At 48.8% G+C, this 57671-nt stretch carries 58 protein-coding genes, 1 riboswitch and 1 other annotated feature (2 of these 60 only partly in view); of the genes, 52 read left to right on the forward strand and 6 right to left on the reverse strand.

The features are described 5' to 3' along the window. The 9 genes from BN162_RS01095 to murC all read left to right on the forward strand — a co-directional run. Nucleotides 1-2477, forward strand: partial view of an FtsX-like permease family protein gene (locus BN162_RS01095; protein WP_020223203.1) — the 3' portion only. The gene continues 901 nt to the left of window position 1, outside the view; 2477 of the gene's 3378 nt are visible here — the last part of the coding sequence; its start codon lies off the left edge, out of view; its stop codon occupies nucleotides 2475-2477. Beyond that, a complete protein-coding gene (locus BN162_RS01100) occupies nucleotides 2477-2764 on the forward strand; it encodes a GIY-YIG nuclease family protein (RefSeq protein ID WP_020223204.1) in 288 nt (95 codons plus the stop codon). The genes BN162_RS01095 and BN162_RS01100 overlap by 1 nt, the downstream gene beginning before the upstream one ends. A 167-nt stretch (nucleotides 2765-2931) precedes the next feature. Then, on the forward strand, nucleotides 2932-3495 hold the full coding sequence (locus tag BN162_RS01105) for a hypothetical protein (RefSeq protein ID WP_020223205.1): 564 nt from the start codon (nucleotides 2932-2934) through the stop codon (nucleotides 3493-3495). A 276-nt stretch (nucleotides 3496-3771) separates the two neighbouring features. Beyond that, the gene (locus BN162_RS01110) at nucleotides 3772-4143 is read left to right on the forward strand and encodes a desulfoferrodoxin family protein (protein ID WP_020223206.1); all 372 of its coding nucleotides are present in this window, start codon (nucleotides 3772-3774) and stop codon (nucleotides 4141-4143) included. Nucleotides 4144-4315: 172 nt separating this feature from the next. Further along, nucleotides 4316-6511, forward strand: coding sequence for a polyribonucleotide nucleotidyltransferase (gene pnp, locus BN162_RS01115; protein WP_020223207.1), 2196 nt, complete (start codon nucleotides 4316-4318; stop codon nucleotides 6509-6511). Between the two features lie 54 nt (nucleotides 6512-6565). After that, nucleotides 6566-7207 carry a tRNA (guanosine(46)-N7)-methyltransferase TrmB gene (trmB, locus tag BN162_RS01120; protein WP_020223208.1) on the forward strand — a complete coding sequence of 214 codons (642 nt, stop codon included), beginning with the start codon at nucleotides 6566-6568 and terminating at the stop codon, nucleotides 7205-7207. 48 nt (nucleotides 7208-7255) lie between these two features. Further along, a complete protein-coding gene (locus BN162_RS01125; protein ID WP_020223209.1) occupies nucleotides 7256-8017 on the forward strand; it encodes a hypothetical protein in 762 nt (253 codons plus the stop codon). A gap of 50 nt (nucleotides 8018-8067) precedes the next feature. Next, nucleotides 8068-8712, forward strand: a complete 645-nt coding sequence (locus tag BN162_RS01130; protein ID WP_020223210.1) for a hypothetical protein — start codon at nucleotides 8068-8070, stop codon at nucleotides 8710-8712. A gap of 13 nt (nucleotides 8713-8725) precedes the next feature. Next, complete coding sequence (murC, locus tag BN162_RS01135; protein ID WP_020223211.1) at nucleotides 8726-10033, forward strand: UDP-N-acetylmuramate--L-alanine ligase; 1308 nt, start codon at nucleotides 8726-8728, stop codon at nucleotides 10031-10033. A gap of 80 nt (nucleotides 10034-10113) precedes the next feature. On the opposite strand, the gene BN162_RS01140 is transcribed toward murC, so the two are convergent. Next, nucleotides 10114-10452, reverse strand: a complete 339-nt coding sequence (locus tag BN162_RS01140; RefSeq protein ID WP_208854730.1) for a HipA domain-containing protein — start codon at nucleotides 10450-10452, stop codon at nucleotides 10114-10116. 156 nt (nucleotides 10453-10608) lie between these two features. On the opposite strand from BN162_RS01140, the gene BN162_RS01145 reads away from it, so the two are divergent. From BN162_RS01145 to BN162_RS01205, 14 genes are all read left to right on the forward strand, one after another. Further along, nucleotides 10609-12378, forward strand: a complete 1770-nt coding sequence (locus BN162_RS01145; protein WP_020223213.1) for an oleate hydratase — start codon at nucleotides 10609-10611, stop codon at nucleotides 12376-12378. A gap of 281 nt (nucleotides 12379-12659) precedes the next feature. Then, a complete protein-coding gene (locus tag BN162_RS01150) occupies nucleotides 12660-13088 on the forward strand; it encodes a hypothetical protein (protein ID WP_020223214.1) in 429 nt (142 codons plus the stop codon). Further along, on the forward strand, nucleotides 13081-13776 hold the full coding sequence (locus tag BN162_RS01155; protein WP_020223215.1) for a hypothetical protein: 696 nt from the start codon (nucleotides 13081-13083) through the stop codon (nucleotides 13774-13776). Before BN162_RS01150 ends, BN162_RS01155 begins: the two co-directional genes overlap by 8 nt. Beyond that, entirely contained in the window at nucleotides 13754-14746 is a 993-nt protein-coding gene (locus BN162_RS01160; RefSeq protein WP_020223216.1) for a LacI family DNA-binding transcriptional regulator, read from the forward strand. The genes BN162_RS01155 and BN162_RS01160 overlap by 23 nt, the downstream gene beginning before the upstream one ends. 35 nt (nucleotides 14747-14781) lie before the next feature. Next, nucleotides 14782-14985: a binding site (T-box leader), on the forward strand. Nucleotides 14986-15021: 36 nt separating this feature from the next. Then, a complete protein-coding gene (gene tyrS, locus BN162_RS01165) occupies nucleotides 15022-16248 on the forward strand; it encodes a tyrosine--tRNA ligase (protein ID WP_020223217.1) in 1227 nt (408 codons plus the stop codon). A gap of 127 nt (nucleotides 16249-16375) precedes the next feature. Then, a complete protein-coding gene (locus BN162_RS01170; protein ID WP_020223218.1) occupies nucleotides 16376-17179 on the forward strand; it encodes a dipicolinate synthase subunit DpsA in 804 nt (267 codons plus the stop codon). Next, nucleotides 17176-17754 (forward strand): dipicolinate synthase subunit B, encoded by a 579-nt coding sequence (locus BN162_RS01175; RefSeq protein ID WP_020223219.1) that lies wholly within the window; start codon nucleotides 17176-17178, stop codon nucleotides 17752-17754. The genes BN162_RS01170 and BN162_RS01175 overlap by 4 nt, the downstream gene beginning before the upstream one ends. Continuing rightward, nucleotides 17751-18623 (forward strand): 4-hydroxy-tetrahydrodipicolinate synthase, encoded by an 873-nt coding sequence (gene dapA, locus BN162_RS01180; RefSeq protein ID WP_020223220.1) that lies wholly within the window; start codon nucleotides 17751-17753, stop codon nucleotides 18621-18623. Before BN162_RS01175 ends, dapA begins: the two co-directional genes overlap by 4 nt. Nucleotides 18624-18670: 47 nt before the next feature. Next, nucleotides 18671-18898: a sporulation protein Cse60 gene (locus BN162_RS01185; protein ID WP_020223221.1), complete on the forward strand. Its 228-nt coding sequence runs from the start codon at nucleotides 18671-18673 to the stop codon at nucleotides 18896-18898. After that, nucleotides 18891-19052, forward strand: a complete 162-nt coding sequence (locus BN162_RS18235; RefSeq protein ID WP_020223222.1) for a DUF1540 domain-containing protein — start codon at nucleotides 18891-18893, stop codon at nucleotides 19050-19052. Before BN162_RS01185 ends, BN162_RS18235 begins: the two co-directional genes overlap by 8 nt. Before the next feature lie 204 nt (nucleotides 19053-19256). Next, entirely contained in the window at nucleotides 19257-19853 is a 597-nt protein-coding gene (locus BN162_RS01190; RefSeq protein WP_020223223.1) for a hypothetical protein, read from the forward strand. 2 nt (nucleotides 19854-19855) lie between these two features. After that, nucleotides 19856-21493 (forward strand): oligosaccharide flippase family protein, encoded by a 1638-nt coding sequence (locus tag BN162_RS01195; protein WP_020223224.1) that lies wholly within the window; start codon nucleotides 19856-19858, stop codon nucleotides 21491-21493. Next, nucleotides 21493-22194 carry a pseudouridine synthase gene (locus tag BN162_RS01200; protein WP_020223225.1) on the forward strand — a complete coding sequence of 234 codons (702 nt, stop codon included), beginning with the start codon at nucleotides 21493-21495 and terminating at the stop codon, nucleotides 22192-22194. Before BN162_RS01195 ends, BN162_RS01200 begins: the two co-directional genes overlap by 1 nt. A 217-nt stretch (nucleotides 22195-22411) precedes the next feature. After that, nucleotides 22412-23641, forward strand: a complete 1230-nt coding sequence (locus BN162_RS01205) for a WG repeat-containing protein (RefSeq protein WP_020223226.1) — start codon at nucleotides 22412-22414, stop codon at nucleotides 23639-23641. Nucleotides 23642-23762: 121 nt separating this feature from the next. Here BN162_RS01205 and BN162_RS01210 read toward each other — a convergent pair whose 3' ends face one another. From BN162_RS01210 to ispH, 3 genes are all read right to left on the reverse strand, one after another. Beyond that, nucleotides 23763-24095 carry a hypothetical protein gene (locus BN162_RS01210; RefSeq protein WP_020223227.1) on the reverse strand — a complete coding sequence of 111 codons (333 nt, stop codon included), beginning with the start codon at nucleotides 24093-24095 and terminating at the stop codon, nucleotides 23763-23765. An 11-nt stretch (nucleotides 24096-24106) separates the two neighbouring features. Next, nucleotides 24107-24514 carry a helix-turn-helix transcriptional regulator gene (locus BN162_RS01215; protein WP_020223228.1) on the reverse strand — a complete coding sequence of 136 codons (408 nt, stop codon included), beginning with the start codon at nucleotides 24512-24514 and terminating at the stop codon, nucleotides 24107-24109. Nucleotides 24515-24792: 278 nt separating this feature from the next. After that, nucleotides 24793-25704: a 4-hydroxy-3-methylbut-2-enyl diphosphate reductase gene (gene ispH / locus BN162_RS01220; RefSeq protein WP_020223229.1), complete on the reverse strand. Its 912-nt coding sequence runs from the start codon at nucleotides 25702-25704 to the stop codon at nucleotides 24793-24795. 304 nt (nucleotides 25705-26008) lie between these two features. On the opposite strand from ispH, the gene BN162_RS01230 reads away from it, so the two are divergent. The 4 genes from BN162_RS01230 (at nucleotide 26009) to BN162_RS01245 (ending at nucleotide 30493) form a co-directional block, all read left to right on the forward strand. After that, nucleotides 26009-27379, forward strand: a complete 1371-nt coding sequence (locus tag BN162_RS01230; protein WP_020223231.1) for a DEAD/DEAH box helicase — start codon at nucleotides 26009-26011, stop codon at nucleotides 27377-27379. Continuing rightward, entirely contained in the window at nucleotides 27372-28259 is an 888-nt protein-coding gene (locus tag BN162_RS01235) for a deoxyribonuclease IV (RefSeq protein WP_020223232.1), read from the forward strand. Before BN162_RS01230 ends, BN162_RS01235 begins: the two co-directional genes overlap by 8 nt. Before the next feature lie 229 nt (nucleotides 28260-28488). Further along, on the forward strand, nucleotides 28489-29628 hold the full coding sequence (locus BN162_RS01240; protein ID WP_020223233.1) for a transglutaminase domain-containing protein: 1140 nt from the start codon (nucleotides 28489-28491) through the stop codon (nucleotides 29626-29628). 94 nt (nucleotides 29629-29722) lie between these two features. Beyond that, nucleotides 29723-30493, forward strand: a complete 771-nt coding sequence (locus tag BN162_RS01245; RefSeq protein ID WP_020223234.1) for a class I SAM-dependent methyltransferase — start codon at nucleotides 29723-29725, stop codon at nucleotides 30491-30493. Between the two features lie 139 nt (nucleotides 30494-30632). On the opposite strand, the gene BN162_RS01250 is transcribed toward BN162_RS01245, so the two are convergent. Together BN162_RS01250 and ispG are read right to left on the reverse strand one after the other, a co-directional pair. Then, nucleotides 30633-31511, reverse strand: coding sequence for a carbohydrate kinase family protein (locus BN162_RS01250; RefSeq protein WP_020223235.1), 879 nt, complete (start codon nucleotides 31509-31511; stop codon nucleotides 30633-30635). 53 nt (nucleotides 31512-31564) lie between these two features. Continuing rightward, nucleotides 31565-32623, reverse strand: coding sequence for a flavodoxin-dependent (E)-4-hydroxy-3-methylbut-2-enyl-diphosphate synthase (ispG, locus tag BN162_RS01255; RefSeq protein ID WP_020223236.1), 1059 nt, complete (start codon nucleotides 32621-32623; stop codon nucleotides 31565-31567). A 192-nt stretch (nucleotides 32624-32815) separates the two neighbouring features. Here ispG and BN162_RS01260 point away from each other — a divergent pair, with 192 nt between their 5' ends. The 25 genes from BN162_RS01260 to BN162_RS01385 form a co-directional block, all read left to right on the forward strand. Beyond that, nucleotides 32816-34441, forward strand: coding sequence for a potassium/proton antiporter (locus BN162_RS01260; protein WP_040451121.1), 1626 nt, complete (start codon nucleotides 32816-32818; stop codon nucleotides 34439-34441). Nucleotides 34442-34660: 219 nt separating this feature from the next. Further along, complete coding sequence (locus BN162_RS01265) at nucleotides 34661-36889, forward strand: peptidoglycan D,D-transpeptidase FtsI family protein (RefSeq protein ID WP_020223238.1); 2229 nt, start codon at nucleotides 34661-34663, stop codon at nucleotides 36887-36889. A 95-nt stretch (nucleotides 36890-36984) separates the two neighbouring features. Then, entirely contained in the window at nucleotides 36985-37134 is a 150-nt protein-coding gene (rpmG, locus tag BN162_RS01270) for a 50S ribosomal protein L33 (RefSeq protein ID WP_020223239.1), read from the forward strand. A gap of 164 nt (nucleotides 37135-37298) precedes the next feature. Then, the gene (locus tag BN162_RS01275; protein WP_020223240.1) at nucleotides 37299-37907 is read left to right on the forward strand and encodes an MBL fold metallo-hydrolase; all 609 of its coding nucleotides are present in this window, start codon (nucleotides 37299-37301) and stop codon (nucleotides 37905-37907) included. A gap of 189 nt (nucleotides 37908-38096) precedes the next feature. After that, nucleotides 38097-38858 (forward strand): DUF2087 domain-containing protein, encoded by a 762-nt coding sequence (locus tag BN162_RS01280; protein WP_081587769.1) that lies wholly within the window; start codon nucleotides 38097-38099, stop codon nucleotides 38856-38858. Nucleotides 38859-38949: 91 nt separating this feature from the next. Next, a complete protein-coding gene (locus BN162_RS19000) occupies nucleotides 38950-39924 on the forward strand; it encodes an ATPase, T2SS/T4P/T4SS family (protein ID WP_020223242.1) in 975 nt (324 codons plus the stop codon). A 451-nt stretch (nucleotides 39925-40375) separates the two neighbouring features. Then, the gene (locus BN162_RS19005; protein WP_244264189.1) at nucleotides 40376-40882 is read left to right on the forward strand and encodes a type II secretion system F family protein; all 507 of its coding nucleotides are present in this window, start codon (nucleotides 40376-40378) and stop codon (nucleotides 40880-40882) included. Between the two features lie 21 nt (nucleotides 40883-40903). Then, nucleotides 40904-41197 (forward strand): competence type IV pilus major pilin ComGC, encoded by a 294-nt coding sequence (locus BN162_RS01295; RefSeq protein WP_006060297.1) that lies wholly within the window; start codon nucleotides 40904-40906, stop codon nucleotides 41195-41197. Further along, nucleotides 41187-41504 (forward strand): prepilin-type N-terminal cleavage/methylation domain-containing protein, encoded by a 318-nt coding sequence (locus BN162_RS01300; protein WP_020223244.1) that lies wholly within the window; start codon nucleotides 41187-41189, stop codon nucleotides 41502-41504. The genes BN162_RS01295 and BN162_RS01300 overlap by 11 nt, the downstream gene beginning before the upstream one ends. After that, complete coding sequence (locus BN162_RS01305) at nucleotides 41494-41745, forward strand: hypothetical protein (protein WP_020223245.1); 252 nt, start codon at nucleotides 41494-41496, stop codon at nucleotides 41743-41745. The genes BN162_RS01300 and BN162_RS01305 overlap by 11 nt, the downstream gene beginning before the upstream one ends. After that, nucleotides 41673-42113 (forward strand): hypothetical protein, encoded by a 441-nt coding sequence (locus tag BN162_RS18505; RefSeq protein ID WP_167539984.1) that lies wholly within the window; start codon nucleotides 41673-41675, stop codon nucleotides 42111-42113. Before BN162_RS01305 ends, BN162_RS18505 begins: the two co-directional genes overlap by 73 nt. Next, entirely contained in the window at nucleotides 42100-42444 is a 345-nt protein-coding gene (locus tag BN162_RS01315; protein WP_147612126.1) for a hypothetical protein, read from the forward strand. The genes BN162_RS18505 and BN162_RS01315 overlap by 14 nt, the downstream gene beginning before the upstream one ends. Before the next feature lie 4 nt (nucleotides 42445-42448). Then, nucleotides 42449-42817 carry a hypothetical protein gene (locus BN162_RS01320; RefSeq protein WP_020223248.1) on the forward strand — a complete coding sequence of 123 codons (369 nt, stop codon included), beginning with the start codon at nucleotides 42449-42451 and terminating at the stop codon, nucleotides 42815-42817. 49 nt (nucleotides 42818-42866) lie between these two features. After that, nucleotides 42867-43424, forward strand: a complete 558-nt coding sequence (gene efp, locus BN162_RS01325; protein WP_020223249.1) for an elongation factor P — start codon at nucleotides 42867-42869, stop codon at nucleotides 43422-43424. 111 nt (nucleotides 43425-43535) lie between these two features. Continuing rightward, a riboswitch (FMN riboswitch) is annotated at nucleotides 43536-43651 on the forward strand. 98 nt (nucleotides 43652-43749) lie between these two features. Then, nucleotides 43750-44352 carry an ECF transporter S component gene (locus BN162_RS01335; RefSeq protein ID WP_020223251.1) on the forward strand — a complete coding sequence of 201 codons (603 nt, stop codon included), beginning with the start codon at nucleotides 43750-43752 and terminating at the stop codon, nucleotides 44350-44352. 295 nt (nucleotides 44353-44647) lie between these two features. After that, nucleotides 44648-45691, forward strand: a complete 1044-nt coding sequence (locus tag BN162_RS01340) for a hypothetical protein (protein ID WP_020223252.1) — start codon at nucleotides 44648-44650, stop codon at nucleotides 45689-45691. Next, nucleotides 45691-46365, forward strand: coding sequence for a (d)CMP kinase (cmk, locus tag BN162_RS01345; protein ID WP_020223253.1), 675 nt, complete (start codon nucleotides 45691-45693; stop codon nucleotides 46363-46365). Before BN162_RS01340 ends, cmk begins: the two co-directional genes overlap by 1 nt. Continuing rightward, entirely contained in the window at nucleotides 46358-47662 is a 1305-nt protein-coding gene (gene der / locus BN162_RS01350; RefSeq protein ID WP_020223254.1) for a ribosome biogenesis GTPase Der, read from the forward strand. Before cmk ends, der begins: the two co-directional genes overlap by 8 nt. Before the next feature lie 12 nt (nucleotides 47663-47674). Continuing rightward, nucleotides 47675-48664: an NAD(P)H-dependent glycerol-3-phosphate dehydrogenase gene (locus BN162_RS01355; RefSeq protein WP_020223255.1), complete on the forward strand. Its 990-nt coding sequence runs from the start codon at nucleotides 47675-47677 to the stop codon at nucleotides 48662-48664. 52 nt (nucleotides 48665-48716) lie between these two features. Then, complete coding sequence (locus tag BN162_RS01360; protein ID WP_020223256.1) at nucleotides 48717-51938, forward strand: DEAD/DEAH box helicase; 3222 nt, start codon at nucleotides 48717-48719, stop codon at nucleotides 51936-51938. A gap of 140 nt (nucleotides 51939-52078) precedes the next feature. Beyond that, complete coding sequence (locus BN162_RS01365; RefSeq protein ID WP_020223257.1) at nucleotides 52079-52921, forward strand: DegV family protein; 843 nt, start codon at nucleotides 52079-52081, stop codon at nucleotides 52919-52921. Between the two features lie 314 nt (nucleotides 52922-53235). Continuing rightward, nucleotides 53236-55989, forward strand: coding sequence for a sigma 54-interacting transcriptional regulator (locus BN162_RS01370; protein ID WP_020223258.1), 2754 nt, complete (start codon nucleotides 53236-53238; stop codon nucleotides 55987-55989). Next, a complete protein-coding gene (locus tag BN162_RS01375; protein WP_020223259.1) occupies nucleotides 55986-56399 on the forward strand; it encodes a PTS sugar transporter subunit IIA in 414 nt (137 codons plus the stop codon). Before BN162_RS01370 ends, BN162_RS01375 begins: the two co-directional genes overlap by 4 nt. Before the next feature lie 65 nt (nucleotides 56400-56464). Beyond that, a complete protein-coding gene (locus tag BN162_RS01380) occupies nucleotides 56465-56965 on the forward strand; it encodes a PTS sugar transporter subunit IIB (protein ID WP_020223260.1) in 501 nt (166 codons plus the stop codon). A gap of 12 nt (nucleotides 56966-56977) precedes the next feature. Beyond that, on the forward strand, nucleotides 56978-57671 hold the 5' portion of the coding sequence (locus BN162_RS01385) for a PTS mannose/fructose/sorbose/N-acetylgalactosamine transporter subunit IIC (protein ID WP_020223261.1). 104 nt of this gene lie beyond the right edge of the window; only the first 694 of its 798 coding nucleotides appear in the window; it begins with the start codon at nucleotides 56978-56980; its stop codon lies off the right edge, out of view.

Genomic DNA, 57671 nt, shown 5'->3' on the forward strand with positions numbered 1-57671 from the left:
AAGATGAGCTGATCATCGGGCAGGCCACACTGACTTCCAGCAAGGCGATGGCTGAGGCGCAGCTGAAACAGGGTGAAGCCCAGATCGAGATGATTCAAAAGCAGATCGATGCTCTGGTCACGACATATGAGGAGAAGAAAAAAGAATATGAAACTGCCAACGCGCAGGCGCTGACTCAAAAAGCAGAGCTGGAAGGGCAAATTGCTGAAAAACAGAAAACGCTGGCGGAAAAGCAAGCCGAGCTGGCTCCGCTGCAGCAGGAATTAGACGAACAGACGCAGAAACAGCTGGATCTGACAACGCGGCAGATCGAGCTGGAAACCAAAAAAGCACTCAATCAAACCGATCCCGATCAATATCCGCCGCTCAATGATGAGGAAGCGGCAGAACTCGAAAAAATCCCTGGTGAATTGATTCTGATCAATGCCCGAATTGGCGAACTGCAGGCACAGCTGGCGGTACTGACACAGTTAGAAGCCGAAATTGCCGCGGCGCAGGCGCAGTTGGATCTGATCAATCAGGGACTTGAAGTATCTGCTACGGTACTCAAAACGATTGATGAACAGATTGCTTCGGCCAATACGCAGATCGAGCAGCAGCGCCAAACTTTGATCCAGGCCAAAGCCGATGCGGATAAGCAGATCGCCGAGGGAGAAGCTAAGCTCAAACAAGGTCAGAAGGAAGCTGCTCAGGGTGAAATTGACCTCGCTTTGAACAAAGCCGAAGGTGAGGCCAAGCTGGAGGATGCCCGTGAGGAGCTGGTGCTGGCTAAAAATAAAATTGAACAGATCGAACAGGGCAAGTGGTATATCCTTGATCGTCAATCCCATTACAGCTATATGGATTATAAAGGCGCTGCTGACCGCATGGCTGCGATCGCGCAGGTTTTCCCGGTTTTCTTCTTTTTGGTTGCGGCGTTAGTCTGCCTGACGACGATGACCCGCATGGTAGACGAACAGCGTTCGCAGATCGGAACGATGAAAGCCCTGGGCTACACAACCAGCCAGATCGCATTCAAGTATGTGTTCTATGCCGCTTTTGCCAGTCTAACCGGAAGTCTGGTTGGTCTGGCTGTAGGACTGTTTGCATTCCCGGCGATTATTTATACGGCTTGGTTGATGATGTACGTGCTGCCGCCGGTCAGCTTCACGCCGCAGCTGCCGTTAATGATCGGCTCAACCGCGGCTTCGGTGCTGGTGACAACCTTGGCAGCGTTTGCGGCCTGTTATAAGGAACTGATTGAAACACCGGCGCTATTGATGCGTCCGAAGGCGCCGAAGCTGGGTAAAAAAATCTTGATCGAACGGATGACTTTTTTATGGAAACGTTTTTCCTTTACCTCCAAGGTTACCGCCCGCAATCTGTTTCGCTACAAGAAGCGTTTCTTCATGACCGTCTTAGGCATTTCCGGCTGCACTGCATTGTTGGTTGCGGGGTTTGGCATTAAGGATTCGATCAGTCGGATCGTCAATTCGCAGTTCGGTGATATTTTTAAGTATCAGGGTATTGCATCGCTGCAGAAGGATCTCGATGAAAACCAGAAGCAGGCGGTTCTGGATGAGATTGACAGTTTGGAAACGATCAGTGAAGCCCTGGACGTCTATCAGTCCAACGCTGTGGTCTATCAGGGAAGCGACAGTACCGAAGTGACGTTGGTCGTGACTTCAGATTCGGAACGTTTCCGCGATTTTGTTTCCCTGCATCCTCGGACGGCGCCGGATGAGGAACTAAGACTGAAGGACAGCGGCGTCGTGGTCAGTGAAAAGATGGCGAATGATATGAATCTGCATATCGGCGATACGATTGAGCTGGAAAACGAGAAGCAGCTGCGCCGCAATGTCGAGATTACCGGAATTGCTGAGAATTATCTCAATCATTATGTGTATATGAATGCTAATGCATACAAGGAAACCTATGATCTGCGTGCTCAGAGCAATGCGGTTTTTCTGAAGCTGAACGAGGCAGCGGCGAATGCGGAACAGCTCAGCGGACAGCAGCTGTTAAAGAATGAAGATATCAGTTCACTGTCGTTTTACACCGGAATTAAGGATAACTTCAACAATATGATCCGCAGCTTGAATTATATCGTACTGGTGCTGATCATCTCCGCCGGGATGCTGGCCTTTGTCGTGCTTTACAATCTGACCAATGTCAATATCAGCGAGCGGTTAAGGGAGATCGCAACGCTGAAAGTTTTGGGCTTTTACAACAAGGAAGTCAACACGTACGTTTATAAAGAAAATATTATCCTGACGCTGCTGGGTTCTCTGTTGGGCTTGGCTTTGGGCAAGGTGCTGCATTTGACGATCATGGTCGTTGTGGAACTGGATAACATCATGTTCGGCCGGATCGTACTGCCGCAAAGTTATGTGATTTCTGTGGTGATCACAATGTTGTTCGCGGTGATTGTCAACCAGGTGATGAAGCGGAAGCTGCGTGCGATTCCGATGGTGGAATCGCTGAAATCGGTGGAATGATGAAAGCTTGGGTGTATATTCTGGAATGTCAAGACGGCAGCTATTATACCGGCTGGACGTGGAATGTTCAAAAACGCTTTGCAGCCCACTGCGCTGGCCGAGGAGCGAAATATACGCGCTCCCATCCGCCGCTTAGAATCGCGTATGCAAAGGTTTTTGAGGATAAATCGACGGCGTTAAAGCAGGAAGCGGCGATTAAAAAGCTGACGCATGCGCAGAAGACGCTGCTGATTGCTCAAACAAAACTTGATCTTTTTGAGTCTGATCATCCCGGCGCGCAAAATTAATGCGTCGGGATTTTTCTGACTTAAGTTCAGTTCTTTTTCTGAATGGGAGAATCTTTTGACATATTTTGTGAATTGTTTATCAAATCCGATGGAAAACCCCTGAAAAAGGATTATAATGAAGACAGAAAGAAGATCTTGCTTGAGCAGATCTTAAAGGAGGAGTTTCTATGAAGCAGGTTATGTATGGCATTAAAATCGCGGATGTTAACGATTTCGGCGGCTGGATCGGTTACGAGCCTGTCAGAAAAGAAATGGCAGAGGTTCTTAATCATCATCTGTACCTGTTTTTCCAGAATGAATATCATATCCGCCAGTTTGCGGAAGGCCGGAAATTTGTCATCAATGTCAAGGATGAGGATTTTCAGAAAGTAATCGGCAGCGCTAAAATTTTAAAAGCGATTGTGGAAATTGGCACGCCGCTCAGCATGAACGGCTATGCAGTCAGCGCTCCGGCTTATGCCCGCAACGTTGTAAAACCGCTGAGCCGGCTTACGCATTTTGTTCCGGAAGAAAAGATCTATAGCTTTGCGGACGAGGAATACAAGTCACAGAAAACAGATTTCAATTATATCACTGATCTGATGCGGCGGACTTCGATTGAGCAGGTGAATCAGCTGATCGGTGGGATTTCCTTTGTCAATCAGAATCTGCTTTACCATTATCCGCACTATTTCATCCTGGGGGAGGACCAAATTCAGATTCAGGATGAGGACTATCAAATCGCGGCTTAACCCAGAACAGGGATCGTTTTTTGATCATCCTTGGTTTATGAACGCTGACGGAATGCCTGCAGTCCGCTTATTTTAATCGCTTCGCAGGACTTGAACTTGCAGACAGATGGTTTTTGAAAGGCCGGAAAAAGCGTGAACGGAAACAAGCGTTTGCTTTGATTTCGATCCTAAAAAAAGCGGGAATCATCCGCCGCTAAAAATTGTGAGCATATTCGTTGCAGGTTCTCAATTTCCTTAGTACAATAGGCTCATCAAGTCAAAAGGAGGACTGTTGAAATGAAAATTTTACGATGCAACCACTGCGGAAATATGACCTATGTTCTGCACGATTCATCTGTCCCGATGATCTGCTGCGGCGAAGCAATGCAGGAGTTAGTCGCGAATGCGACCGAAGCGGCGCTGGAGAAACATCTGCCGGCGGTAACGACTCAAGGTGGCAAGATTGAAGTCGTTGTCGGCAGCGTTGAACATCCGATGACCGAAGCGCATTATATTGAATGGATTCTGCTGGAAACAGACAAAGGGGTTCAGGTTCGCCATCTGACGCCATCCGATGCGCCGAAGGCTGTGTTTGAGGTTGGGGAAGGCAAACCGCTGGCGGTTTACGAATACTGCAATCTGCATGGTCTGTGGAAGACAGAACTGTAAAATTCAAATGAAACGGCTCCTTCATGGAGCTTTTCTTTTGGTTTGATCGAAGTGAAAGGTTCCAGCGGCTGGGAAAACCTCAAAAAATGACGGCTTTTGTCTTAAACTATTCTATGATTTACGCAGAAACTGTGATAAAATTGTAAAGGTTAACATTTAATGAGGTGAACAAATGGCGAAAGAGGTATTTACATTCGACTTCTGCGGCCGCAATCTAACGATTGAAACCGGAGAAATCGCAAAACAGGCAGGTGGAGCTGTCGTAGTCCGTTACCAAGATACAGTAGTGCTTTCAACCGCTACTGCCAACCATACTCCGAAAGACTCAGACTTTTTCCCGCTGACTGTCAGCTTTGAAGAAAAGCTGTATTCTGTCGGTAAGATTCCAGGCGGCTTTTTACGGCGTGAAGGCCGGCCGAGCGAACATGCGACGCTGACTGCGCGGATGATCGACCGTCCGATCCGTCCGCTGTTTGCGGAAGGTTTCCGCAACGAGGTCCAGGTCGTCAATACCGTTCTGTCCGTAGATCAGGATTGTTCAGCGGAAATGGCGGCGATGTTCGGAGCTTCCTGCGCGCTGTGCATTTCGGATATTCCGTTTAACGGTCCAATTGCCGGTGTGATTGTCGGCCGTGTTGACGGCAAGTTTATCATCAACCCTTCAGTGGAGGATGCCGAGAAATCCGATATTCATCTGACCGTTGCCGGAACGAAGGATGCGATCAACATGGTCGAAGCCGGAGCGAAGGAAGTCAGTGAAGAAGAAATGATCGATGCGCTGATGTTTGGACATGATCACATCAAAATGCTGTGTGAATTCCAGGAACAGATCATCGCGAAGTGCGCGAAGCCGAAAATGGAGATCAAGCTGGACGTTGTTCCAGATGAAATCAAGGCTGAGATTGATGAAAAAGCAAAGGCCCGTCTGATTGAAGCGGTTTCGATCAAGCTGAAGCTGGAACGCTATGGCAAAATCGATGAGATTACCGATGAGATGGCGGCGCTGTTTGAGGCTCGCGAATATCCAACTGAAAAAATCAAGGATAAGACGGTGAAGCAGGTTCGTGCTTACTGCACTGAAATCGTGGCGAATGAAGTCCGCCGCTTAATCTCCGAAGAAAAGATCAGACCGGACGGCCGGGCTGTGGATGAGCTGCGTCCGCTGAATTCCCAAGTCGATCTGCTACCGCGCGTTCATGGCTCCGCGATGTTTACGCGTGGGGAAACTCAGGTGCTTTCGGCTTGTACCTTAGGCGCACTGGGCGACAATCAGATCATTGATGATCTGACGGAAATTGAAACTAAGCGCTTTATGCATCACTATAACTTCCCGCCGTATTCCGTTGGAGAAACCGGCCGGATGGGTTCGCCGGGACGGCGTGAAATTGGTCATGGCGCACTGGGCGAACGAGCCTTGTCGGCGGTGATCCCGAGCGAAGAAGAATTCCCATATACGATTCGTCTGGTCGCGGAAGTACTGGAATCCAATGGTTCCTCTTCTCAGGCCTCAATCTGTGCCGGAACGATGTCGCTGATGTCTGCCGGTGTTCCGATCAAGGCTCCGGTAGCCGGCGTTGCCATGGGGTTGATCAAGACCAGTGATGAGCACTATACTGTTCTGACGGACATTCAGGGTATGGAAGATCACTATGGTGATATGGACTTCAAGGTTGCCGGAACGCCGAAGGGCATCACGGCGCTGCAGATGGACATCAAGATCGACGGGATCAACCGCGCGATCCTGGAAGAGGCGCTGGCTCAGGCGAAAAAAGGCCGCGCCGAAATCATGGCGAACATGATGGCCGCGATCAGCGAACCGCGTGCAGAAGTCAGTCCGTATGCGCCGAAGATGTACCGCATGATGATTCCGGTCGATAAGATCCGCGAAGTCATCGGCACCGGCGGCAAGATGATCAACCAGATCATTGCGGATTGCGACAATGTGAAGATTGATATCGAAGATGACGGCTCGGTTGTCATTTATCACAGCGATAAAAACGCGATCATGAAGGCTGCGGAAACGATCAACCAGATCATTCGCGAAGCCAAGGTCGGCGAGATTTATGACGGCAAAGTTGTGCGGTTAGAAAAGTTCGGCGCCTTTGTCGAACTGTTCCCGGGGACTGACGGCCTGCTGCATGTTTCCAAGATTGATTACAAGCGGGTTGAAAAGCCGGAAGATGTTCTGAAACTGGGCGATGTCATTCAGGTCATCGTTACGGAGATTGATGAAAAAGGCCGCGTCAACGTTTCCCATCGGGATCTGATGGAAAAGCCGGAAGGCTGGGACGAAGAACAGCGTGCGAAGCGGGCCGCGCGGGATCGCCGGGATGGCGAGAAACGCGTGTTCCGGAAACGAGAACAATAAGCTGACAGCGGGTCAAATCTGATCCGCTGTTTTATTCCAAAGGAGGATCTGAGAATGAGAATGCGTAAAAAAGCTTGGGCAGAACCTTTTTTAAAGGAAAATGCTGACTTTGTTATAGAAAAACCCGAAATCTGGGCAGGGCATTGGCGGGAGAAATTGGCTTGTCAGCGGCTGCGGATTGAAATCGGCAGCGGCAAAGGCGATTATTTCACCAAAATGGCAGCGATGAACCCGGATGAGGGCTGGATTGGAATTGAAAAAGAACACAATGTAGCGGCGGTGGCGGCTAAAAAAGCGCTGGCTCAACCGCATGAACACATGGCGTTGATCGCTCAGGATGCCGATCAGCTCAGCAGCTGGTTTGCAAAAGGGGAATTGGATGTCATTCATCTGAACTTTTCCGATCCCTGGCCGAAAAGCGGTTATGCCAAACGGCGTTTATCCCATGCCCGTTTTCTAAAGCAATATGAAGCGCTGCTGAATCAGCAGGGGCAGGTCATTATGAAAACAGACAATCCCAAACTGTTTGAATTTTCACTGACAGAATTTTCCAGAGAAAACTGGCAGCTGCGCGAGGTCAGCGTTGATTTTCGCCGCCAGCCCCATCCGGAAGACGCAATTACCGAGTATGAACAGAAATTCATGGATCTCGGACAACCGATTTACCGCGCCGTTTGGCAGAAGAAAGCCATTTAAAAAACACAGGAAACATGATAGAATAAACAAAACGAAGGGAGGTCTTTCATGCGCAAATTTACCTTGCTTTTGTTTGGCCTGTGTTTATGCGGCTGTTCCGCGCAGGCAGGATTGGACAGTCGGCTTCAGGCAGCCTGTACGCAGGCCAGTGAACTGGCGATCAATGTCCGCGCGGATAACGTGAAGGATTTGTATAGTTATTACATCGAGCCGGGGATTGGCCGGCGAAGCTCGACGGCTTCCTCGAATATCTTTGTCATGGATAATCAGGAATTCATTATGAATTTGAATATCGCAGAGATTGTTAACGTCAAGCTCTATGATCAGACCCAAAGCGTGGCGCTGCCGCAGGGCGAAGCGTGGATGAGCGTTGCGGAAGGCGAATTCACGGATGTTCAAAAGCGGATGCAGAAGTATGCGGCCGGTGTTTTGCCAACAGGGAAGGATCAGCTGCTGGTGATGGTCAAAACCCCTTATTTTACCTTTACGGGACTAAGCAATGAAACCGCGGCGCCGCTGCTGGCGCAGGAAATGATTAAGATTGCACGGACGGCTGAGGTGGATGAAGAGGCTGTGCTGAAGGCTTATTCAACACGAACGAAAATCAGCTATGTCAAAGAAAATTTGAATCTGTTTGAAGATGAAATTCCAGAAAACGGGCGTCTGGAAGAAATGATGCCCAATAAACCGGCGCATACCGGCGGGGATATTGATCAAAGCGGTGAAACCTTTGATGACGGCACCAATGCTGACGATTTGCCGCTGAATGAGAATGATGGCGATTTGCAGACGTCGCCGGAGAGTGAATAGGCAACAATGTTCACAATGATGAATACAATGAAAAGGCAGGATGATTCCCTATGATGAAAAAATTAATGTCGCTCATTTTTGAAGAAGAAGTAGTCGATGAAGTTGAGGAAGAACCAGTACCGGTTCGCCGTGCTAATCCAGCCAAACCGTCAGTTCAGTCTGAGGTGAAGCCGTCTGTGCCGCTGCCTCAGGAAGTAAAAGCCGTGTATCTGGATACGAAAAAAGAGAAGGAAAAAGAACCGGCGGCGAAGAAGGAGCCTTCCAGCAAGCTGGGAAAAATGACGATTGCGGAAGAAAAGCCCGTCAAGAAAAAGCCGGTACGTGTGGAACCCAAGGAAGATTATGAATTCTCACCTGTAATTTCACCGATTTTTGGTGTGCTTGGAGAAAAGAGCCAGCCAGCCAAAACGCCGGCGGTGAAGAAAGTCAGCCCAGTCAAAAGTTCACTGGGAACGGTGATCTCCCCGATCTACGGCATGGATAAACCGCAGGAGGACAAGGTAGAAGAAATTTCAGAGCGTTTGGACAAACCGGCGGCTGTTGTTAAAGAAGAGCCGCTGATCAATGTGTCGCTGGATGAATTGCTGCAGAAGCCGCAGGAATCGGAAATCAGCGGCAAATCTGAGGAGGAAGGCGCAGACAAGACGGTGGTTTCCCAGAATCTCAGCTTGTTTGACGACGATCTGAATTCATAGAAAGGGTGTTGTTATGGTCTTTTTTATCGGCATCAAGGGAACGGGCATGGCGGCGCTGGCCTGTATTCTCAACGATTTAGGCATGGAAGTTTCCGGTTCAGATCTTTCAAAGCATTTTTTTACCGAAGAACCGCTGGTGGCTCGGCAGATTCCCATTCTGCCGTTTGATCCGAAGAATATTCAAGACGGAATGACGGTCATCATCGGCAATGCCTTCAAAGAAGACTTCCCGGAGGTTATCGCAGCCCGCCGCAATCCGACCGTTACGTGTTATCGGTATCATGAATATTTAGGTGCTCTGATGAAAGACTATACAAGTCTGTGTGTAGCGGGCAGTCATGGCAAGACAACGACGACCGGCATGCTGGCGGCGATGATGGATCCGATTGCACCGACGGGGCATTTGATCGGCGACGGTTCCGGCGAAATTCATCCTGACAGTCAGTATCTGGCGGTGGAGGCCTGCGAATACCGGCGTCATTTTCTGGCGTATCATCCGGACTATGCAATCATTACCAACGCGGATCTGGATCATGTCGATTACTTTAAAACGGAAGAAGATTATGCAAAAGCGTATGAAGAATTTGCTTGTCAGGTAAAAAAAGGACTGGTTCTTTTTGGCGACGATCCGAAAGTCAGAGCGCTGCGGATCGATCCGGCGGTGACGCATTATTATTACGGTGTTGAGGACGGCAATGATTTTCAGGCGGTCAACATCGTAGAAACCAGCGAAGACATGCATTTCGACGTGTTGTTTCGGGGCAAGCTTCAGGGACATTTCGACCTGCCGTTTGTCGGCCGGCATTTGTTGTGGAACAGCCTGGGCGTCATTGCGCTGGGTTTGCTGGAAGGCTATACGGCTGGACAGATTGAGCCGGGACTGGCTTCTTTTAAAGGAACAAAGCGGCGTTTTGCGATCGAAAAGCATGGCGAGAATGTCTTTGTCGATGACTACGCCCATCATCCGACGGAGGTGTCGATCACGATTGACGCAGCCCGCAAACGCTTCCCGGGCAAAAAGCTGATCGCGATCTTTAAGCCGCACCGTGTATCCCGCGTCTTTCATTTCGCCGATGATTTCGCCGCGGCTTTGAAAAAAGCGGATGAGGTTTACCTGTGCGATTTTACCAGTATTGACGACAAGGAAGACGGGATCGATATCGACATCACGTATCTTCAAGAACGCATTCCAGGCTCTAAGATCTTAAGCGAGGATGAACAGGGGGCAGCGGAGCTGGCAACACTGGCACCGGCGGTGTATCTGTTTATGTCGAGTAAGGATATCTATGGCCTGAGCGACCTGGTCAAACAGAAGCTGTAATCAATTACAATAATGTACAAAAAAGCTGAATCTGACGTTTTCAAAACACAGGATTCAGCTTTTTCTATTGCAGTCTGGGATTACAGTTTTAGGGAGAACGCAGGACGCATCATTTCAATCGCACTTCGGCCCAGACCTGCATGTTCTGCCCAATAAATCCAATTCCTTTGAACTGTATCGCAAATTGTTTCAGCATACTTCTCAGCGGCTTTACGGGTTAAGTCAAATTGCGGTGCTGCCTCAAATGCCAGCGTAGGATCAAGGGCATTGTCATATTCAGTGATATTTAAGGAAAGACAGTCCACGTAAGGAACAGGATTGACGTCAAACAAAGGTGATAACCGCCAGCCTTTATTTGTTAAGCTGAAATCATGATTACGTAGAGGGTCGCCGGTATTGGATACTGCCGTATTAAACATGATTTTGACAGTTGTTCGATTTTGCCTAAAATCAGGACACATATTTCTGCTTGTCGGAATTTTATACAGCTCTGTTTCTGTGTCTATAGAGGGGAAAGTCTTAAAGACGTATGCTTATAACGGTTAGAAAAAAGAACAATAGGAGGAATAAAGATTATGTATTACAGCAATGGCAACTACGAAGCATTCGCTCATCCGCGCAAGCCGGAAGGCGTCGACAACAAATCCGCATATTTAGTCGGATCTGGATTAGCAGCGTTGTCCGCGGCGTGTTTCTTGGTTCGCGATGGGCAGATGAAGGGAGAACATATTCATATTCTGGAGGAAGGCAAGCTTCCCGGCGGAGCCTGCGACGGCATTAAGGATCCGCAGAAGGGCTTCATTATCCGCGGCGGCCGTGAGATGGAAAATCACTTTGAATGTCTGTGGGATCTGTTCCGGTCCATTCCATCTATAGAAACTGAAGGCGTTTCTGTGCTCGATGAATACTACTGGCTGAACAAAGATGATCCAAACTATTCGCTGATGCGTGCAACGATCAACCGCGGCGAGGATGCTCACACGGATGGAAAATTCAACTTAAGCGACAAAGCTGCGATGGAAATCATGAAGCTGTTCTTCACTAAAGATGAAGATCTTTATGATAAGAAGATTACCGATGTCTTTGATAATGAATTTTTTTCCAGCAACTTCTGGCTGTATTGGCGCACCATGTTCGCGTTTGAGGACTGGCATTCAGCCTTGGAAATGAAGCTGTATATTCAGCGCTTTATCCATCATGTCGGGGGTCTTCCGGATTTCTCCGCCCTGAAATTCACGAAGTATAACCAATATGAATCGCTGATTTTGCCAATGGTGAAATATCTGGAAGAACATCACGTACAATTTGAATATGATACGTGTGTCACCAATGTTGAATTCGAGTTTGCAAAAGATAAAAAAGTTGCCCGACGGATCGTCTGCGTCCGGGAAGGGAAAGAAACAGCAATCGACTTAACAGAAAACGATCTTGTATTCGTTACTAACGGCAGCTGTACAGAAAATTCCAGCCTGGGTGATAACGATCATGCCCCGCAGTTTAATACGGAGAAGGGGGGCTGTTGGCAGCTGTGGCGCAATATCGCGGCGCAGGATCCTGCCTTTGGTCACCCGGATAAATTCTGCACGCATACGGATAAGACGTATTGGGAATCCGCAACCGTCACCACGCTGGACGGCCGCATTCCGCCGTATATTCAGAAGATCTGCAAGCGTGATCCTTTCAGCGGCAAGGTTGTTACCGGCGGGATCATCACGGTCAAGGATTCCAACTGGCTGATGAGCTATACATTGAATCGCCAGCCGCATTTTAAAGATCAGCCGAAGGATCAGCTCGTCGTTTGGGTTTATGGTTTGTTTGGCGATGTGCCGGGCAACTATATTAAGAAGCCGATGCGCGAATGCACAGGGACGGAAATCACAGAGGAATGGCTGTATCATTTAGGTGTTCCGGAGGAAGAAATCCATGATATGGCGGTCAATTCCGCCCGCTGCATTCCTTGCATGATGCCGTATATTACGGCCTTCTTCATGCCGCGCACCGCTGGGGACCGGCCGAAGGTCGTACCGGAAGGCTGTGTTAACTTTGCCTTTATCGGCCAGTTTGCCGATACCGTGCGCGATACCGTGTTTACAACAGAATATTCTGTTCGGACAGGCATGGAAGCGGTCTATACACTCTTAGACGTCGACCGCGGTGTCCCGGAGGTCTTCAACTCTGTCTATGATGTCCGCGTCCTGATGGATTCAACGTACAAGATGCTGGATGGACGTAAGCTGGAAGACATCAAAGTACCATGGCTGGTTCACTGGATTGAGAAGAAGGGCCTCAAAAAAATCCAGGGCACAGTGATTGAAGAACTGCTTCAGGAATATCATCTGATTTGAAAACAAGCTTGAAAGATCCTGATCTTACGGATTCGGGATCTTTTTTTCATGGGATCGCGGCAGAACTGTAAAAAGTAAACAAAATGCTGAAAAAAGCAGACATGGAAGAAGTTTCGCCGAATTTTCACATTTTCCTTTTTCCCCAGAAGGGTAGAAAAAGCCTTTTATCTCCAGCTTTTTTGAAAGACCGTAAAGTTTTATAAATAAACAGCCGGTTAAGCGCTATCAAATTTATTGAAAATCTTTTCATAATTGAGTATAATACAATCGAGGTGATTTTGATGGACGAATTGTTGGCGGCCATGTATAAAGTTTCAGTACAGTTGGTTCCAATTCTGGGAGTCGCTGCACTTTGTTTTCTAATTTATTTACTGCGCCATTGCGTCACATTTATTAAGGAATTAACGGTCATGGTTCAGAAAGCCGGATCCGCGATGGAGGGGGTAGATAAAAGCATTGACAAGCTTCAAGCGCCCTTGGATACAGTGGTCAGGTTATCTGGAACGATTGATCAAGTTCAGGAAAGTGCTGTGGGAGCTGTCAAAAATATGGCTGGTTTTATGGCCGGGAATCTCGACAGTGCCAAGGAGGCAGCCGCGGCGCGCTCAGCGAAGAAGAAGCCGGCGCCGCAGCCGGAACCTGTGGCGGTAACCCCAGCGGAAAGCGAAGAACCCAAAACTCAGAGTGAAGGAGGAACAGAACATGAGTGATGAAAACAAAAGAGTGGACGAAGAAGTTGAAAAAACGGTGGAAGATCTGAAAAAACAGATCGAAGAGATCAACCGCGAGGCTGAAGATGCTGGATGCGAACAGTCGTCGGAGGTGAAGGAAAAGATTGAAGCGGCCGCGAAAAAAGCGATTGAAATTCTGAATCAGGGCATCGATCAGCTGAAATTGTTGACAGCTCAGGTTCAGGATAGCGACTCATATCGGAAAACGATGAGTCAGGTAAAGACCATGACGGATAAAGCGGTTGCGGAATCTCAGCGAATGTTTAACGAGATCAAGACGGATCCGAAGCTGAACAAGGCCGTAGAGGACATTAAAAAATCCGTCAGCGACGTCAGTGAGAAAGTATCCGATTGTGTTAAAAGCGGATTGGATGAGCTGAAAAGCAATGAAGACCTGATGGAAAAGGTGGATCAGATTAAAGAAGGAACCGCTTCTTTGGTAGAGAAGGGTCAGCGTGCTGTAAAGGACTTTACAAGCAAGCCGGAAGTCCACCAGAATATTGAAAAAGCCAAGGATGTGACGATCGACGTTGCGGAAAAGACGGTCGACGCGCTGAAAAACTGGTTAAGACCACAGCCGGCAGCGGAAGCAGAACCAGAAGCCGCACCGGAAAACAAGGAAGAAAAGGAGAACAGTGCAGAGCATGAAGAGAGTAACAATCTATGATGTAGCCAATGAAGCCGGCGTTTCCCTGGCAACCGTATCCCGTGTTATTAACGGAAGCAACGTGGTAAAAGGCGGAACCAAGCAAAAGGTCGAGGAAGCCATTGAGAAACTCGGCTATAAACCGAATGCGATAGCACAGGGGCTGGCTCTGCAGAAAACGACGACGATTGCACTGGTCATCCCGGAAGCCAGCTTTACCTATACCGGACAGATTATCAACGGTCTGCTTGATGTGGCGAAGATTTATAAGTACAACATCATGCTTCACACGACGACCGAAGGCATCAACGAGATCAACGATATCATTGAGAATATTATTAAGTCCCGCGTCGATGGGGTTGTGATTTACAATGATAAGCTGATGCGGGAAGAATTGAATACCCTGACCAAATACAACGTACCGATCGTCATTATCGGCAACAAGGTATCCGATTCCAAGATCAGCTCAGTCTATGTTGACATTGAAAATGCTGTGTATGAGCTGGTGATGAAATACTTAGAGGGCGGCAAGCGCGATATCGCGATTATTCAGGATAGGAAGAACGGTTATTCCATTGATCAGATGATCAATGGGGCAAAGAAAGCCTATGCGACCAAAGGCCTGGAATTCAACGGATATCTGGAGATTCCAGGACAATACCGCACATCCTATGATTTCATGAAGGATTATCTGCAGGATCATAAGCATGATCTGATTATCGCGAACCGGGATTCCCAAGCGATTGCGGTTGTCAATGCGGCTAAGGAAAACGGCATCGACATTCCGAAGGAAATGGAAATTGTCTGTGTCATCGATACGAAGTACAATTCGATGATGCGGCCGCAGATCTCCAGCTTTGCGATTCCGTCCTATGACCTAGGTGCGGTTTCAATGCGTGTGATGACGAAGATGCTGCAGGAAAATACCGACGATATTGATAAAGAAATTGAATTGAGCTATCTGTTTACACCGCGGCAGTCGACTTTGTGATTGACATCTTCACTGGTCTGCGGCTATAATAGCTCTGACAGGCTGGGAAGAGAAAGAGTAGCCTTGGAATGCTGAAAGAGAGCCTTTGGTGGGTGTGAAAAGGCAGCAGGAAAAGGGGAATACACCTCGGAGCCTCCTATGGTAAAGATAGGACGCGGACTTCGGCGTTATGAAGAAGAGCATATCCTATGAAATAGGGGATATGAATTAAGGTGGTACCGCGCAAAGACGTCCTTGACTGGGCGTCTTTTTTATTTTGAAGGAGGAAAAATCAAATGGGTATCTATGAAGAACTGGAATGGCGGGGATTGATCAAAGACATCAGCTCGCCGGAATTGCGGGAAAAGCTGAACGCGGGAGGCATGACGTTTTATATCGGCACGGATCCGACGGGCGATAGTCTGCATATCGGACACTTCTCGTCCTTTCTCATCAGCAAGCGTTTAAAGGACGCTGGACACAATCCGATTCTGTTGGTCGGCGGGGGCACCGGACTGATCGGCGATCCCAAGCCGGACAGCGAACGGCCGATGGTAACAAAAGAAGAAGTTCAGCATAACTTTGACTGCTTGAAAAAGCAGGCACAGAAATTGTTCGGCTTTGAGGTTGTCAACAACTACGATTGGTACAAGGACATCAACTTCATTGATTTCCTGCGGGATTACGGTAAATACTTCAACATTAATTACATGCTGAACAAGGACATCGTGCGCCGCCGTCTGGACGCCGGCATTACCTATACGGAATTTTCATACATGCTGATGCAGGCGATGGATTTCTGGTGGTTGCATGAAAACAAGGACTGCACACTGCAGGTTGCGGGCCAGGATCAGTGGGGCAACATCACGGCTGGAATTGAGCTGATCCGTAAGAAGACGGGCCAGGAAGCGTATGGCTTCACAATGCCGCTTTTGACAAAATCAGACGGCACGAAGTTTGGTAAAACCAACGGGCATGCGATTTGGCTCGATATCAACAAGACGTCGGCCTATGAGATGTACCAGTTCTTCATCAACTCAGAGGACAGCAAGGTCATCGATTACCTGAAATTCCTGACATTCTTAAGCCGTGAGGAAATTGAGGCGCTGGAAGAAAAGAACCGCACAGAACCGCATCTGCGCGAAGCGCATAAAGCGCTGGCTAAAGCGGTCATCACGTTCATTCATGGCGAAGAAGCCTACAACACTGCCGTGAAGATCGCGCAAACGCTGTTCGGCGGCAATCTGAAGGATCTGACTGTGGATGAATTGAAACAGGGCATTGCGGATATGCCGCGCTTTACCGTGACGGATGAGCAGCCGTTGATGGAGGTCTTAGTCACGACGGGCATTGCCAAAAGCAAACGCGAAAGCCGGGAATGGATCAGCGGCGGCTCCATCATGGTTAATGGTGAGAAAATTACCGATCCGATGACGCCGATCAGCCGCAGCCAAGCGTTTAATCAGGAATTCACGATTCTGCGCAAGGGCAAGAAGAATTATTTCGTCTGCGATTTCCAATAATCAGGATTGATTTCGCATCGAAAGCAAGAGAAAGAAACAAGAAGGGTCTGTTTCCCGGCGTTAGCCGAAGGATCAGGAACCCTTCTTTTTTTTTGTCATAGAATGGGATACAAGAGGAGGTGCATCCATGAAAGCGGTCGTGTTTGTGAATGACCAGCGTATGGAAATTATCATTCAACGTTTACGGTCGGCAGGGATTCAGGTCCAGGAAGGCCGATGTGAAAAAGACATGGAACAGATCGAACGGATGGCAGGCAGAATCGATCTGGTTATTTTGCCGATTCAGGGCGTCAGTGACGATGGGTTTATCGAATTGAAAAAAAGGGGCTACTGCATGAAGGCTTTTTTTGCGGCGCTGCGCAAAGAAACCTTAATTTTTACAGGGGTGATTACACCGTATATAAAAAAACTGCCGCAGACGGTGATATCGCTGCTGGCGCGGGAAGAAGTCATCTCGGCCAATGCTGCCTTAACGGCTGAAGGCATTTTGGCCATGATCATTCAAAACACACCGCGTTCCCTGGTGGAATATCGCTATGATGTGATCGGTTTTGGGCATTGCGGACGAGCCATCGCCCAGTTGCTTGATTGTCTGAAGCTCAAAGTGAGAATTGTTTCAGCGCACTCTCATCCCGAGTGTGCGGATCTGCCTTATGACTTCATCAGTCTGCCGCAGTGGCAGTTTCAGCAGCCCTGGCCGGTCGTCATCAATACTGCGCCGGTGGAGGTAATCAACGATGCTATGGTAGCCCTCTGGCAGGACAAGCCGTTGATCATTGATATTGCCTCTCGCGCCGCAGGGGTCAATGAACGTGTTTATAAGCGCAAAGATACACAGGTGATCGCGGCTCCGCCGCTGCCGGGACTTGTGGCGTGGCAGAGCGCCGGTGAAATCTTGGCGGATGTGATTTTGAAAGAGGTGAAACGATGAAATTGTTATGGGGAATGTGCGGCTCTTTCTGCAATCATGCCGCCGTGATTGAACAGCTGCGGGATATGGTCCAGCGCTGGCCGATCACGATGATCGTCAGTGAAAACACAGCCCAACTCGATACCCGCTTTGGACCCGCCTGCGAACGTATGGAGCTGCTGGAAACACTGAGCACCCGTCCGGTAATGACGACTTTGCAGGAAGCAGAGCGGACCGGCCCGATTGATCATTTTGACGCGATGATCATTGCACCGATCACGGCAACCGAGCTGAACAAGCTGACGTTGGGAATTTATGACACGCCGATTACACTGGCCGCCAAGGCACTGCTGCGCAATCAGAAGCCATTGGTGCTGGGGATTGCTTCCAACGATTTTCTGGGGCTTTCCGGCGTGAATCTTCTGCGTTTAAAACAGCTTCGACATATCTTTTTCGTGCCGTTTGGACAAGATGATTATGTCCATAAGCCAAACAGTCTGGTCAGCGACTGGAAGCAGATCGAAGCCGCATTGTGCGCGGCGCTGGAAGACCGGCAGCTTCAGCCGTTATTATTGGAAGGGAAGGGATCACAATGAGATTGGGCCATTGCATGACGGCGTTGATCACGCCGATGAAAGAAACGGGACAGATAGATAAGCTGGCATTAAGGAATCTTGTCGAGAAACTGATTGCGGAAGGCTGCGATGGATTTGTTGTATGCGGGACGACCGCTGAAGCCAGTGCTTTAAGTCTGGAAGAAAAAAAGCAGGTGCTGCACTGCGTGATTGAACAGAGTGACCAGCGGGTTTGTGTCTGGATGGGCTGCGGATCCAACAATACTGCCGAAACACTGAACATGATCCGCTGGGCCAACACAGAACCGATCGACGGGATCATGCTTGTTTGTCCCTATTATGTCCGGCCTTCACAACAGGGACTGTACGCGCATTTTGCGGCTTGCGCCCGAATTAGTGAAAAACCAGTGATGCTTTATAACGTGCCGAAACGAACCGGCGTAGCGCTGAGCGCTCAGACTGTGCTCCAGCTGGCCCAGGATTTTCCCAATATTCGAGCGTTAAAACAGGCGTGTCATGATATGGAAATGGTCAGAGCCATCCTTACGGAAAATGATCAGGTTCAAATTCTCAGCGGTGAAGATGGCTATTTTCTTGAGGGCCTGCGCGAGGGAATCAGCGGAATTGTTTCGGTTGCCGGTCATTGTGTGATGCCCATAATCGTTAAAATCTGGGAAGATTATCAATATGGTCTTGAAAATACGGAACTGGATCAGTTGCTGAAACAGGTCAGCAATCAGATCTTTCAAGTTTCCTCACCGTCCGATATTAAAGCCATGCTTGCTTTGCAGGGATGGTGTGAAGATGGGGTGAGGCTGCCTTTAGTACCGCTCTCACCGCAGGAAAAACAAGCGCTGCAGGAGTTTATGCAGCAGCATAGCTTGCTTTAGACAAATTTCACCCGTTTAAACCGGTATGCTGAAACAGGGTGAAAATCATGATTCAGGTGAAAGTGTTCGATGAGCAGCATGAAGACGATCTGACCGACAGTCTGAACGAATTTCTGGCGGAATTGGACGAACGCGACGTCTTATCAGTCCAGCTGGCAACCTCGCATTTTTCAGTCATTCCCGAACAGCTGTACAGTTTCAGCGGAATGATCGTCTATCGGATAAAATCCGAAAAGACGGGAAGCCTAAATGCGGGAGGCGATGACGATGAATAAGAACCGGATCGGCTGCAATGTCAAGACCTGTGTTTACAACACGCAATGCGAATGCACCGCAGAGAAGATCGAAGTTGGCTGTGACGAATGTGTTCAGCCATGCTGCGACCATGAAACACTGTGCCGGACCTTTAAGAAAAAGGCCGAACACTAAAGAAAAAGGAACTGATGGCTTCGGCGGGATGAAACCGGCTGAAAGATCGTCAGTTTCTTTTTCTTACGCATGTTTATGTTCATGCAGTAAGACCCCTTCTGAAAAGTCTGCACGCACGATTTTTATCAGCTCAGGGACAAAAGCCGGAATTAATTCTTTTGTAAGCTTAATGTCTTATGTTATAATACTCTGGAGGTGTTGTTTATGCGCAGACAGATACTTTGCCTGATGGCTGCTGCTTTGTTGTTGATCAGCGGCTGTTCCAAAAAGGATCCGAATCAAATCAGTACAGAGAAAATGCAGCTGTATACTGCTTACTATAAATCCATTATGGATATGGACCGATTTCAGGAAAAATCGGATTTTTATGATATCGAAGTCGTCATGAATCAGCTTCCTGACGGCACCTATCGGTATTATGTGATTTTGGATAATCCGCAGGTGGCGATGGTGGATGTTGAAATGCTGGTTGTCGATGCAGCGGTGGATTACCTGCAGACATCGGTCATTGCGCCTTCAGTCGGCCTGCTAGAAAACGAAGATTACTCGCTGATTCCCAACCAGGTCTATCCGGAACTGGGGTATGTTAAAGGCTTGATGGCCAGCGGTGAAACCTCTTCTCCAACAATTTCATTAAACGTTATGGTGCTGTGGAAGGATTATGCCAAATTAAAGGAAACCCGCGAATATCTTCAGCTGATAGGAGACTTTGTAAATCAGTCAGCGACCCCGGAAGCGGAGCCTCAGACAGAAGGCGCCCATGATGATCTTCCGATTGAGGATGAGGATGACAGTGAGTAATCATGACCAAGGGTAAGAAACAGTCTTTGATCGCTGGGGCGTTAACCAGCTCGGCCGGGATCTTTATATCCAAAGCTTTGGGACTTCTTTATGTTGTCCCTTTTACTGCGATTGCTGGAGAAGCCAATATGTCGTTTTACAGCGTTGCTTATACCTATTATGATATCCTGCTGAGTATTTGTTCAGCTGGCATTCCGTTTGCGGTAGCGGCAATGGTCGCAAAGTATTCCAACAATGAAGATTATAAAACAGTCATTTTGGTACGCCGGCTGTCGATGGCTTTGATGCTTTTGAGCGGCTTTGTCATGGCGGTGCTGTTTATCATGGTATCGGGTCCATTGGCGTCCTCGGTGCTGGGAGCTAAGAAAACGCCGGAGGATGTTGCGATTCTGCGCAATGTTTTCATGATCCTTTCGCTTGCGGTTGTCTGCGTGCCGTTTCTCAGTTCGTTCCGCGGATTTTATCAGGGCTTGAAGGATTTGAAGTCCTATGCGTTTTCTCAGGTTCTGGAACAGCTGACCCGAGTTATTTCCTTGTTGGCGCTGGGTGCTTTTTTTGTTTACATTCTGGATATGAACAATATTTTTGCGGTTTATATGGCGGTCTTATCGACTTCGCTGGCCGCTATCGCCGCTATCGCTTATTATCTGATTTATGACCGTAAGCATTATCAGCCGATTAAGGATTTGGCCCGGCATCAGACAACTCGGCCGAAAGAGGTCGGTGAGCTGTTTCAGGAGCTGCTGCTGTTCGGTCTGCCGTATTTGATCACCGCTTTATTGGGCAACAGTATGAACATTGTGAATAACAACTTTTTCATCAATACTGCGACATCGGCCGGAAGCAGCTATGAGGATGCCAAGCTGGCGTTAGGCATCATCCAGGTGCAGTGCAACAAGCTGACGTCCATTCCGCAGGTACTGGCACTGGGCTTCTCGACCGGAATTGTTCCGTATGTTACAATTTCTCTGGAAAACCGCAACTTTAAAGAACTGCGTCGGAATGTTCTGGATTGTCTGGATACGGTTTTGTATATTGGTGCGCCGCTGTGCTTCTGTCTGTTCGCGCTGGCTTCGCCGATTTATTACATCATGTATGGCAAAGGGAATCTCAGCCTGGGCAGTGAAATGCTGGCATGGAGTTCCTTGCTGGCGTTAACCGGTACGCTTTCACCGATCTGCAGCTCACTGATGATGTCGCTGCGGTTTCGGCGTCAGAGTATTCTGTATCTGATCATCGGTTTTGGCGTGAAGCTGGCAACCTTTTTCCCTTTGGTTAAATATACAGGATTCAGCGGGGCGATTACTTCCAGTGTGGCAACATCGCTGGTCATTATCTTTCTGAATCTGAATTTGATCAAGCAGAAATATAAAGTACAGTATGCCCGGGTCTGGCGGCGGTTAGGTGTGATTGTAATCGGTTTGATTGCGATGAACGGCTGCTTTGTTTTGCTGCGCTGGGCAGGACTGACTGTAGTCAACGCTTCGCGGCTGATCGGTGTTCTGCAGTTGGCGGCCTATGGTATTTTGGGTATGATAACCTACTTTATCACGACCGCGTTTTTCCGGCTTCCGCAGCATTTATTCCACATGAGTCTGCCGGCGATGGTTCGTCGCATGACGCGAAAGGTGATCCGATGATGCGGCTGGATAAATTTCTGGCGCACGCCGGATTGGGGACACGGAAGGAAGTCAAAGAGCTGGTTCGCAAAGGCCGGGTGGAGATCAACGGACAGCGTGTTAAAAAGGATGATCTGAAGATTGATGAACAAACGGATCAGGTGTGTGTGAACGGCGAAATCATTGCTTATGAATCTGTGGTTTATATTATGTTGAACAAGCCTCAGGGAGTGGTCAGTGCGACTGAGGACAGCCGCTATTCTACAGTACTGGATTGTCTGGAAAGCAGCCGCAATGATTTGTTCCCGGTGGGTAGGCTGGATATTGATACTGAAGGTCTGCTTTTGATCACTAATGACGGAGCCTTGGCTCACGATCTGCTTTCACCGAAAAAGCATGTCGATAAAACGTATGAAGTCCATTTGGAAAAAGCTTGGGATCCTCAGTATGAGCCAGCGATTCACGAGGGAATTCAAATTAGCGATGAAGAAATCTGCCAGCCGGCAGTGCTGAAACAAATTGACGATCAGGTGATTCTGCTGACGATTCAGGAAGGAAAATTTCATCAGGTCAAGCGGATGATGCATGCCTGTGATAATGAAGTCACTTACTTAAAGCGTTTGACAATGGGGCCGCTGACTTTGGATGAAGCGTTGGAGCCAGGCCAGTGGCGAGCCTGTACCGAAGAGGAAATCACGGCTTTAAAAAAACATAAAAAATAGATTCAGGAAGGGATTGGCGAATTCGCTAATCCTTTATTTTTAGCTGTTTTCCTGTTGCCCTGTGGGAATGCAGAATTTTGAACAGTTAACTTATGAATAAATAAAGTTTGCTTTAAATCTTACAAATTCATGAAACCTGTCTTTTATACCGTTTTCTTTTGAAGACTTTCGATATAATGAAAGAAAGAAGCGTAAGCAGGGAAAGAAGGGAAAAAGAATGCGACGTTTTCCAATCCTAATTTTAATCTTATTTTTAATCAGCGGCTGCGGAAAGAACGATGAACCCAAGATGACGGCCACTCCCAATCCGACGCCGATCTCAACGCAGATTAAACCGACGCCAACTCCCAAGCCGACATCGACGCCAGTCATTGAAGGGGAGATTGAAGTGGTTTTAGAATGTGTCTGGACAGGTCGGATGATTGAGGGTGACAATCAATATCTTGTCACTGTTGGCGATAAACGAATGAAGTCAGGGAACTTTGTAAAACTAAAAGATTGTGTCGGGAGTGAATATGCCAGCTTAAAAGTAAATTATCATTCTGCCTATCGCGATGAATGGGATACATGGATCATTGAAGACTATGAGATGGAGATCCTGGATAATACAGTGCCGGGATTGCCTTCGGTATGGGAGACTGACTTCGATCATGTTTATCCATTAGTTAATCGTTTCCCAGAACACGCTGCCGAGTTGGAACTGGTCGAAGGAATGGTTGTGCTGGAAAAGAACGGACGCTATGGTGTAGCCGGACGGAATCAGGAAGTTGTGGTGGAAATTCTGGGGAGTGCTTATCCAATTTTGGATTCCTTGGAGCTGCATTGCGATGCACGTGCCTATGACTTCAAGTATGTTTCAGGGACACCCTACTTTTTGTGTTCTGGTGAACATGGTCTTAGTGCTAAAGCCTTTTATGCTGATATGGATACACAGAAGATCTATACGGTCTTTTCTGGCGATGATGGTCCTGGCTCATTTTATTCCCTAGACGGCTCACGCATGAAGGGCGAGCTGGGGTTATATCATGCGATCAGCGGATATTCTAAAAGCCAGGAAGGGATCCCCGAATATGAATGGCTGAATCGTGTGGGAGTTTTTAATCGTCAGGGAGAGCTTGTGACAGACGCTATTTATGAAGATGGTCTAGCGGTCACTGGCGATCTGATACCGGTCGCTCGGGATGGACTATGGGGCTATGTCAACGCGGCTGGAGAAGAGATTATTCCTTGTCAATACCGGGCGTTGCTGTTAGTAGATCCGGATCATGATCGCTGGACGGCTTATCCGCCAGATCATGGCCGCATTGTCGCCCAGGATCAGGCTGGCTACTATGGTGTATTGGGGATGGATGGAACGATCTTAGTCCCTTTTGAATATAATTATGCCGCACCGTTTTATGATGGTCAGATTTTATTAGAAAAGGATGGCGTTCGAAGTTTTGTTTAAGGCGCTGTGTTGATTGGAATATTATAAAATGAAGCTCTTTGCCAGAGCTTTGTTTTTATAGATCAGTTTTTGTTTTTATTTTCCGTCAAGAAAAAAACTGTTCTATATGGTTTCTGTCACTTTAAAATGGGAAGCCACCCGAGAGAACCAGAACTATAAGCAGAATCGCACTCACAGCGATAAAACCTAATGAAATCCCGGCTTTCTGTTTGTAGGATGTCATCATTTGGCACTGCGCTGAAGTCATTGTGATCGGGTATTTGCGACGGCCAATCAGATAAAGAAGCAAGCCTCCTGAGCCATTGTTCCCACTTAATGAAAACAGACCCCAGAACTTCGGATGCTTTAAATTGCGGCAGCTGGCATCCAGTTCAGTGAGCTGATAAATCTGAAACGCCAAGGAAGCCGCCCCTAATAAAACGGCAAAAACAAGAATAATCAATAAAGCAGTCATCTTTTTTCCTCCTAAAATTTCTTGATGATCTGATAAAACAGAACGCCGGTACTCAGAATTCCAATCACAGCGCTGATGCCGATCAACAGGCGGTTATTGGAAATCAGACCGTTGAAGGTCACCAGAATGATCATGAGTGCGACATTGACAATGACGGCCGCGATCAGCCGGCGATTGCTGCTGACGACATCGGTGCTTTCTTCAAGGTGTTCAATCATCTTTTTATCTCCTTTCAACAGCTCGTCCAGCGATATTGCATAGAGATCGCTGAGTTTGATTACGCTGAGGATATCCGGATAGAATTTTCCCGTTTCCCAATTGGAGATCGTCTGCCGCGATACCTGAATCGCTTCTGCGACTTCTTCCTGAGTCAATCCGGCATGGGATCGCGCTTCCTTAAGTTTGGTATTCAGTTCCATGAGATGTTCTCCCTTCGGTTTAAGCATGCCATTTTGCGTTGAGGTTGTCTATCAAAAGTCTTTGACATCGGCTTAAATTTGGTCAAAAACAAGAGATTTTAGAAGAAAATTCATACCTTGATAATAAGAAAAAGCAAGATCATCAGAAAGACTTGATGAGCTTGCTTTTTGAGAAGGATTAATAAAACCCATGAAAGCGGGAAAACTGTCAAATACCTGAATGATATGTCTTATTGTCAAGTAAAAAAATCACCAGGTTTAAATTGCGAATTTGCTTTCTATAACAGCTTATCCAATTCAATTTGCGGCATTTCCGGCGTGTTGCCGCGGGCAACTTCGTTCAGATAGCCGATAACCTGCTGAGTTAGATAGGTCGGTGTTGATGCCCCGCTGGTCACGGCAATCCGGCCGCGGTTTTGGTAATTTTCAGGTTTTAGCTGCTGGACGGTTTCGATCAGCAGAACTTCCGGGATTCCGCTTTGGATCGCGATGTCTTTGAGCTTGTTGGAATTGTTGGATTGGGGATCACCGACGACAATCAACAGATCAATATCCTTCAATTTCTGGATCGCTTCCTGTCGAATCCGTGTGGCGTTGCAGATTTCTTTTTCAAATTGAGCATGCGGGTAGCGCAGCCGGATCTGTTCCATGAGACGGCCGATTTCCAGAATGCTCATTGTGGTTTGATTGGTGACCAGGATCTTTTCATTATCCAGGGATAAAGCAGCCAACGAGTCCAGATCATAGATGGGATGGACACGCGGACTGATCGCCAGCACCGCTTCAGCTTCGGGATGATGACGCTTGCCAATATACAGCACATCGGCTCCCTCACAGATTGCCTGCCGGACTAACCGCTGGGTTTCTTTGACATCCGTACAGGAAGCGTCAACACAGGTTAATCCTTTCTGCCAGGCTTTTTGAGCGACTTCCTCACTGATGCCGTGCGCAGTAAATATGACGATGCCTTCGTTGATTTCATCTAATAACTCTAACCGTGTTTTGCCGGCCTGTTCAATACAGCGAATATGATCGAGTTTCAGGGCGTCAACAACATACCGGTTATGTACGATCATACCGAGCATTGTAATCGGGACGCCGGGATTTTCGCGGGCTGTTTTGCGCGCTAGGGCAATGGCCTGGGTAACCCCTTTGCAGTAACCGCGGGGAATGACGGGGATGATTTCCATAAATGAAACACTCCTTTTTCTTCAATCATTATAGCCTGAACGTTAATTTGGGTGCAAGTGAAATAAAATCCAGGAAAATGGAATATATAAACGCTGATTCAGGTCAGTCTTTCGTCGTGAATAGAAAAAAGCATCTCAAAGCCGATAAAAAACTAAGAAAAAGGGGCAAAAGATTGAGGAAAATCAGCGTGACAATTGCACAAATGGCTTAAAATCTGTATAATTGATGGGCAAAGTGAGAAGTTTAACGATCGGAATAAAGTCGACAATAAACAAGTTTTCACCCCTTTAAAGGAGGAAGAGTATGACACAATTCAACGATTTTCATCTGCGGGAAAGTGCGCAGAAATTAATTGAGCTGGAAGGCTTCACTGAGCCGACAGCGATTCAGGCAGCGGTGATTCCCGCGGCGTTAAAAGGTCGGGATATCATTGGAATCTCAGAAACCGGCACCGGCAAAACCCACGCTTTTTTAATTCCGTTAATGGAAAAAATAAAACCGGAGCTGCCGCAGGTTCAGGCGGTGATCACCGCTCCAACCCGCGAGCTGGCGATGCAGATTTACAACCGCGCTAAGAAAATGATGCAGGCGGATTCCCGACTGAGAGTGCGGTTAATTACCGGCGGGCTGGATCGGGAAAAGATGGCGGATTCGATTAAAACGCAGCCGCATCTGGTTATCGGAACCCCTGGCCGGATCAAAGATTTATTTATAGATCAGGAAGTGCTGCGGGTAGACACTGCTTCCATTCTGATCGTCGATGAAGCGGATATGACGCTGGAATTTGGCTTTCTGGAGGACATCGATGCGATTGCCTCCCGCATGGGCAGTCATTTACAGATGATGGCGTTCAGCGCAACGATTCCTCAAGGCTTAAAGCCTTTCCTAAAAAAATACATGCAGGCACCACAGACGATTAAAATTGACCAGGAAACGAAAATGGACCCTAAGATTGAGCATATTCTTGTTCCCTGCAAGCACCGCAGTTACGCAGAAACGCTTCTGCAGATCTTGCCGGGATTCATGCCTTATGTCTGCCTGATCTTCGCCAATACCCGTGAAGAAGCGGCGGCTACGGCTAACGCTCTTCGCGATGCGAATGTCCCGGTGATTGAAATCCATGGCGGACTGCAGCCACGTCAGCGTCGGCAGGCGATGAAGCAGCTGGAACATGCAGATCACAGCTACATTGTGGCCACGGATATTGCGGCGCGAGGAATTGATATTGACGGGATTACGCATGTTGTTTCATTGGGCTTCCCGAATGAACTGGATTTCTATATTCACCGCGCTGGTCGAACAGGCCGGGCGGGCCGTGAAGGAACCTGCTTCGCACTCTATCAGGAACAGGATGAGCGGGCAATCCGGCTGTTGAAAGAACGCGGCGTGCATTTTGAAGTGCGCTCCTTTAAAAATGGACAGTGGCAGGCGCAGCGGCAGACAGATCGCCGCAAAATGTCGCCGAGTCAGCAGCGTGAAAAGGAAATCGCGCGCTCACTGAACAGGAAGAAGGAAAAGGTCAAACCGGGATACAAGAAGAAAAAAGCTGAGCTGGTCAAGCAGATTCAGCGTAAGGAACGCCGGGCGATGATCCAGAGCGAGATCCGCGCGCAGCGTAAAGAACGCTATAAAGCCCAGCAGAGGCAGAAGCGTGAGGAGGGCAATGATGAATAAGATCGGCTGTCATGTTTCGATGAAAGCACCGGAATATTTCGTCGGTGCCGTGAAAGAAGCGTTGTCCTATAACGCCAATGCCTTGATGATTTATACCGGGCCGCCGCAGAATACGCTGCGCAAACCGGTCGATCAGCTGCGGATTGAGGAAGCGCAGACTCTGTTAAAGGAACATGGAATTCCTTTAGAAAATGTGATTGTGCATGCCCCGTATATTATCAACTTAGGCAATGTCCAAAACCCGGATACGTTTGAGCTGGGAGTACGGTTTCTAAAGCAGGAGTTGGCACGCACTGCCGCGATGGGTGCGCGTTATTTAGTGCTGCACCCAGGCTCCAGCGTCAAAGCGAGCGCAGAAGATGGGCTTGCTAAGATCATAGAAGGATTGAATCAGGCTTTGGATCAGGATGAGCATAATGTATTCATTTGCTTGGAAACGATGGCCGGCAAGGGCAGTGAGCTAGGCTGGAATTTTGAACAGCTGCGGCAGCTGCGCGAAGGGGTTGTCAAGAAGGAACGGATTGCATTCTGTTTGGATACCTGTCATATTCATGACGCAGGATACCCAGTGGCCGAACTGGATACTGTACTGAAACAATGGGATGAAGTCATCGGACTGTCGCTGCTGAAGGTAATTCATCTCAATGATTCCAAAAATACCCGCGGTGCCCGTAAGGATCGCCACGCGAATCTGGGACAGGGTGAAATTGGTTTTGACGCATTGCATCAGGTGTTTGCGGATCCGCGATTGGACGGCGTTGTCAAAATTTTGGAAACTCCGTATGTCGATGATCATGCACCTTATGGTCTCGAAATTGAAATGCTGCGGGACGGTGTGTTTGATCCGCACAAGTTAGATTGTTTGAAAGCTGAAAAATAGTGCGGAAACGTCACGGTTTTCTCAGCAAGAAATTGCACAGAACTGATGATTTCATGGCAATAGAAAGCTTAACGATGGCGTGTTTTTCACAGAACACGCCTTTCTTGCGCAGGAAGAACTCAATCATATGCAGATTTGAAAAGGTCTTGTTTTTTTCGTAATTTAATGATACTGTATCATTGTGAATAGTACAGAATGTTTTGGTTACGAATGAGTGGAGGGAAAAACAATGCCAAAAAGAATCATCATGATGATCGGATTGATTTGTCTGTTGATCAGCGGATGCACAGTAAGAACCAATCCATCCGTTTCGCTGGAATCACTGCCGATTGGCTATTATGAAGGTACAGGATATATTGGCAATCATGATCAGCGACTGCTTCTAATGAACACCGGCTATGGCTGGTTGGGGAAGATTGGACGCTATGGAACGATTCAACAGTTGCAGGAACAGGAAGGAACATTAACGTTCGTATTTAGAGACGAAGAGTTTACTTTGGAGTTGCAAAAACAAGGCGACAGTTACCAAGGAGCGCTGCAGTCGCAAGACCAGCAGTTAACAGTGGACTTAACGTGGATTGAGCCGGATACCCAAGCTTTGTTGAATTTCAGCGTCCTTGCACCGCTGGAGGAAAAATCTGCGCTGTTAGCGAACTATCAGCAGTTTCCTGCCGATGGTCAGGTGCCGCCGTATCAATTTGAACTGGGAAAGGATTCGGAAGCGTCAGCATGGCTTGATCGGCATCAGCTGGATACGATTCTCGGGGATAAGACCGATACGGATCTGATGAAAGCGGCCTTATTTTGGGTTTGCGAACAATATGATCATGTTTCAAATTCACAGTACCGAGGTGAATCTCAATTTGACAATGTCGGTAATTTTGCGGACGATGGAAATGGCTTAAACTGCAACAATCTTTCCGTGCTCTTAAGCGGAATCCTGCGCAGCTACGGTGTTAAAGCCGTACCGATTTGGTGTCTGTCAGCGAGTGAGTGGGATAGTGATTGTCATGTCATCGTTCAGGCGTACAGTGAATCGTTGGATCAATGGGTTTTTCTGGATCCAACTTACAATTTAATGCTCAGCGATGATCAGGGAAACTATATTAATGTGGAGGCGCTGCGCTCGATTTTGATTGAAGGACAGCCGCTGAATGCCAATCCGGAAGCTAATTATAATGGAAAACCCTTTGATTTGGAGAATTATCGGAATTATATGACAAAGAATACGTTTCGATTTGAACGGCCGGCCTTTTGCGGACGATTTATTAGTGAAAAGGTAATGTTGGTACCGGAGGGGACAAATTATTCCAAAAACACGATGACGACGACGGATTGGGAAGCCTTCTGGGCGTTGCCGGAAAGATAAGAAGTAATGGATTCAGCAGGAAAAAAACGAACGAAAGGGTAAGGAGAATAAAAGCGTTTATGCTACAATAAAGGCATAAAGGGGGAATTGAGGAATGGAGCTGCGATTAAAATTCGATGAGGATGAGCTGAATTATGAACGCTATCGGCCGCAATATCCTGAGGTACTGATGAAAGAGGTGCTGCAAAGTTTTCATCTTGGCCCGCACAGCCAGGCTCTGGAAATCGGGATTGGAACGGGACAGGCAACCCAGCCGATTTTAGATACAGGCTGTTCGCTGACCGCTGTGGAACTTGGCAGAAAGCTGGCTGCGTTTGCGGAGAAAAAGTTTCAGAAGGCACCGAACTTTCAGGTGATTCAAGGTGATTTTATGGATTTAGAGCTCAGGGAAAACAGTTGGGATGCGCTGTATTCGGCTACGGCCTTCCATTGGCTGCCACAACCGCAGGCTTTGGAAAAAGTAAGGCGTTTGCTTAAACCCCAGGGATGTTTGGCTTTGTTTTGGAATCATCCCTATCCCAATCGCTTCGATGATTGTTCCAATCAGATTAATCGCCAGGTTTATCAACAATTTTGTCCGTCTGATCAGGAATTGAAGGAATTTGATGAGTCTGATTTAAAGCCTTGGACGGATCGTTTGATCAAAGCTGGTTTTGATTCCGTGCAGGCGCATCTCTACCATCGCGTCAGAACTCTGGATATTCAGGACTATATAGGCTTACTGAACACGTATTCCGATCACCGGGCATTGCCGGAAGCAACACGTCTGGCTTTTGAACAGGCGATGGCAAAGGGGCTGCAGTCAGTCGGCGGACAGATCCGAATCTACGACACACTGGATCTGTATCTTGCCAGAAAACTTTGACGGATTGATCTAAATAAAAAAAACAGGAAATTCATGCAGCAAGTCACCATGCCGATGAGATTCCTGTTTTTTTAATCTTTAACGTGGAAAGGGTTTGTTCTTAGTCTTATTAGAATTTGGAGAAGGATTGGATAAGACGTCAGATCAGCGGCCAGGGCAGCGTGCTTTTGTTCAATGGAACGGTGTTGGCGCCGATCCATTGAACGGTCTGCGCTCCGCACCAGCAGCCATTATCCAAGGCTTGAGGGAAAGACAGTCCCGCTGCGCGGCTGGCGATAAAGCCGGCGCAGAAGCTGTCCCCAGCTCCGGTTGTATCGATCACCTTTGCAGGATAGCCATCACAGCTCCACTTTTGGGTTTCCTGATAAACCGCCGCACCTGCCGCACCCATTTTTAAAACCACAGTCGGACAGCCATAGTGAAGCAGTTCTTCCGCCATCTCATCGGGCTGAGAGCGGGAGCACAACGGCCGGATTTCCTCGAATGACGGCATGAAAACATCAATGAGAGGAAGCAGGTGTGCAACGCCGGCCAGTCCTTTGTGGTGCCGATCACGGGTTGTATCGCTGTATATCGTTAAACCGTGCGCATGAGCCTGTTGAAAGATGGAAAGCAGACCGGAGGTTTCTAGTTCATGCAGGGTAAATAAGGAACCTAGGGATAAAATTTTGAAAACCGGCAAAGCCCTGAATGGAAAGTCAGCCAGGGTGAAATGGCGGTGAGCTTCCCCGGTCACGGTAAACTGCCGCTCCCCATTTTCATCCAGCTGAATGAACGAATGTGTCGTTATCTGATCCGGTCGTTGGGACAGCCAACGAATATCGACGCCCTGCGCTTTCAGCTGACTGCGGATCAGGTCTGCTTCTTCGTCCTGCCCTAGCAGCGCGCAGCAAGCTGCAGACAGGCCTAATTTCGTCAAAAGGATGGCTTGGTTGGCAGCATCGCCCCCGACCGTCGGTTTTCGATCCTGAGCATAAAGATCCAGTACGCAGCTGCCCAGGCATAAAACGTCGCTCATTTCATATCCCTCCTTAAAAAATGCCGCAATTCAGTTTCATTGCGGCATAACAGCTATTGGATCATGGCTAAAATTTCTTCCTTCAGGACTTCAACAATTTGATCCTGCGGAATTTTGCGGATGAGCTGTCCTTTCTTAAACAACAGGCCTTCCTCTTTCCCTCCGGCAATGCCGATATCAGCCCGGCTGGCTTCCTGCGGCCCATTGACAGCGCAACCCATAACCGCCACGGTGATATCAGCGTTAATCGTTGCCAAGAACCGTTCGACTTCCTCGGCGATAGGAATCATGTTGTACTGAATCCGGCCGCAGGTTGGGCAGCTGACTAAATTCGGGACTCGATCAATTAGATTGAAGCAGCGCAGTAACTGCTTGCAGATGCGCAGTTCCTCAACCGGATCTGCACTGACGGATACCCGAATTGTATCGCCGATTCCATCCATAAGCAAAGCACCCAAGGCTGCACTGGATTTGATCGCACTGGAAGTAAAGGTACCAGCTTCCGTAACCCCTAAGTGCAGCGGATAAGGGAAGACTTCAGCGGCCAGTCGATAGGCTTCAATCGTCAACATAACGTCGCTGGATTTAAAGGATAAGCAGATATCATGGAAGTCCAGCTCTTCCAGGATTTCGACATGTTTGCGGGCACTTTCAATCATTGCTTCAGCGCATGGCCGGCCATATTTTTCAAGCACTGCTTTTTCCAGAGAACCGCTGTTGATGCCGATGCGGATAGGGACATGATGCTGCTTGCAGGCTTCCACTACCGCCGCAACGTTTTCCCGCGCCCCGATGTTGCCGGGATTGATGCGGATCTTATCGACGCCCGATTCAATCGCGGTTAAAGCTAATTTATAATCAAAATGAATATCGGCCACCAGTGGAACATCAACCTGAGCTTTGATCTGTTTGATCGCCCGGGCATCCTCCTGGTCGTAGACTGCCATGCGTATGATCTGGCATCCCGCTTCACACAGCTGTTGGATTTGCCGAACTGTCGCTTCTACATTTTTCGTCTTTGTATTGGTCATTGACTGAATGATCACTTGATTTTGACCGCCGATCTGCAGATTTCCTACCTGAATAGGGCGGGTTTCCGTTCTTTTTTTCATGAAATTCACCTCGTTTCTATTATAGCATAAATTTGAAATCGGACACGAAGGAGAAAGAAAAGGAAAAGATGGGGAAGAGATGTCGGGTGTAGCGATCCCATGGGAAATTGAATATGGTATAATATTAAAAAGGCTTTGACGAATCAGGATATCTGCTTGCTTTCGGATCGATGCTAAAGAGGAGGGAAAGTTATCGACTTCAATCTTTTATTAATCTTGTGCGGCGGGGTGCTGATGATCTGCATCCTCTGCAATAAGCTTTCATTACGGCTGGGAGTGCCGAGTCTGCTCCTGTTTATTTTGTTGGGAATGGTTTTCGGCAGCGACGGATTATTCCGCATTCCCTTTGAAAATTATGCGTTTGCGGAGAAGCTGTGTACTGCAGCTTTGATTTATATTATGTTCTACGGCGGCTTTGGAACACGCTGGAAACAGGCGCGGCCAGTCGCTAAGGGAGCGCTGTTATTATCGTCGCTGGGTGTTTTTCTGACAGCGGCATTGACCGGTGTGTTCTGCCATTGGGGATTAGGAATGGAATGGCAGGAAAGTTTTTTGATCGGAGCGGTGATCAGCTCCACGGATGCGGCCTCGATGTTCTCAATTCTGCGAAGCAAGAAGCTGGCCTTAAAAGAGAATACCGACTCCCTTTTGGAATTGGAAAGTGGAAGCAATGATCCATTTTCTTATATGCTGACAGTGATGCTTTTAACGATGATGGCGGGACAGGGCAGCCCGGAAACTTTCGCCTGGATGCTTGTCAAGCAGCTGATGATCGGCGGTTTAAGCGGCTGGTTATGCGCAAAAGTTGGGATTGCTTGTCTGAATCGCTTTGATTTTGCGACCGAAGGGTTTGATTCCATCTTTGTCGTCGGTTTGGTTTTGCTGACCTATGCGCTGTGCAGTTATGGCGGAGGAAATGGATATCTTTGCGTCTATCTGGCTGGAATACTGATGGGCAATGCATCCCTTCGCAATAAACGGTCGCTTGTCCATTTCTTTGACGGCGTGACAGGGTTGATGCAGATCGTGATTTTCTTTCTGTTAGGTCTGTTGGCATTTCCATCGCAGCTGCCATCCGTGATCCTTCCCGCTTTATTGATCATGGCATTTCTGACGCTGGTTGCCCGCCCGGTTGCCGTGTGCTTGTTGTTGAAACCGTTTGCGGGTTCGTGGCGGCAGATGGTCTTAGTCAGTGCTGCGGGTCTGCGCGGGGCATCTTCGATTGTTTTTGCAATCATGGTGACAGTGAGTCCGGCGTATACACGTTATGATGTCTTCCATGTTGTATTTTGTCTGGTCTTGCTTTCAATCAGTCTGCAGGGGACGCTGCTGCCCTGGATTGCGCGCAAATTAGAGATGATTGATACCGGTGCTGATGTATTGAAAACCTTTAATGACTACAAAGATGACCCAGCGATTGAGATGATTCAGTTGGATATCCGTTCAGGCCATGCCTGGATTGGACAGTCGGTGCAGTCGCTGAAGCTGCCTGGGGATGTTCTGCTGGCCATGATCCGCCGGCAAAACGAGAATTTAGTCCCGCATGGACAGACGATCATTAAACAGGGTGATGTTGTCATTGCTATTGCCCCGGCAGTCACAGAACCGGCACAGCTGGAATTGACGGAGATGCTGATTGAGGAAGAACATTCCTGGCAGGGACGCAGGATCAAAGATCTAAAGCTGCCGCCTGCGCTTTTGATCATGATGATTCTGCGGGATGAAACGCTGATGGTTCCAGATGGCAATACGCAGATCGCTGCCGAGGATGTGCTGATCATTCATCAGCCTTCCAATACCAAAAAACGAATAAAATAGATCGTTGGAATCTGTCGGGACGCAGGCAAAAGCATCCTTGTTGGCTGAGAAAGTAAATTGAGAGCGTAGAAATGAGAGTCAGCAGCTTTCTGTGTTCTTTAAGGCAAGAAAAGTTAAGGCATAGAAGCAGGGCGTGAACAGGATTTCATCCTTGCCGTGCAAATTTTCATTTCACGCAGAAAAAAATAAGGTATAATAAGGCATACGAGGAGATCGTGCATGACAAATAAACCATTACTTGGACCAAGAAAAACCAAAGATGATAAAAAACTGCACTGGGAAGGCAGCAGCGAACACCTGCGGAAAGCGCTGGATTTAAGCAAGATTGTTACCCGGCGTTTTCAGTTGGTTGCCTTGGCGGTGTGCGTGGGCATGGCCGCTATCGTTGTGCGCCTGTATTCCATTCAAATGCTGAAAACAGAGGATTACGCGCAGAAGCTCGCCACCTATACCCGTCGTTATCAAACGGTCACGACGCCGCGGGGAGAAATGCTGGACCGCAACGGACAGGTGCTGGTTGGCAATAAACAACGCCTGAATATCACTTATTTCCCGCCGCAGGGGATTAAAGATGAAAAAGAATGGGAACTGGCCCGGCGCTTTTCAAATGATTTTGAAGTCGATGAAACGCAGCTGGGAACACGGGATTTAAAGGATTTGTATTTGAGTCTGCATAAAAAGGAAATTGATGCCGAGCGGATCACCGAAGAAGAAATGGCGGCGTATTACAAAGGGGATCTGAATGACAATGATATCTATTATCTGGAACTGGCCCGGATTACGGAGGAAGATTTAGCGACGCTGGACACGGATCTGCGTCGAGCCTATGTCGTCAAACAGGCCATGGATATGCCTTCCAGCGGACAGACCAAGATTATTAAAAGTGATGTTACTGTTGAAGAAGCGGCATTTTTGATTGAACACATGGAAGATTATCAGGGCTTCAACGTGGATTTTGACTGGGATCGGGAATATCCGTTCGGATCTATGCTGAAGTCAGTGCTGGGGACTGTAACGACTTCCAAACAGGGATTGCCGTCGGAAGATCTGGATTATTATCTGGCTCTGGATTATTCTCGGAATGAGAAGGTAGGCCGGTCTGGCTTGGAGAAACAATATGAAGGATTGCTCAGCGGCAAGCGTTCGGTATATGATCTGGCGTATGATGAAAACGGAACAGGTTATCTGAGCGAGGTCAATGAAGGCTCGAAGGGGTATGATCTGGAATTATCGATCGACGCACGCCTGCAGCAGAAACTGGATGAGATTTTGTCCCAGGTGCTGCTTGAATATCAGAATGATCCGCTGCGTCCGTACATGGATCGGATCATGTATGTTCTGCAGGATCCGAATACCGGAGATATCCTGGCCATGTCCTGTATGATCCGCAATGCCGATGGTACGATCAGCTCCAGTCCGACGAGTATTTATGCGGATGCTTATGCCCCGGGTTCCGTGGTGAAAGGGGCTACGGTCTATATGGGGCTGGATCAGGGGGTAATTCAGCCCGGCGAAAAGATTTTGGATAACTATATTAAAATTAAGGATACGCCGATTAAGAAATCCTGGAAAACGCTGGGATGGGTGGATGATGTCCAGGCCTTGGCTCAGTCCTCCAACGTATTTATGTTTAATGTCGCAATCCGTTTGGGCGGCGGCACTTATGTTGAAAACAATCCGCTGAAAATCAATGCTGACACGTATTTGTTAATGCGCAGCTATTACAGTCAGTTTGGCTTGGGCGTATTGACTGGAATTGATGTGCCGAACGAAGCCATTGGTTATATTCCAGGTAAGCTTACCAATGCCGGCAATACCCTGGACTTTGCGATTGGACAGCTGGATAACTATACGACGATTGAACTGGCGCAGTATGTTTCTACGATTGCCAACGGCGGGAAAAAGATTCAGCCACGCTTGGTTCGCCGGGCGTTTGATCCGGGAACTCAGAATGTAGTTTACGAAAATTATGTCAATGTGCAGTCAACCCTTGAAAATACAGGAGCTTTGGAACGGGTTCGCCAAGGGTTTAACGCCTGCGTTTACGGCGGGATTTGTTATGGTTTGACTGATTTGCCGGTAACGATATCGGCAAAGACCGGAACTGCTGAATCGTTTATCAATATTACCGGCGAAGATGGGGTAAAAACTACGGTTGACACAACCAACAACAGTCTGGTTGCTTATGCTCCGGCAGAAAATCCGCAGTATTCAATGGCCTGCATGATTCCGAATGCCTGGGTTACCGGCGGAGGTTCGCAAAGCAATCTCTGCCTGCGGATTACTAATGAATTGACCAAAGCGATTTATAACCCGGATGATGTGGCGGAAAATGACAGTCCATCTACAGATGAAGATACGAATCTCAACGTGCCGGATGAAAACCAGGCACTGCCGCCAACCCAGGATCCCAATGATCCGCAGGGAAACGGCAATCCGGTACAATAACCGTTAAAAACCCAAGAATTAACAGGTTTTTGAAAAAAGATAGTAATTTAAAAAAACTATGTTATACTTGTTTAGCATTATTAGGAGGAATATTCATGAGAGACGCAATTACTTTCAAATGTTCTGAATGCGGCGAAGAAAATTACATTGGGACAAGAAACAAGAGAAAACACCCTGAAAAGATGGAAATCAAGAAATACTGCCCACGCTGCAATAAGAAAACGACTCACAAGGAGAAAAAATAAAAGAAGCCGGTTTCTGGCTTTTTTTATTTCTCTTAATTTATGAAGGAAATAGCAGGTTTAATCAGATAATTCAGCTGCAAGTTACAGCTTTTTCTAATAAAGTGGGTGAATTTGAGCTCGGATTTGAAGATCAGAAGCAAGAAAGGTGAAAGAAGGAATATAGGATGAAAATAGAAACCATTCCCTCCGGTGCATTTGCGACCAACTGTTACATTCTGGAAGATCAGGGTACCGTGCTGGTCATGGATCCGACAGGCAAAGCCCAGCGAATCCTGGATCGTCTGCAGGGGCGTGTACCGTTGGCAATTATTTTGACGCACGGCCATTTTGACCATATTGGAGCCGTCGATGAACTGGTTCGGCAGTTTCATTGTCCGGTATATGTGCATCCTGAGGATCAAATTCTGCTGGAAGATGAAACACTTAACAGTATGGCGCAAATGACGGCTCATGTCCGCAGTCAGACCAGACCTTTGATTGAGGGCACAATGAAATTAGGAACAATCGAATTCCAGGTGATTGAAGCGCCGGGACATACGCCGGGCAGTGTGCTGATCGTGATCGGTCAGGATTGCTTTTGTGGTGATGTCATTTTTGAAGGCAGCATTGGACGGACAGACTTGCCGTTGGGCAATGATTCTCAGATGCGGCAGACGCTGAAAATGATTCGTACCCTGAATCCGCAGCTGAGGCTTTATCCGGGGCATGGCGCAGCTACGGTGTTGGAAAAAGAACTGATGAATAATCCGTTTCTGCGGACACATCGATCATGATTACACAGAAAGCATCGCTTTGAGGGTGATGCTTTTTGTTTTGCGAAGGGGATATGGCAAACCAAATTAGTCGATTTCTTTGAAGAAAGTTAGGGCGTTTTTACTTTTGCTGTAGATATATTAAATATTATCTATATAAAAAGTAGATGTTGTTGTATAATGTTTGCATAAAATATAGAAGGAAGTGAAATGATGGAAAAACAAGAACTTTGGGATGCTTCTGCAGAAGAGATGCGCCGTGGTTATCGAATTGTGGAAGACGAGGCAGAATGCTTATTCTGCGGACAGCGGTATTATACGCAGGAAATTTACGCACAGGATGAACGTTGGGTCTTAGGCGAACGAAAGATGAAATCGCATGTAAAAAATGTGCACGGTTCGCCATTGGCTATGTTATTGAAGTTAGGGCCCGAGGCGTTAGGCATCAGTGCGATGCAGCTGGAAATGCTGCAGGCTTTTGCCTGCGGACAAAGTGATCAGCAGATTGCCAAAGAGAAGGGTGTTACCTTGTCAACAATCCGCAATTATCGGTTTAAGCTGCGGGAAAAACAAAAACAGGCGCAGCTGTTTGTCATGATGATGACCCTGCTGAATGAGAACAGCGGCCATTCGATCCAGCAGCTCAGTGATACAGCGCTGATCGACGCCCATGCGGCTGCCGTGATGCGGGATGAACGTTATGAATTGACGGAAAAGGAGAAAGAAACAATTTTAAAAACGTATTTTGACCCGCAGGGGGCATTAAAGGAAATGCCGGCGAAGGCAAAGCGCAAGCTTGCGGTTTTGGCGCAAATTGCGGAGAATTTCAAACCGGAAGTCCGCTATACTGAAAAACAGATCAATACGCTGCTCCAGCGGATCTGGCCGGATCATGTCTATTTACGCCGGGCTTTGATCGAATATGGATTTTTGGAACGGACGGCCGATGGCAGCGCTTATTGGCGGAAATGAGTAAGAAGCTGATGAAAATTCAGCTTTTTTTATTTTTTGTGGGGCTTTTTTGAAAAATGCGCAATATTGAAGATGTAGGGGGTGAGAGAATATGGAAGAACGATTACTTGCTTTGCTGCGGATGGCAATAAACCAGCACGCCACCGATCTGCATTTTTCCATCCGCAATGAAACAGTAACGCTGCAAATGCGCTGCGGTATTCAGATCAAGGATATCGAAAACGAGCCGCAGGACTTAAAACTGTTCCGCTATCTTCAATACCGGGCTAATCTGGAGCTGAGTGACCGCAGCCGGCCGCAGACTGGACGGTTTGAAATGGAGGTTGACGGCAAGATGCTGGCACTGCGGTTTGCGGTCATGCACAGTCTGATGCTGACCAGCGGGGTACTGCGGATTCTTAACGGTACACTGGATTGGACATTGGCTGAGTGCTGTTCCGACAAAAAGCAGACCGATCTGCTTAAAAAGGGACTGAAACGCCGCAGCGGCTTATTCCTCGTCAGCGGCCCTACCGGCAGCGGCAAGACGACCACGCTGTATGCCATGCTCAACGAATTAAGTCCAGCCAAGATCTTCACGCTGGAAGATCCGATTGAAATCTATTCGGAACGCTTCGTGCAGATTCAGATCAATGAACGTCAGCATCTGGGCTATGATGAGGGGATCAGCCAACTGCTGCGGCACGATCCCGACGTCATCATGATCGGTGAAATTCGGGAGCCGGTGGCCGCGGCGATGGCACTGCGCTGCGCACTGACCGGACATCTGGTTTTGACCAGCATTCATGCTTCCTCAGCCCATTCAGCGATCACACGGATGATCGAACTGGGAGTCAGTGAAACTCAGCTGATGGAAATGCTTGTCGGAGTCAGCTGTCAGCGGTTGGTGTCCTTAAAAAATCAAAAGGGAAGGATGTGTATCTATGAAGTGCTTCTGCCCGAGCAGCTGGCACAGCTTCGTCAAGGTCAGATGCCGGATCATTTTATCCCGCTGCAGCAGCGTCTGGACGATCTGCTGCTCAAGAATCGCATCACTCACAAACAATGGGACGCTGTCGGTCTCTGAATGTCAGCAGCTGGCGATTCTTTTAGGCAGTGCAATGAGCTGGCAGACAAGCCTGACCTTTATCGAAACACCGAAGAATCATCCGGTGATCGCCGCGCTTCGCCAGCGGATGCTGGAAGGCGAAGGCTTTGTGGCTTTGTTGGCTCCAGCGCTGCCGCCAGGAATTGCAGCCGATTTTGAAACGATGGCGCAGGTCATGCCGCCCCATCGGGCTCTGACTTTATCCCTGCGGCTGCATCAGCTGTATATAGAAAACCGCTCTCAGCTTCGCCGGCTGCTGGGATATCCGCTGGTGTTGGCGGCAGGCAGTCTGGTCGGGCTTGCCCTATTCAATCATCTTTGCTTTCCGGTATTGATCAGCTTGATTCAATCCTTTGAGCGGGATGCCGGCGGTATGCTTTTTCTGCATCATGGACTTTACGGCCTGTTTATTCTGCTGATGCTGCTGCTGATGCTGGGGGTGCTGATTGGTTTCTGGCTGCGCCGGCCGACAGCCCGACTGAGCGCGTATGTACTGTTAATTAAGCTGCGCCGCGGCCGGTTTTTAAGAAGGTGGCTGGGCTTGGATTTTTCCCGTTATTTTTCCTGCTGCCTCAGCGAAGGCTGTCCGACCCAGACCACACTGACCGTGCTGCAGAAACTGCCGAAAAAGCCTTTCCTAAAACTAATGAGCTGGCATGTCGAGCAGGCGCTTTTGGCAGGAGAAAGTCTGGAAACAGCCTTGGGTACGGAATATCTGGATCCCTCTTTAATGCAGTTAATGCGCACGACTTCCCGCAGCGGACAGGTGCAGCCGCTTCTGGAAGGCTATGTTGAAGTTCGCCAGGGTCAGCTGCTGAGCCAGCTGCGCTTCATGGCCCGAGGACTGCAGCTGTTTGCATACATAACGATTGCCGGGATGATTTTGATCGTTTATCAGATCCTGCTTCTGCCGCTTTCCATCATGAGTCAGATGTAGCACTGGGAAAGGAGAATTAAGATGAAACGAGGATTTACATTGTTGGAGATGATTATTGTTGTCAGTGTATTGGCGATCTTGTTTTTATTGTCTGTCCCGAATATTCAGCGGGTGATGAAAATTGTGGATGAAAAGGGCTGTGCTGCGCAGCTGAAAGTGATCGATTCGGCAATCCTGCAGTACAAGCTGGATACTGGTCAGCTGCCGCTGAGAATAAACGATCTGGTTTCAGCCGGTCTGTTAACAAAGCAGCAGACGGAATGCTCCGGCGGCGAACAGCTGGAGATTCGCGAGGGTCAGGCCTATGTCCGCTAAAGCTGGGATGACGTTCGTCGAAATGTTGTTGGCACTGGCGGTTCTGTCGGTTTGCGAGCTGTTAACTATACCGTTGATCAGAGAGCCGGACTTAAGTCCGGGCCAGTTTATCGCTGAGGTTTTGCCGTACCAAGCCCAGGCGATCCGTGAAAACCGGGAACTGAATGCCCAAATTAGTGCGGACCCCCTTGTGCCGGTTCGCATACACTACAATGCGAAGGGGCGGATTGATCAGGCTCGAACGCTGTGTTTCAGCCGGCGTTGTCTTGTGATGGAGCTGGCGGGAGGGCGAATCGTTGGAAAATAAACATGGTTTTCTTTTAAGCGATGCGCTGATCGCCATTGCGTTGTGTACAGCCTGCCTGCTTTTAGTTGGCGGCTTGCTGAGCAGCCGGTATCATCTGGATGAAATTGTCAGGCGGCAGCGTCAGGAAAGCAATCAACGTTTAGCTGAGGCACTGCAGGCAAAGGGGGAATGTCCAAGATGCACGCCGCTTCCAGTCGAAACGCTCGATCCGCTAGTTCCATCCGAGCCGGAAGCATCCTGATCGATCTGCTTCTCAGTCTGTGGATCATTGCGTTGTTTTTGCCGTTGATTCCTGTGATCGTTAATTTGTTGAGCAGGCAGGATTGGTTGATGCGTTCAGCCCAGGATCAGATTCAGCTGCAGCAGCTGCGCCGGCTGTTGTTAGGCAGCGAACAAATCGAAGTCAGCCATGATCAGCTCGCATTCTATGCCGAAGGTCAGAACCGACGGTTAGTCCAGAGCGGAAACTGGCTGCTGGTGCAGCCGGGAACCTGGATTTTTTTCGATCAGGTCATCTCGGTTCAGTTTGAACAGCGGCAGGATCAGATCTGGATGCGGTTAGTAAGCGAAACGGGTGAGTGGGAGGCGATCATCGGTGATGCTCAATAAACGGGGATTTGTCAGTCTGTTCTTCTTATCCTGGTTTCTGATCATCAGTGCCTGGGTGTCGCTGGGCTATCTTCAGCTCCGGGCGGAAATGGATGTCGCGCAGCAGCTGCAACTGAGCGAGCAGCAGGATCTACGCTTGATTCCGATCTTCCGCTGGGTTCGCTGTCAGCTGCAGCAACAATACCGCTGCGATGGCTGGCGGCCGGAAATTCAAGCGGATGTAGCGTGGTCACAGGGTGCAGTTGAAATCCGAACAGAATTTGAAAAAATTGTGCTCAGATTGGATGAAACTGACAGGAAAGTGACAAACTATGAGATAGAGATGAGGTGAAATGATGAAACAATTCATTGACAGTCTGATCGCATCGGTGTTTTTTCTGATTCTGATGCTGCTGGGGGAAACGCTGCAGTTTCTGCCTTCAGGAAGTTCCGCTTTTCTGACCTGTGTGTACGGTGCTGAGCTGTTCTTTGTTTCCTGGGTTTTGATGTATCGATCTAAAAATACAGTGGAACTGCTTGATTTCTTTGTCAGTGCTGTGATCCTGGGAGTACAATTTCTGATTCTGGGAGGACGCCTGGATTTTGATCAATGGTGTTATCTGAGCTTTGCAACGATCGCTTCTACGATCAGTTTTGGATGCAACCGCCGCTTCGGCAATCGCATCCATCTGGAAAATCGTCGCCCGCAGCCGGGAAATCATTGACAAAATCGGCTATTCCTATAAAATATACTAGGTAGGATGGTGAATAGTAATGATTATTGTCAATGATTTAAAACCAGGAACAACATTTGAAAATGAAGGTAATATTTTTGTCGTTCTGGATATTCAGCACAACAAAACTGCGATGCGTCAGATGATCGTTAAGGTCAAGGTTAAAAATCTGCGTACCGGAGTCATCAACGAAATTTCCTTTACCGGCGGCGATAAGGTTGAACAGGCTCATATCGACAAGCGGGAAATGCAGTATCTGTATGATACCGACGATGCGTTGGTCTTTATGGACAATGAAACCTATGATCAGATTGAAATCCAGAAGGATCATTTGGAATGGGAAATGAAGTTCATGAAACCGAACGATAACGTAACCATCTCGATGTATGAAGGCGAAATTCTGGGAATTATTCTGCCGGATAAAGTCGAGCTGCAGATCGTTGAATGCGAACCAGCTGTTAAGGGTGATACAGCGACATCCGCTTCAAAAATGGCGAAGCTGGAAACGGGCTTGGAAATTCGTGTTCCGCTGTTTATTGAACAGGATGAAATGGTCGTCATCAACACGGCGGACGGCAAATATTCCGGACGCGCTTAAGCAGTCATGAAAGGTTTGGTCAGAGAGTGATCAAATCTTTTTTCATTTTCCGCTGCTTTTTTTTGTGGAATGTCTTTACAAATAGACTTGTGAAGGTTATGATAAAGACGATGAAAACTTCAGGGCAGGGTGCAATTCCCGACCGGCGGTAAACCCCGCGAGCCAAATTTGGCTGAACTGGTGAAATTCCAGTGGCGACAGTACAGTCTGGATGAAAGAATGTTTTTTTCTTTTTCATAGAGTGATTCCCCGAAGGTTTTGTTGAAACCTTTTTTTGTCGCTTCGGCATAAAAAGTGAAAGTTGTCAGAAATAGGAGGAAAAACGATGACAAACAGAAAATTTTTCAACATTAAAACCATGGCTAAGGTCAGCATCTTGGCAGCGATTGCCTTTATCCTGATGGAATTTGATTTTCCGATTCCATTTATTGCCCCGCCGTTTTATAAGCTGGATTTCAGCGAAGTTGCGGTTTTGATCGGCGGTTTTGCGATGGGGCCGCTGGCCGGGGTTGCGATTGAGGCGATGAAGGTCTTCCTAAGCTGTCTGTTCTTTGGTTCCGGTACGGCTTATGTCGGGGAATTGGCGAATTTTGTGATGGGCTGCGCGTTTATTCTGCCGGCCGCCTGGTTCTACCGCCGGCATAAAAATCTGAAAAGCGCGCTGATCGGCATGATCTTCGGAACACTGTCGCTGATGCTGGTCGGCGGTCTGACGAATTATTTTGTTATGCTGCCGGCGTATTCGTTCTTCTTTCATATGCCGCTGGAAGCGATCATTTCCATGGGGGCCGAGGTTGTTCCGTTTGTCAACAATGCGTTTACGCTGGTGCTGTTCTGCACGACACCGTTTAACTTGATTAAGGGCATTGTGACATCGCTGATGGTCTTCTTACTGTATAAGCATATTTCACCGATCCTGCACCGCTAAGATACGGACAGGCGTGGGGACGGAGGCTGAATCAGCGGGAAACCGAAAAGGGCTGTGTCAGCGTTTGTTGTAATAAGCATGAAGCCGGGAACGCTCCGGCTTTTTCTTTCTTTGCTGTATAGGTTTGTTGGGTGGACCGCATCTGATTTGAAAAAACGGCATGATGAATAGGCTTGAAGGAACATTCCTGTTCATTCGGCAGGCGCTTTCAAAAAAGAATCCGGGCAAACCGTCAGTTTTCTTCGCAACTGAGGTCAATTTTTGATATAATGAAAAAGATTAGGAGGCACTGTGTATGCAGAATATGTCGCGTAAGGCTAAATATGAAAAACTGAGGCAGGAATTGCAGAACGATGCGGAATCGCAGATCAGTACAAAGGGGATTTCCGCTTATGCTGAACGGTTAAGCCGTTTGGATACCACTGCAACCCAACAGCTGGAAGTGAAGGAAGAAGAAAACCATGATCCGATCCATCTGCGCCGCGAAGCTTATTTTGCGGATGAAACGCAGAAAGAGAAGGCAGGGACGGCAACCTCTTCTTTTAATAATGAATATCTTGACGAATACATCAGCGAAGTAAAGGAGTACAACAAGCAGCGCGGACTGCTGGCCAGCGAAGATACGCAGGTCAATATTTTGAAGCAGCTGCGTGAGCAGAGCTCAATCCGTCCGTTTGAGGAAAAAATGGTTAGCACCAGTAAGGATAATCTGCTGGATGATATGGATATTCCTTCTTTTGTGCTGCCGGAAGATGATACGCTGCGCAACACGATTTCATTGGAGGTCAAACAGCTGCTGGATCAGAGCGGCAACAGCCAAGAAATGCTGAAAACGTTGGAACCGGCGCCGGAAATCAAAAAGCCGCGGCGCATGAAACCGCCGGTCGAGGAGGAAGAATTTACAGACAGTCAGCCGATCCTTGAGGAGGATGACGAGGAAGAAGACGACGAATGGGATGACGAAGACGAGGAAGAAACGAAGAAGCCGCGTTGGAAGCTGTTCGGCCGTCGTCATGATGACGAAGACGACGAGGAGGATGAAACTCAGGAGGACGATGAGGATTGGGAGGATGATGATGAAACCCAGCCGCACCGCTTCTTCGGCAAACTGCGTTCGCATATGCAGGAGGAAAAAGAACTGCGCGAAAAGCTGATGAGTGAAACTGTTCAGCTGCGGGCGCAGATGGATGACTATGAAGATGAGCTGAACGATATGAACGATTCAGTTTCCTATACCAATCGTCTGCTGAACTTTATTTTGGTCCTGCTGATCCTGGCGCTGCTTGTGGTTTTAGGCATCGTCGTATACTGGATCCTGCTTCAGAAAGGAATTATTTAATGAAATTGAACATTGCGATCGACGGGCCCAGTGCCGCCGGAAAAAGTACGATTGCCCGGCGATTGGCCCGCGAGTGTGACTATATCCATCTGGATACCGGGGCGATGTACCGCTGCATCGCTTACAAAGCTTTAAATCAGGGCGTCGCATTGGACGATGAAGCGGCGCTGGGAAGTTTGATCGATCAGACGGAAATTCGCTTAACCCCGCAGGGACAGGTGTTCCTTGACGGTGAGGAAATGAAGGATAAAATCCGTTCGGACGCGGTTTCAATGGCCGCCTCCCAGGTTTCCTCATGGAAGATAGTCCGTCAGAAATTAGTGGAGCGGCAGCAGAAAATGGCGCGCGATAAAGGAGTCGTTATGGACGGCCGGGATATTGGCACTGTCGTACTGCCGGATGCGGAAATTAAGATCTTCCTGACTGCTTCGCCCCAGGCGCGGGCCCAGCGGCGATTCTTGGAGAATCAGCAGAAGGGAATCAGCTCAGACTATCAACAGCTGGTCGCGGAGATCGCTCAGCGGGATAAACAGGACACGGAACGTGTGAATTCTCCGCTGCGCCAGGCTGAGGATGCCGTGGGCATCGATACCTCAGAGATGACCATTGATGAAGTTGTAGCAGCAATCCAGCGGTTAGTTGAGGAAAAAATGAAGGAGGGAAGCCATGATTAAAGGCGTGGTTGCCATCGTTGGCCGTCCGAATGTCGGAAAGTCAACGATTTTTAATCGAATTCTGGGCGAACGTGTTTCAATCGTCGAGGATACGCCGGGCGTAACCCGGGATCGGATTTATGGAAAAGGAACGTGGCTGACCCAGGATTTCCGCATTATTGATACCGGCGGAATTCAGCTGGAAAATCAGCCGTTTCAGGAAGAAATAAAAGCTCAGGTTGAAATTGCGATCGAGGAAGCCGACGTCATTTTATTCATCGTCAACGGCCGCGATGGTGTAACCGGGGACGACGAATTCATCGCCCGTATGTTAAGACGCAGCGGCAAGCCTGTGGTTCTGGCTGTGAACAAGATTGACGACGCGACGCTGCAGGGCAATATTTATGAATTTTATGCGCTGGGTTTATCCGAGCCGATTGCGGTCAGCGGATCGCACGGCATCGGCATCGGCGATGTGATGGATGCCTTGATTGAAGCCTTTCCCGAGAAGCAGCAGCCGGAGCTGGAAGGCATTCGCTTTGCGGTGATCGGCCGTCCAAATGTCGGAAAGTCAAGCTTAGTCAATGCCCTGTTAAAGGAAGAACGGGTTATTGTATCGGATATTGAAGGTACGACCCGCGATGCCATTGATACGCCGTTTGAACAGGATGGCAAGCATTATGTCGTCGTGGATACGGCGGGCATCCGCAAGCGCGGCAAAGTGTATGAGAACATTGAAAAGTATTCGGTGCTAAGAGCGATGAGCGCGATTGAACGATGCGATGTCGTCTTGTTTGTCATTGATGGCGAAAGCGGTATCCGCGAACAGGATAAGCATGTTGCCGGTTATGCTCATGAAGCAGGCAAGCCGATCATCATTGTTTACAACAAGTGGGATGCGGTGGAAAAAGACGAAAAAACGATGAATCGGGTAACGGAACAGATCCGCACCCAGTTTGTCTATCTGAGCTATGCGCCGATTCTGTTTGTTTCCGCGAAAACCCATCAGCGCGTCAATACTCTGCTGCCGATGATTGAGGATGTTTATCACTATTCGCAGCTGCGGATTGCGACCAACGTCTTAAATGAAGTTGTTATGGACGCTCAGCTGACAACGCCGGCACCGACGCATAACGGACAGCGGTTAAAGATTTTGTATGCATCGCAGGTGGCGGTGGCTCCGCCGACCTTCGTCTTGTTTGTCAACGATCCGCAGCTGCTGCACTTCTCTTACCGACGCTATATTGAGAATCGGCTGCGGGAAGCGTTTGGCTTTGACGGATCACCGATTCGGATCATCGCCCGCAGTAAGGACTAAAGGAGGCGCAGTATGAAAATTTGCGTATTGGGCAGCGGAAGCTGGGGCACAGCGCTGGCACAGGTGCTGGCGGACAATCATCATGACGTGGTTGTCTGGGGCAAAAGCCCGGAGGAAATCGCGGATCTCAAGCTTCACCGGAACACCAAGTATTTTCCCGAGGTTCTGGTCAATCCGGCAATTGAAGCGACGCTGGATTTCGCTGTCGTTGCGTCCGCGGACATTCTGCTTTTAGCGGTGCCGACCGGTGCGGTTGAAGAAGTCAGCCGGCAGGCCGCCGCGGTGCTGGATCATCCGGTCATCGTAATCAATGTCGCTAAGGGCTTTCATCCGACAACCCATAAGCGGCTCAGTGAAGTGATTAAAGAATGCTTTACGCCGCAAACGTTGACCGACGTCGTATCGCTGATCGGACCTTCGCATGCCGAAGAGGTCATTCTGCGCAAGCTGACGTCTGTCAATGCAGTGTGTGAAAACGAAGCCTCCGCTCGCCAGATTCAGGAGCTGTTCTCCAATGAATATTTCCGCGTTTACCGCGGGACGGATGTGATCGGCTCGGAAACCGGCGTGGCGATCAAAAATATCATGGCAATTGCCAGCGGCATTATTACCGGCTTAGGTGAAGGCGACAACGCCCGGGCGGCGCTGATGACGCGCGGCCTGGCGGAAATGTCGCGTTATGGAATTGCCCAGGGCGGACGGGCCGAAACCTATTTGGGATTAACCGGGGTCGGAGATTTGATTGTCACCTGTACCTCCCAGCATTCCCGCAATTTCCAAGCCGGCGTGCAGATCGGCCGGCAGGACAGTGCGGAGATCTTCTGGAAAACCAATAAAAAGACGGTTGAGGGCGTGAAAGCGGCCAAGGTCATCTATGAGGAATCCATAAAAAAACACATCAGCATGCCGATCACCGAACAGGTCTACCGCGTTCTCTATGAAGGCGAAAAGCCGTCAAAGGCGATTAAGCTGCTGATGGCCCGGGAACTGAAGTCTGAATAAAAGCCCGTTGCGGGGCTTTTTCTGATGGAATGAGAAGGAGGTGCTGAGGCGTATGATTTTGGATGAAACTCAGCTCAGTCAATATTTTGATGAGCGAACGTGGAATCTGGCCCGCCGTTATCATCAGGAACGTTCGATTATCCAGTCACTGTCCGCGGTAGAATACCGCACGCTGCAGCTGATTGAAGTTGAAGCGGTTGTCTATCCGTATCTGCAGCACATCAAACTGTCGCTTCATTGGCAAACCGGTGAATTGCTGCGCTTCAGCTGCGAATGTCCGTATTGTGTTCAGGACGAAAAAGCCTGTGCGCACATCGGGGCAGTTTTGATGTTTTTAAAGGAGCGAACCATTGATCATTTTCCCTACTATTACCGTGAGAATGCCGCGGATTATATCCAGCAGCTGCGCCGTCGGCAGATGTTTTCGCAGAGCGAACAGCTGATCGAAACGTATGTCAATGCGGCGGTGCTGGATGATCCGACCCTCTTGCAGAGTGATCCGGTCGGATTACTTCCGGAGGTCATCTTTTCCAATTCAGAACTGCTGGTCAGCTTTCGGATCGGCCGCAAGAAAAAATACATTCTGAAAAATCTCGGTGAGTTTCTGGCGCGGATGAATGAAGCGGCGATTGTCAGCTATGGCAAGGAGCTGCAGTTTCTGCATGTTCCGGAATCGTTTGACGAAGGTTCGCAGCGAATCCTGCGGTTTATCCGCCGCAATTATGATCCGCAGAAAAGTTTCGGAACGAGTCCGCGCTATGTGAATCTGGTCGGCGGCAGCGTCGATGATTTTTATGAGCTGTTTTTAAATCATCCAGTGATGATGGCAGATGGCCGGCCGATGGTAATGATTGAGGAGAATCCGCAGTTCACGCTGCAGGTAGAAAGCCAGAACCAGGACTATCAGCTGCAAATCACACCCCACGAATACCGGTATCTTGCAAGCAATGAAGCGGACTACGTGTATGTCGGCGGAACGCTGATTCGGCTTCTGCCGCGTTATCGAATCCTGTGCGGACCGCTGCTGAAACGGCTGCAGCAGGGCGGCAAGCTGCTGATCAGTCATGAACAGATCAAGAATTTCTATTACAATGTTCTGCAGCCGATCAGTGAATTGATTCCGGTTTTGGGCATGGAAGATCTGCCGGTTCGCCTGGATCCGTTAGTCACACGGGTGTATATTGACGAACCGACGCCGCACACGATCATGATTACGATCCGTTTCTGTTACGGCAATAACGAATACATCGGCTTCGATACGCTGACCAATCGGGATAACCGCAATCTACGTAAAGAACAAAAGGTGCGGGCGATTATCCGGCAGTATGTAACCCGGATTGATACGCTGACCCAGATCGCCTGGATTGAGAAAAACGAAACCAAGGAATTCAGCTTCCTGGCGGAAGGGGTGGGTAAGCTGATGGATCTGGCCGAGGTGTATATCTGTGAATCGCTGAAAAACGTCCAGATTCGCTCACACGCCTCGTTCTCCGTTGGAGTTCGGCTGACTTCCGGACTGCTGGAGCTGCAGCTGGACAGCCCGCAGCTGTCGTCTGAGGAGCTGGAAGAAATTTTCCGCGGCTATCAGCAGAAGAAAAAATATGTTCGGTTAAAAAATGGCGATTACTTTGCGATCGGCGAGGGAGAGACCGAAGAGGTGCTGGCGATGCTGGATGCGCTGCAGGTCGATCCAAAGCAGCTTGTGCAAGGTTCGCTGACGTTGGAAAATTATCGGGCGCTGGCGCTGAATGAACGTTTGATGAGTACGCCGGAAATCAAGGTGGAACGCGATCAGGAATTTAAGACGATGATTCGTGATTTCAAAAATATCGAAGAGAGTAAATTTGACGTACCGCCGTCAATGCGGAAGATCCTGCGGACCTATCAGAAGGAAGGCTTCCGCTGGCTGAAAACGATTGCGCATTATGGCTTCGGCGGAATTTTGGCGGACGATATGGGAATCGGCAAGACGCTGCAGATGATCGCGGTGCTCCTGGATGCTCAGCTGCACAACGAAGCCGGCTGCAGTCTGGTCGTTACTCCAGCTTCGCTGATCCTCAACTGGCAGGCGGAAATCCGGCGGTTTGCGCCCCAGTTAAAATGCGCCTGTGTTCATGGAACATTAAAAGAGCGTCAGGATCAGTGGGCACTGGCCGATCAGGTCGATGTTCTGATCACCTCTTACGATTATGTCAAGCGCGATGAAGCGGTGCTTAAACCGCTGCAATTTCAGTATTTGGTACTGGATGAAGCGCAGGCGATCAAAAACCAGCGCACCAAGAGCGCCCAGGCAGTAAAACAGATCCAGGCTCGCCATCGGTTCGCCTTAACTGGAACGCCGATTGAAAATTCACTGGCAGAACTGTGGTCGATCTTTGATTTTCTGATGCCGGGGTATCTGTTCAGCTACGCTCAGTTTAAGGAAAATTATGAACTGCCGATTGTGCGCTATCAGGATGAAGAACGCCTGACGCTGTTAAAGAAACTGGTTTCGCCGTTTATTCTGCGGCGAGTCAAACAGGATGTTTTAAAGGAGCTGCCTGAGAAAACGGAATCCGTGCTGCAAATCGAATTCAGTGAAGCGGAAAAGAAGCTGTATCAGGCTTCTTTGCAGCAGATTCAGACGCAGCTGGCGCAGACGCTAGACCAACCGGCCAACGTCGGCAGTTCCAAGATCATGATCCTGGCGATGCTGACGCGGCTGCGGCAGATCTGTTGTGATCCGGGGCTGGTATTTGAGGGATACGGGGGCGAGCGAAGCAAGCTGGCAGCCTGTATGGAACTGATTGAAAATGCGGTGGATTCCGGCAAGAAAATTTTGGTGTTTTCCCAGTTTACAACGATTCTGGACAAACTGCGTCAGGAATGCGAAAAGCGGCAGATCGCCACTTATCTGTTAACCGGCTCAACGCCGAAGCAGCAGCGTTTTGATTTGATGGAAAGCTTTAATCGGGATAAAACACCGGTCTTTCTGATTTCATTAAAGGCCGGCGGGACCGGGCTGAATCTGACGGGGGCAGAGATTGTCATTCACTATGATCCATGGTGGAACTTGTCGGCTGAAAACCAGGCCACCGACCGTGCTTACCGAATCGGTCAGACGCGCAATGTGCAGGTTGTCAAGCTGATTGTCGAGGGAACGGTGGAAGAGAAAATCAGCAAGCTTCAGCAGCAGAAGCAGCAGCTGTCGCAATCGGTTATCGAAGGCTCTGACGGATCGATTGCCGCAATGAGCCGCGAGGAAATTCTCGAACTGTTTGAAAACGAGTTCTAAATGATACGGCTTTCATTCAAATAATTGTTTGAAATGCCGTTTTTATTTTGTGAAAAGGGGTTGTCAAGGCGGATATACGCTGTTATAATGGGTTAGATTTTTATGTTGATATTCAAACTATCTCAAGGAGGAGAACCGATATGACAGTTCGTATTATTACTGATTCCACCACCGACGTCACACCCGCGGCAGCTCGGCAGCTCAACTTAGGCGTTGTACCGCTTAAGGTGCTGTTTGGTCAGGAGGAATACCGTGATGGAATCGATTTAACGATGGAGGAATTCTATACCAAGCTGACCAGCAATGATCAGCTGCCAACCACTTCGCAGCCTTCACCGAATGATTTTCTGACCGAATTTGAAAAGGCCAAAGCAGCCGGTGAAGAAATCGTTGTGCTGACGTTGTCCAGTCAGCTCAGCGGCACGTATCAATCCGCCCAGCTGGCCAAGGATTATTGTGAATATGAACCGATTTACATCGTCGACAGTTTATCGGCGACGATCGGAACACAGCTGCTTTTGCGCGAGGCGATCAGGCTGCGGGATGCGGGTCAGCCGGCATCGCAGATTGCCCAGCAGCTGGAACAGCTCAAGGAACGCGTTACAATTCTGGCGGCGGTGGATACGCTGGAATATCTGGTTAAAGGCGGACGGCTGTCCAAGGCCGCAGGCTTTGCCGGGTCTTTGCTTGGAATTCATCCGATGATCACGCTGGCGGAAGGCAAAATCAGCGTTTTGGGCAAGGCCCGCGGCAAGAAAGCGACGCTGCAGCTGTTCTGGCAGCAGATGGAAAAACTGGGAATGCCGGATCTTACTTTTGAGCCAATCTTTGGTTATACCGGAAATCGGGAAGCGGTTGAAGATCTGATCACCTTCATGGATGAAAAAGCGATTGTCAGTCCGCAGGTATGCGGCGTCGGCAGCGTAATCGGAACCCATACCGGACCGGGTGTCAGTGCGATTGCCTATATCCGTCAGGCATAAACGAAATAACGTTGGAAACATAAAGCTTGTTTTCCAGCGTTTTTTTATTTGTCATTTTTGATTACGGCTTTGCAGGAACCCGCGACAACGACAGGGACTTTCGGTATCATAGAAGACGTGATCGTGCTGATATTTCGGATGAGTCATCCTTTCTATTTATAGCTGAACAGAGTTTCGACACTCATCACACCGGGATCTGAAGTGTCAGATTTTCCCATATTTGAGCCGGCAGTGTTGAATCTTACTGGATCTAAAGATTTTTTGGGTGAATATCCTATAATGAAGCCATCAGCCGATCTGAATGAGGTGAGAGAATGAATAAAACGAAAGAAGAGATTCTCATCTGGCTGAAAAACCAGACCCGGATTTACGGACTGACCCAGCTGGAGCAACGAACGACGAAACAGATTGCCGAGCAATTGAATCTGTCGCGGACATTGACGAGTCAGTATCTGAACGAACTGTGCAAAGAGCATGTGTGCATTAAGATCAGCTCCCGTCCGGTGTATTATCTGGCTCGTGAAGAGCTGGAAACAAAGTATCAGGTTACGTTTATGGATGAAGAATATTTCAATCTCGACGATCTGATGCAGGTGCTGAATCAGAAAACACCGCAGGGCCGGAATTTTGAAAAGGTGGTGGGTGCGGAAGGTTCATTGGCAGGTTGTATTGCCCAGCTGAAATCAGCGATGCAGTATCCCAGCGGTTTGACCGTAATTTTGGAAGGGGAGCGCGGCAGCGGAAAACGTTTTCTTGCCCAGTCGGCATTTGAATTTCTTGCCGATCAGCATGCAATTTCCTCTTCAGCGCGGTTTGTACGCCTGACGATCAGCCGGGAAATGTCCCAGCATCGTCAGCTGGTTGAGCTGTTTGGCGGGGAACTGGAAGGAAAACCTACAGAAGGGTTGATCGAAAAAGCGCAGGATGGGGTTGTCTATCTGGCCGAGGCCGATCAATTAAGTGCGGAGTGTCAGCTGAAGCTGGCTGAACTGATCCGCTCCGGCAGCTATACACGAGCGCATCAAACCCAGCCGGTTCTGAAAAATACCGCCCGTTTTATCCTTTCGCTGACCAGCCGTGCAGCACAAACACTGCAGCCGGAGCTTCTGCTGAACATTCCGGTGCATTGCCAGATTCCCGCCTTTTCCCGCCGGCCGGTGCAGGAGAGGGAAGAACTGGTCATCCAATTGCTGCTGAAGGAACAGCGAAAACTGGGACGCGAGATCCGCATGTCCGCCCGATTGTTCGGAGCGCTGAGCGCCGATCTGCCGGAGCTGAATTTGGCTGAGCTGAACAATGGCTTAAAAACGATGTGCGCCGCGGCGTATTCCCAACAACCGCAGGCTTCCGTGCTGGTTTTAAAAGCCATGGATCTGCCGCCTGAGCTGTTTAGCCGATTGCCGTTAGGGCAAATGCTGAGACCGGCTGAATCAACGCCGCTGGCGATTGAACAGTTTCGCCGTCAGGATGGCAGCGATCAGATTTTAAAGCTGTTTGATCATCTGCTGGACAGCCATCGTGATTATTATAACAACCACCATGTGTTCGCTCAGTTTCTCGATCAGGGACTGGCGCGGATGCGGGAATATTACGATACGATTATCTTTGCGACAAAAGAAGAGGACAGCCGATTAGTCTGGATTGAAGCGCAGATCCGCCATGAGCTGGAGGCTCTGGATCTTGACCAGCGGCTGACATTGCCGCCTAACTGCAGCTTTGTGCTGGCCCGCATGACCTGTGCCTTAGCCCGAATTCATTCCAGTCTGGCTTTGTGGGAAAGTCAGCGGCGGGAAGCCATTCAGCTGTGCCTGAACACGTTGCGCCAACAGCTTCCGGAAGCGGCATCGCTGGCGGAGGCTTTGATCGAAAAGCTCTGCGCCGGCCTGGAAATGCAATCACAGCCGTTAAACACAATCTTTCTGACGCTGAATCTGAGGTTCTACAACCAGGAACCGCTGCGCCGGCAAAGCTGCGGCATCATCATCAGTCATGGCTACTCCACGGCTTCCAGCATTGCGGACGCGGCGAATCAGCTTTTAGGAAAACGGATATTTGATGCTTTGGATATGCCGCTGGATACCGAGGTCAAAGCGATCGAAAAGAAACTGAACGATTTCATTCGATTTCATTCCTATCTGCGTTCGCTGATTCTGCTCGTTGACATGGGTTCGCTGGAAGGTCTTGCCGAACATCTGGACTGCATGATGGAAGTCGGCATCATCAACAACATTTCCACCGGTTTGGCGCTGGATATCGGAATGCGTTTAAGCCGCGGGGAAGAATTGGAAACGATTTTGAAATCAGCCTGTGAGAGCTATCAGTGCCGCTATCGGATTCTGATGCGGAAGCAGAAAGAAAAAGCGATTGTGTTTACCAGCGATATTTCAATTAAGATCAGCGGCAAGCTGGCAGAGCTGTTTGCCCGCTCGCTCCCCCGGCCGCTCAACATCCGTTTTATTGAAGCTGATTATGCGACGCTGCAGTCTGCGGCACAGCGAGCATCGCTGTTTGATCGCTACGAGGTTCTGCTTTTAATCGGTCCGTTAGGCTTTCATCCGGAAAACGTCAACACGATGGCGTTAGAGGATATCGTCAGCTTCCGGACAATGGAACCGCTCAATGAAGCGCTGGATGGGGAACTGAATGAGGCGGAGCTGGAGTTGTTTCAGCAGCAGCTGTTAAAGAACTTCTCGCTACAAAGCTTAATGGAAAATCTGACGATTCTCAATCCGGCGCGGCTGTTGGACTGTGTCTATGAAGCGGTCAGTGAACTGCAGCGGCAGATGCAGCGGCGCTTTCAAAGCCGGACGTTAGTCGGCATTTATATTCACGTCAGCTTTCTGATCGAACGGCTGGTCACCCGCACAGCGATTGAATCGCTGGCTGATTTGACGCCGTTTATCAGCGCGCACAGCGACTTCATCGACCAGGTCAACATCAGCTTTGCGCCGCTGTTGAAAAACTACAACGTCACCGTTCCGATCGATGAGATTTCTTATCTTTACGATTATATCGAAAATGATCGGCAGGATTTGACGAGAGGCAACATGCAGGAGGAAGGATTATGAGAGAAATCATTCTAGCCTCCCACGGCGCTTTGGCGTCGGGGATGGCGGATACAGCCCAGATGATCATCGGCGATCAGCCGGGCTTAAGGGTATTGTCCCTGCAGCCGGGCAGTCATCCTGATGCTTTGAAGCGTCAGATTGAAAGCGGGCTGGCTGAAACATCGGCGGACGAGGTTCTGATTCTCACAGATTTGTGGGGCGGCAGCGTCAACAACGCCTTGTTAGGCCTGACGCAGGATCCGCGCGTGCATATCATTGCGGGTATGAATTTGAATCTGGTGCTGCAGCTGTGCCTGAGCCCAGAGCCGCTGGCGGAAGTGATCCCTGCGGCGCTGAAGGAGGCCCAGCAGGGCATGATCTACGGCAATGCCGTTCTGGCTTGTCCGCAAGCCGAAGACGAATTGTTTTAAACCGTTATGAAAATGGAATTCACCGGAATGATCCGGAGAAATCAAAAAAGAAAGGAGGAGTGAAAATGATTAAGATGCTGCGAATTGACGACCGGCTGCTGCATGGCCAGGTGGTGTTCATGTGGACGAAGCAGTTAAACATCAAAGGTATTATCGTGGCCAATGATGAACTAGTCAACGATCCGATTCAGAGTCTGGCGATGAAGCTGGCGGTTCCGGAACATCTGAAGCTGCTGATCAAGACCATCGATGAAGCGGCCAAGCTGATCAATGATCCGCGGGCAACAGGCATGAATATTCTGGTCGTGATGAAAAATCCGATTGATGCGGCGCGTCTGCTGCACAAGATCGAAGACAAGGCTGTGATTGAGTGTGTCAATATCGGCAACAGCGGCCGGATTGACAAAGGGGATCGGATGATGATGACCAAGGAAGTCTATGTTGACGCTGCAGACATTGCGGCGATCGAAGAAATTCTGGCAACCGGACTGCCGTTTGAAATTCAGATGATTCCGACAAGCAACAAAGTTCAGGTCAAAGAGGCGTTGAAAAACGTCAGAAAATAGGGAGGGCTGTTTATGACTTTGATTCAAGCACTTCTGATCGCTCTGGTAGCGGCACTGGGCCAGGCTGCCGGCGATATCGGCGGCAACGTGATGGTCAATCGGCCGATCGTTCTGGCGCCGATTGTCGGTGCGATCTTAGGCGATTTACAACAAGGATTAATGATGGGGGCTGCACTGGAGTTAATCTTCTTAGGCGTCGTTTCGATCGGCGGCGCAACGCCGTCGGATGCCAACATGGGTTCAGTATTGGGAACGGCTTTTGCCATGAGCATGCATCAGGGCGTGGAGATCGCACTGGCGCTGGCAGTTCCGATCGGCATTCTCCAGCAGATGGTCAAGTATCTCGTTTATTTCTTCCGTGCAACAACGATGCACAAGGTCGAAGAATTTGCCGAGGCCGGCGATTTTGGAAAAATCACGCGCTTCCATTTCGGCCATTGCGCCCTGTATGCCGGCCTGTACGGTCTGATCGCTTTTGTTTCACTGCAGTTTGGCGCCAGTGCGATGCAGACATTGGTTGAGAAAATCCCGGCGATCATCATCACCGGGCTGGGCGCAGCCAGTCAGATGCTGCCGGCGGTCGGATTTGCACTGTTAATGAATATGCTTTGGGATAACCGGCTGTGCGTCTTCCTGTTTTTCGGATTCATCCTGTCCGTTTATCTGAATCTGCCGATCATCGCGATTGCCGGCATTGCCTTAACCA

Origin of the sequence: Holdemania massiliensis AP2 (assembly GCF_000327285.1) — a bacterium.
Classification (GTDB): Bacteria; Bacillota_I; Bacilli_A; order Erysipelotrichales; family Erysipelotrichaceae; genus Holdemania; species Holdemania massiliensis.

Coding starts and splice junctions, on each gene's coding strand:
- BN162_RS01100 (WP_020223204.1), top strand. CDS start 2,477: ATGAAAGCTTGGGTGTATATTCTGGAATGTCAAGACGGCAGCTATTAT.
- BN162_RS01105 (WP_020223205.1), top strand. CDS start 2,932: ATGAAGCAGGTTATGTATGGCATTAAAATCGCGGATGTTAACGATTTC.
- BN162_RS01110 (WP_020223206.1), top strand. CDS start 3,772: ATGAAAATTTTACGATGCAACCACTGCGGAAATATGACCTATGTTCTG.
- pnp (WP_020223207.1), top strand. CDS start 4,316: ATGGCGAAAGAGGTATTTACATTCGACTTCTGCGGCCGCAATCTAACG.
- trmB (WP_020223208.1), top strand. CDS start 6,566: ATGAGAATGCGTAAAAAAGCTTGGGCAGAACCTTTTTTAAAGGAAAAT.
- BN162_RS01125 (WP_020223209.1), top strand. CDS start 7,256: ATGCGCAAATTTACCTTGCTTTTGTTTGGCCTGTGTTTATGCGGCTGT.
- BN162_RS01130 (WP_020223210.1), top strand. CDS start 8,068: ATGATGAAAAAATTAATGTCGCTCATTTTTGAAGAAGAAGTAGTCGAT.
- murC (WP_020223211.1), top strand. CDS start 8,726: ATGGTCTTTTTTATCGGCATCAAGGGAACGGGCATGGCGGCGCTGGCC.
- BN162_RS01140 (WP_208854730.1), bottom strand. CDS start 10,452: ATGTTTAATACGGCAGTATCCAATACCGGCGACCCTCTACGTAATCAT.
- BN162_RS01145 (WP_020223213.1), top strand. CDS start 10,609: ATGTATTACAGCAATGGCAACTACGAAGCATTCGCTCATCCGCGCAAG.
- BN162_RS01150 (WP_020223214.1), top strand. CDS start 12,660: ATGGACGAATTGTTGGCGGCCATGTATAAAGTTTCAGTACAGTTGGTT.
- BN162_RS01155 (WP_020223215.1), top strand. CDS start 13,081: ATGAGTGATGAAAACAAAAGAGTGGACGAAGAAGTTGAAAAAACGGTG.
- BN162_RS01160 (WP_020223216.1), top strand. CDS start 13,754: ATGAAGAGAGTAACAATCTATGATGTAGCCAATGAAGCCGGCGTTTCC.
- tyrS (WP_020223217.1), top strand. CDS start 15,022: ATGGGTATCTATGAAGAACTGGAATGGCGGGGATTGATCAAAGACATC.
- BN162_RS01170 (WP_020223218.1), top strand. CDS start 16,376: ATGAAAGCGGTCGTGTTTGTGAATGACCAGCGTATGGAAATTATCATT.
- BN162_RS01175 (WP_020223219.1), top strand. CDS start 17,176: ATGAAATTGTTATGGGGAATGTGCGGCTCTTTCTGCAATCATGCCGCC.
- dapA (WP_020223220.1), top strand. CDS start 17,751: ATGAGATTGGGCCATTGCATGACGGCGTTGATCACGCCGATGAAAGAA.
- BN162_RS01185 (WP_020223221.1), top strand. CDS start 18,671: ATGATTCAGGTGAAAGTGTTCGATGAGCAGCATGAAGACGATCTGACC.
- BN162_RS18235 (WP_020223222.1), top strand. CDS start 18,891: ATGAATAAGAACCGGATCGGCTGCAATGTCAAGACCTGTGTTTACAAC.
- BN162_RS01190 (WP_020223223.1), top strand. CDS start 19,257: ATGCGCAGACAGATACTTTGCCTGATGGCTGCTGCTTTGTTGTTGATC.
- BN162_RS01195 (WP_020223224.1), top strand. CDS start 19,856: ATGACCAAGGGTAAGAAACAGTCTTTGATCGCTGGGGCGTTAACCAGC.
- BN162_RS01200 (WP_020223225.1), top strand. CDS start 21,493: ATGCGGCTGGATAAATTTCTGGCGCACGCCGGATTGGGGACACGGAAG.
- BN162_RS01205 (WP_020223226.1), top strand. CDS start 22,412: ATGCGACGTTTTCCAATCCTAATTTTAATCTTATTTTTAATCAGCGGC.
- BN162_RS01210 (WP_020223227.1), bottom strand. CDS start 24,095: ATGACTGCTTTATTGATTATTCTTGTTTTTGCCGTTTTATTAGGGGCG.
- BN162_RS01215 (WP_020223228.1), bottom strand. CDS start 24,514: ATGGAACTGAATACCAAACTTAAGGAAGCGCGATCCCATGCCGGATTG.
- ispH (WP_020223229.1), bottom strand. CDS start 25,704: ATGGAAATCATCCCCGTCATTCCCCGCGGTTACTGCAAAGGGGTTACC.
- BN162_RS01230 (WP_020223231.1), top strand. CDS start 26,009: ATGACACAATTCAACGATTTTCATCTGCGGGAAAGTGCGCAGAAATTA.
- BN162_RS01235 (WP_020223232.1), top strand. CDS start 27,372: ATGAATAAGATCGGCTGTCATGTTTCGATGAAAGCACCGGAATATTTC.
- BN162_RS01240 (WP_020223233.1), top strand. CDS start 28,489: ATGCCAAAAAGAATCATCATGATGATCGGATTGATTTGTCTGTTGATC.
- BN162_RS01245 (WP_020223234.1), top strand. CDS start 29,723: ATGGAGCTGCGATTAAAATTCGATGAGGATGAGCTGAATTATGAACGC.
- BN162_RS01250 (WP_020223235.1), bottom strand. CDS start 31,511: ATGAGCGACGTTTTATGCCTGGGCAGCTGCGTACTGGATCTTTATGCT.
- ispG (WP_020223236.1), bottom strand. CDS start 32,623: ATGAAAAAAAGAACGGAAACCCGCCCTATTCAGGTAGGAAATCTGCAG.
- BN162_RS01265 (WP_020223238.1), top strand. CDS start 34,661: ATGACAAATAAACCATTACTTGGACCAAGAAAAACCAAAGATGATAAA.
- rpmG (WP_020223239.1), top strand. CDS start 36,985: ATGAGAGACGCAATTACTTTCAAATGTTCTGAATGCGGCGAAGAAAAT.
- BN162_RS01275 (WP_020223240.1), top strand. CDS start 37,299: ATGAAAATAGAAACCATTCCCTCCGGTGCATTTGCGACCAACTGTTAC.
- BN162_RS01280 (WP_081587769.1), top strand. CDS start 38,097: ATGATGGAAAAACAAGAACTTTGGGATGCTTCTGCAGAAGAGATGCGC.
- BN162_RS19000 (WP_020223242.1), top strand. CDS start 38,950: ATGGAAGAACGATTACTTGCTTTGCTGCGGATGGCAATAAACCAGCAC.
- BN162_RS19005 (WP_244264189.1), top strand. CDS start 40,376: ATGCTGGGGGTGCTGATTGGTTTCTGGCTGCGCCGGCCGACAGCCCGA.
- BN162_RS01295 (WP_006060297.1), top strand. CDS start 40,904: ATGAAACGAGGATTTACATTGTTGGAGATGATTATTGTTGTCAGTGTA.
- BN162_RS01300 (WP_020223244.1), top strand. CDS start 41,187: ATGTCCGCTAAAGCTGGGATGACGTTCGTCGAAATGTTGTTGGCACTG.
- BN162_RS18505 (WP_167539984.1), top strand. CDS start 41,673: ATGTCCAAGATGCACGCCGCTTCCAGTCGAAACGCTCGATCCGCTAGT.
- BN162_RS01320 (WP_020223248.1), top strand. CDS start 42,449: ATGAAACAATTCATTGACAGTCTGATCGCATCGGTGTTTTTTCTGATT.
- efp (WP_020223249.1), top strand. CDS start 42,867: ATGATTATTGTCAATGATTTAAAACCAGGAACAACATTTGAAAATGAA.
- BN162_RS01335 (WP_020223251.1), top strand. CDS start 43,750: ATGACAAACAGAAAATTTTTCAACATTAAAACCATGGCTAAGGTCAGC.
- BN162_RS01340 (WP_020223252.1), top strand. CDS start 44,648: ATGCAGAATATGTCGCGTAAGGCTAAATATGAAAAACTGAGGCAGGAA.
- cmk (WP_020223253.1), top strand. CDS start 45,691: ATGAAATTGAACATTGCGATCGACGGGCCCAGTGCCGCCGGAAAAAGT.
- der (WP_020223254.1), top strand. CDS start 46,358: ATGATTAAAGGCGTGGTTGCCATCGTTGGCCGTCCGAATGTCGGAAAG.
- BN162_RS01355 (WP_020223255.1), top strand. CDS start 47,675: ATGAAAATTTGCGTATTGGGCAGCGGAAGCTGGGGCACAGCGCTGGCA.
- BN162_RS01360 (WP_020223256.1), top strand. CDS start 48,717: ATGATTTTGGATGAAACTCAGCTCAGTCAATATTTTGATGAGCGAACG.
- BN162_RS01365 (WP_020223257.1), top strand. CDS start 52,079: ATGACAGTTCGTATTATTACTGATTCCACCACCGACGTCACACCCGCG.
- BN162_RS01370 (WP_020223258.1), top strand. CDS start 53,236: ATGAATAAAACGAAAGAAGAGATTCTCATCTGGCTGAAAAACCAGACC.
- BN162_RS01375 (WP_020223259.1), top strand. CDS start 55,986: ATGAGAGAAATCATTCTAGCCTCCCACGGCGCTTTGGCGTCGGGGATG.
- BN162_RS01380 (WP_020223260.1), top strand. CDS start 56,465: ATGATTAAGATGCTGCGAATTGACGACCGGCTGCTGCATGGCCAGGTG.